The organism is Ralstonia nicotianae (genome assembly GCF_018243235.1).
In the GTDB taxonomy this organism is placed as follows: Bacteria; Pseudomonadota; Gammaproteobacteria; order Burkholderiales; family Burkholderiaceae; genus Ralstonia; species Ralstonia nicotianae.
On record NZ_CP046675.1, the window covers coordinates 1,209,210 to 1,266,880 of the forward strand.

Annotated in this window: 48 protein-coding genes (1 of these 48 only partly in view); 19 read left to right on the forward strand and 29 right to left on the reverse strand. The window is 68.0% G+C overall.

Annotated elements, in window-relative coordinates; genetic code table 11:
• Positions 1-176 precede the first annotated feature (176 nt).
• Genes GO999_RS21355 through GO999_RS21370 form a run of 4 tightly spaced genes read right to left on the reverse strand, consistent with a single transcriptional unit; the run spans position 177 to position 5,472 of the window.
• On the reverse strand, positions 177-1,274 hold the full coding sequence (locus GO999_RS21355; protein ID WP_011004736.1) for an SGNH/GDSL hydrolase family protein: 1,098 nt from the start codon (positions 1,272-1,274) through the stop codon (positions 177-179).
• Between the two features lie 20 nt (positions 1,275-1,294).
• Entirely contained in the window at positions 1,295-1,501 is a 207-nt protein-coding gene (locus GO999_RS21360) for a hypothetical protein (RefSeq protein WP_016723573.1), read from the reverse strand.
• A 20-nt stretch (positions 1,502-1,521) separates the two neighbouring features.
• Positions 1,522-3,363 (reverse strand): carbamoyltransferase family protein, encoded by a 1,842-nt coding sequence (locus GO999_RS21365; protein ID WP_016726390.1) that lies wholly within the window; start codon positions 3,361-3,363, stop codon positions 1,522-1,524.
• Positions 3,364-3,402: 39 nt separating this feature from the next.
• Positions 3,403-5,472, reverse strand: coding sequence for an iron-containing redox enzyme family protein (locus tag GO999_RS21370; protein ID WP_211906835.1), 2,070 nt, complete (start codon positions 5,470-5,472; stop codon positions 3,403-3,405).
• Positions 5,473-5,649: 177 nt separating this feature from the next.
• Between GO999_RS21370 and GO999_RS21375 the strand changes: the two genes are divergently transcribed.
• Both GO999_RS21375 and GO999_RS21380 read left to right on the forward strand, forming a co-directional pair.
• Positions 5,650-5,991 carry a hypothetical protein gene (locus GO999_RS21375; RefSeq protein ID WP_211906836.1) on the forward strand — a complete coding sequence of 114 codons (342 nt, stop codon included), beginning with the start codon at positions 5,650-5,652 and terminating at the stop codon, positions 5,989-5,991.
• A 290-nt stretch (positions 5,992-6,281) separates the two neighbouring features.
• Positions 6,282-6,623 (forward strand): hypothetical protein, encoded by a 342-nt coding sequence (locus GO999_RS21380; RefSeq protein ID WP_211906837.1) that lies wholly within the window; start codon positions 6,282-6,284, stop codon positions 6,621-6,623.
• 697 nt (positions 6,624-7,320) lie between these two features.
• Here GO999_RS21380 and GO999_RS21385 read toward each other — a convergent pair.
• The 9 genes from GO999_RS21385 to nirK all read right to left on the reverse strand — a co-directional run bounded on the left by GO999_RS21385 (position 7,321) and on the right by nirK (position 17,455).
• Positions 7,321-7,875: an NADPH-dependent FMN reductase gene (locus tag GO999_RS21385; RefSeq protein WP_011004742.1), complete on the reverse strand. Its 555-nt coding sequence runs from the start codon at positions 7,873-7,875 to the stop codon at positions 7,321-7,323.
• A gap of 62 nt (positions 7,876-7,937) precedes the next feature.
• Positions 7,938-9,155, reverse strand: a complete 1,218-nt coding sequence (locus tag GO999_RS21390; RefSeq protein ID WP_011004743.1) for a cation:proton antiporter domain-containing protein — start codon at positions 9,153-9,155, stop codon at positions 7,938-7,940.
• Positions 9,156-9,405: 250 nt separating this feature from the next.
• A complete protein-coding gene (locus tag GO999_RS21395) occupies positions 9,406-10,383 on the reverse strand; it encodes a Csu type fimbrial protein (RefSeq protein ID WP_111374851.1) in 978 nt (325 codons plus the stop codon).
• Positions 10,380-12,773 carry a fimbria/pilus outer membrane usher protein gene (locus tag GO999_RS21400; protein ID WP_211906838.1) on the reverse strand — a complete coding sequence of 798 codons (2,394 nt, stop codon included), beginning with the start codon at positions 12,771-12,773 and terminating at the stop codon, positions 10,380-10,382. The genes GO999_RS21395 and GO999_RS21400 overlap by 4 nt, the downstream gene beginning before the upstream one ends.
• A complete protein-coding gene (locus GO999_RS21405; protein ID WP_223259695.1) occupies positions 12,773-13,522 on the reverse strand; it encodes a fimbrial biogenesis chaperone in 750 nt (249 codons plus the stop codon). Before GO999_RS21405 ends, GO999_RS21400 begins: the two co-directional genes overlap by 1 nt.
• 23 nt (positions 13,523-13,545) lie before the next feature.
• The gene (locus GO999_RS21410; protein ID WP_011004747.1) at positions 13,546-14,067 is read right to left on the reverse strand and encodes a Csu type fimbrial protein; all 522 of its coding nucleotides are present in this window, start codon (positions 14,065-14,067) and stop codon (positions 13,546-13,548) included.
• 502 nt (positions 14,068-14,569) lie between these two features.
• Complete coding sequence (locus GO999_RS21415; protein WP_016723579.1) at positions 14,570-15,154, reverse strand: SCO family protein; 585 nt, start codon at positions 15,152-15,154, stop codon at positions 14,570-14,572.
• Positions 15,151-15,942: a formylglycine-generating enzyme family protein gene (locus tag GO999_RS21420; RefSeq protein WP_019719873.1), complete on the reverse strand. Its 792-nt coding sequence runs from the start codon at positions 15,940-15,942 to the stop codon at positions 15,151-15,153. Before GO999_RS21420 ends, GO999_RS21415 begins: the two co-directional genes overlap by 4 nt.
• 19 nt (positions 15,943-15,961) lie before the next feature.
• Positions 15,962-17,455 carry a copper-containing nitrite reductase gene (gene nirK, locus GO999_RS21425; protein WP_211906839.1) on the reverse strand — a complete coding sequence of 498 codons (1,494 nt, stop codon included), beginning with the start codon at positions 17,453-17,455 and terminating at the stop codon, positions 15,962-15,964.
• A 276-nt stretch (positions 17,456-17,731) separates the two neighbouring features.
• Here nirK and GO999_RS21430 point away from each other — a divergent pair, with 276 nt between their 5' ends.
• From GO999_RS21430 to GO999_RS21470, 9 genes are all read left to right on the forward strand, one after another.
• Complete coding sequence (locus GO999_RS21430) at positions 17,732-18,034, forward strand: DUF2249 domain-containing protein (RefSeq protein WP_011004751.1); 303 nt, start codon at positions 17,732-17,734, stop codon at positions 18,032-18,034.
• A 43-nt stretch (positions 18,035-18,077) separates the two neighbouring features.
• Positions 18,078-20,348 (forward strand): nitric-oxide reductase large subunit, encoded by a 2,271-nt coding sequence (locus GO999_RS21435; RefSeq protein ID WP_011004752.1) that lies wholly within the window; start codon positions 18,078-18,080, stop codon positions 20,346-20,348.
• A gap of 258 nt (positions 20,349-20,606) precedes the next feature.
• Positions 20,607-21,329 carry a GntR family transcriptional regulator gene (locus GO999_RS21440; protein WP_011004753.1) on the forward strand — a complete coding sequence of 241 codons (723 nt, stop codon included), beginning with the start codon at positions 20,607-20,609 and terminating at the stop codon, positions 21,327-21,329.
• 58 nt (positions 21,330-21,387) lie between these two features.
• A complete protein-coding gene (locus GO999_RS21445) occupies positions 21,388-22,173 on the forward strand; it encodes an ABC transporter ATP-binding protein (protein WP_011004754.1) in 786 nt (261 codons plus the stop codon).
• Positions 22,163-23,059, forward strand: a complete 897-nt coding sequence (locus GO999_RS21450) for an ABC transporter permease (RefSeq protein ID WP_011004755.1) — start codon at positions 22,163-22,165, stop codon at positions 23,057-23,059. Before GO999_RS21445 ends, GO999_RS21450 begins: the two co-directional genes overlap by 11 nt.
• Positions 23,060-23,106: 47 nt before the next feature.
• Entirely contained in the window at positions 23,107-24,147 is a 1,041-nt protein-coding gene (locus tag GO999_RS21455; RefSeq protein WP_019719871.1) for an ABC transporter substrate-binding protein, read from the forward strand.
• 33 nt (positions 24,148-24,180) lie between these two features.
• Positions 24,181-24,579, forward strand: a complete 399-nt coding sequence (locus tag GO999_RS21460; RefSeq protein ID WP_011004757.1) for a DUF488 domain-containing protein — start codon at positions 24,181-24,183, stop codon at positions 24,577-24,579.
• A 451-nt stretch (positions 24,580-25,030) separates the two neighbouring features.
• On the forward strand, positions 25,031-26,434 hold the full coding sequence (locus tag GO999_RS21465; RefSeq protein ID WP_019719870.1) for a GGDEF domain-containing protein: 1,404 nt from the start codon (positions 25,031-25,033) through the stop codon (positions 26,432-26,434).
• A gap of 185 nt (positions 26,435-26,619) precedes the next feature.
• Positions 26,620-26,838: a DUF1059 domain-containing protein gene (locus GO999_RS21470; protein WP_011004758.1), complete on the forward strand. Its 219-nt coding sequence runs from the start codon at positions 26,620-26,622 to the stop codon at positions 26,836-26,838.
• Positions 26,839-26,945: 107 nt separating this feature from the next.
• Here GO999_RS21470 and GO999_RS21475 read toward each other — a convergent pair whose 3' ends face one another.
• Together GO999_RS21475 and GO999_RS21480 are read right to left on the reverse strand one after the other, a co-directional pair.
• Entirely contained in the window at positions 26,946-27,644 is a 699-nt protein-coding gene (locus GO999_RS21475) for a helix-turn-helix transcriptional regulator (protein ID WP_020830508.1), read from the reverse strand.
• Between the two features lie 81 nt (positions 27,645-27,725).
• Positions 27,726-28,163, reverse strand: a complete 438-nt coding sequence (locus GO999_RS21480) for a multidrug/biocide efflux PACE transporter (protein ID WP_011004760.1) — start codon at positions 28,161-28,163, stop codon at positions 27,726-27,728.
• A gap of 113 nt (positions 28,164-28,276) precedes the next feature.
• Between GO999_RS21480 and GO999_RS21485 the strand changes: the two genes are divergently transcribed.
• On the forward strand, positions 28,277-29,161 hold the full coding sequence (locus GO999_RS21485; RefSeq protein WP_021155502.1) for a LysR family transcriptional regulator: 885 nt from the start codon (positions 28,277-28,279) through the stop codon (positions 29,159-29,161).
• A 76-nt stretch (positions 29,162-29,237) separates the two neighbouring features.
• Here GO999_RS21485 and GO999_RS21490 read toward each other — a convergent pair whose 3' ends face one another.
• From GO999_RS21490 to GO999_RS21500, 3 genes are read right to left on the reverse strand one after another with little or no spacing between them, the layout of a single operon-like run.
• Positions 29,238-29,630: a RidA family protein gene (locus tag GO999_RS21490; protein WP_011004762.1), complete on the reverse strand. Its 393-nt coding sequence runs from the start codon at positions 29,628-29,630 to the stop codon at positions 29,238-29,240.
• Positions 29,627-30,598: a threo-3-hydroxy-L-aspartate ammonia-lyase gene (locus GO999_RS21495; protein ID WP_016723589.1), complete on the reverse strand. Its 972-nt coding sequence runs from the start codon at positions 30,596-30,598 to the stop codon at positions 29,627-29,629. Before GO999_RS21495 ends, GO999_RS21490 begins: the two co-directional genes overlap by 4 nt.
• A complete protein-coding gene (locus tag GO999_RS21500) occupies positions 30,595-31,239 on the reverse strand; it encodes a helix-turn-helix transcriptional regulator (protein ID WP_016723590.1) in 645 nt (214 codons plus the stop codon). The genes GO999_RS21495 and GO999_RS21500 overlap by 4 nt, the downstream gene beginning before the upstream one ends.
• Positions 31,240-31,441: 202 nt before the next feature.
• Here GO999_RS21500 and GO999_RS21505 point away from each other — a divergent pair, with 202 nt between their 5' ends.
• A complete protein-coding gene (locus GO999_RS21505; protein WP_211906840.1) occupies positions 31,442-31,978 on the forward strand; it encodes a DUF3761 domain-containing protein in 537 nt (178 codons plus the stop codon).
• 107 nt (positions 31,979-32,085) lie between these two features.
• Complete coding sequence (locus tag GO999_RS21510; protein WP_020830514.1) at positions 32,086-33,789, forward strand: SulP family inorganic anion transporter; 1,704 nt, start codon at positions 32,086-32,088, stop codon at positions 33,787-33,789.
• Positions 33,790-33,797: 8 nt separating this feature from the next.
• Here the strand turns inward: GO999_RS21510 and GO999_RS21515 are convergent, their stop codons facing one another.
• The 4 genes from GO999_RS21515 to GO999_RS21530 all read right to left on the reverse strand — a co-directional run bounded on the left by GO999_RS21515 (position 33,798) and on the right by GO999_RS21530 (position 39,603).
• Positions 33,798-34,496, reverse strand: coding sequence for a glycine-rich domain-containing protein (locus GO999_RS21515; protein WP_211906841.1), 699 nt, complete (start codon positions 34,494-34,496; stop codon positions 33,798-33,800).
• A gap of 114 nt (positions 34,497-34,610) precedes the next feature.
• A complete protein-coding gene (locus tag GO999_RS21520) occupies positions 34,611-36,434 on the reverse strand; it encodes a virulence factor (RefSeq protein ID WP_021155598.1) in 1,824 nt (607 codons plus the stop codon).
• Entirely contained in the window at positions 36,431-39,082 is a 2,652-nt protein-coding gene (mprF, locus tag GO999_RS21525; RefSeq protein ID WP_165591785.1) for a bifunctional lysylphosphatidylglycerol flippase/synthetase MprF, read from the reverse strand. The genes GO999_RS21520 and mprF overlap by 4 nt, the downstream gene beginning before the upstream one ends.
• 332 nt (positions 39,083-39,414) lie before the next feature.
• Positions 39,415-39,603 carry a hypothetical protein gene (locus tag GO999_RS21530; RefSeq protein WP_014632055.1) on the reverse strand — a complete coding sequence of 63 codons (189 nt, stop codon included), beginning with the start codon at positions 39,601-39,603 and terminating at the stop codon, positions 39,415-39,417.
• 345 nt (positions 39,604-39,948) lie between these two features.
• Between GO999_RS21530 and GO999_RS21535 the strand changes: the two genes are divergently transcribed.
• The 4 genes from GO999_RS21535 (at position 39,949) to GO999_RS21550 (ending at position 46,551) form a co-directional block, all read left to right on the forward strand.
• Positions 39,949-41,466, forward strand: a complete 1,518-nt coding sequence (locus tag GO999_RS21535) for a sensor domain-containing diguanylate cyclase (protein ID WP_028861952.1) — start codon at positions 39,949-39,951, stop codon at positions 41,464-41,466.
• Between the two features lie 298 nt (positions 41,467-41,764).
• Complete coding sequence (locus GO999_RS21540; protein ID WP_249215083.1) at positions 41,765-43,375, forward strand: rhomboid family intramembrane serine protease; 1,611 nt, start codon at positions 41,765-41,767, stop codon at positions 43,373-43,375.
• A 574-nt stretch (positions 43,376-43,949) separates the two neighbouring features.
• Positions 43,950-45,275, forward strand: coding sequence for a DUF3500 domain-containing protein (locus tag GO999_RS21545; protein ID WP_211906843.1), 1,326 nt, complete (start codon positions 43,950-43,952; stop codon positions 45,273-45,275).
• 25 nt (positions 45,276-45,300) lie between these two features.
• Complete coding sequence (locus GO999_RS21550) at positions 45,301-46,551, forward strand: HupE/UreJ family protein (RefSeq protein ID WP_211907200.1); 1,251 nt, start codon at positions 45,301-45,303, stop codon at positions 46,549-46,551.
• Positions 46,552-46,713: 162 nt separating this feature from the next.
• Here GO999_RS21550 and GO999_RS21555 read toward each other — a convergent pair whose 3' ends face one another.
• Entirely contained in the window at positions 46,714-47,211 is a 498-nt protein-coding gene (locus GO999_RS21555) for a phospholipase D-like domain-containing protein (RefSeq protein WP_111395271.1), read from the reverse strand.
• A gap of 373 nt (positions 47,212-47,584) precedes the next feature.
• On the opposite strand from GO999_RS21555, the gene GO999_RS21560 reads away from it, so the two are divergent.
• Complete coding sequence (locus tag GO999_RS21560) at positions 47,585-48,622, forward strand: 2OG-Fe(II) oxygenase family protein (protein ID WP_028854668.1); 1,038 nt, start codon at positions 47,585-47,587, stop codon at positions 48,620-48,622.
• 116 nt (positions 48,623-48,738) lie between these two features.
• Here the strand turns inward: GO999_RS21560 and GO999_RS21565 are convergent, their stop codons facing one another.
• From GO999_RS21565 to GO999_RS21590, 6 genes are all read right to left on the reverse strand, one after another.
• A complete protein-coding gene (locus GO999_RS21565; protein WP_211906844.1) occupies positions 48,739-50,886 on the reverse strand; it encodes a multicopper oxidase family protein in 2,148 nt (715 codons plus the stop codon).
• 614 nt (positions 50,887-51,500) lie between these two features.
• A complete protein-coding gene (locus tag GO999_RS21570; protein WP_071092600.1) occupies positions 51,501-51,968 on the reverse strand; it encodes a DUF2846 domain-containing protein in 468 nt (155 codons plus the stop codon).
• Entirely contained in the window at positions 51,968-52,354 is a 387-nt protein-coding gene (locus GO999_RS21575; protein ID WP_028854671.1) for a hypothetical protein, read from the reverse strand. Before GO999_RS21575 ends, GO999_RS21570 begins: the two co-directional genes overlap by 1 nt.
• A gap of 242 nt (positions 52,355-52,596) precedes the next feature.
• A complete protein-coding gene (locus GO999_RS21580; protein ID WP_211906845.1) occupies positions 52,597-53,445 on the reverse strand; it encodes a peptidylprolyl isomerase in 849 nt (282 codons plus the stop codon).
• 12 nt (positions 53,446-53,457) lie between these two features.
• Positions 53,458-55,209: a ShlB/FhaC/HecB family hemolysin secretion/activation protein gene (locus GO999_RS21585; protein ID WP_211906846.1), complete on the reverse strand. Its 1,752-nt coding sequence runs from the start codon at positions 55,207-55,209 to the stop codon at positions 53,458-53,460.
• 11 nt (positions 55,210-55,220) lie between these two features.
• Positions 55,221-57,671, reverse strand: the 3' portion of a protein-coding gene (locus GO999_RS21590) for a two-partner secretion domain-containing protein (RefSeq protein ID WP_211906847.1). Its footprint extends 96 nt past the window's final position; only the last 2,451 of its 2,547 coding nucleotides appear in the window; its start codon lies off the right edge, out of view; its stop codon occupies positions 55,221-55,223.

A 57,671-nucleotide genomic window follows, 5' to 3' on the forward strand; every position in this document is an offset into this window, starting at 1 on the left:
GAGCGCCGTATGCGGATCAGCGCAGCGGATAGATTGAGCTCTGGCGCTTCTTCTTTTTCTTGCGCGAGAACAGGCGACCGAAAGCGGCGCGCAGCAGGCTCCAGAAACCTTTCCTTTCGGGGAATGCAGATGGCATGAGGGCTCCTTGTCAAACGGTCAAAATCAAACGGGATCGGTCATCGGCGCTGCAGCATGGCGGCGATCAGGCGTGCCGCCTCGTCGTAGCCTTTGTCGTTGAAATGCACGCGGTCAACGAACAGGTAATCGTTGAGCAGCGGCGAATCCCGCAGCAGGCGATTCATGTCGGCAAAGCCCAGTGCGTTGTCGGCGCAAAACGCCCGGATCGGTTCAGCGAACGGCGCATGCGTGTGCGGCCCCAGGATCTGGCTGAACAGGCGCCAGAAGTTGTTGGGACAGCTGTCGATCGCGTGGAAGATGTCTTCCTCTTCCGGCGTCAGCTCCGCGCGCGTCCAGTACGCCATCGGCTGCAGCACGAAGCTGAGCCTGGCGCCGCTGCCGGCCAGCAGCAGTTGCCACTGGCGCAGCGCGTTGGTCACCACCCAGGCCGCGCGAGCGACGCGGGCCGCGGTATCGGTCTGCTCGTCGGTGATGATGACGTCGGCCGGATTGTCTTCGCCGCGCAGCTTGTCCAGGTAGCGCGCAACGAAGCCCTTACCGCGGCGATCCAGCTCGGAGGCATAAGTACGGCTGCGACGCTTCAGGTCGTCGTTGTACTTGTCCATATAGTGCTGGTACTCGTAAGAGTAGTAGTAGCGGCCGTGGTCGGTGGCCAGATCGTCGGGCAGGCCTTCCAGCGTCAGCGTGTTCAGGCCGCTGAAGACCACCACATTGTTGATCGGCCCGAAGCGGTGCTGGTGCATCATGAACAGCAGCACTTCCTGCACCGCGTTGTAGCCGCGCCCGCCCAGATTCAGCCACGGCTCCCCCGTGTGCTCGGCCAAGCGCGAGGCCACGGTCCAGGCATCCCCCGTGGCACCGGTGCCGAGTGTTGTCGATCCGCCCACCAGCAGATTGACCGGGGTGCCTTCCGGCAGGTTTTCGACACCCAGCTGGCGCCCCTTCCAGTCGCTGTAGCGAAAGCCGAAGCCGTCGGTGTTGATCACCTGCGAGCGATAGTTCCGATGGTGGAAAAACATCGTGTACGGCAGCCAGCGCACGCCGAGATACATGAACTCATCGTATTCACGGATCTGGGGCGTCAAGCGATACACCTCTTGTACGGCCTCGTCGTGGGTCAGTGCTTTTCTTGCCATGGTGATTGCGGTCTCGGGAGTCAGGCCTTGCTGGCCAGGTCAGGGTTTTCCACGCCGGCGCCCGCCGCGGGTGGCGTCGTATCCGACCTCGGCAGACGCAGATAACTGCCGCTGGCGCGTCTGCGCAGCTGCATCGGATCAGCCAGCCTGGTCAGCCAGCCCAGCGGGATGAAAACCAGCAGGAACACCAGGCCGAAAAGCAGGCTGCTCAAAGGGTTGCGCATCATCTCGGTCTCTCTTTCGGGGATCAGTCCAGCGCGAATTCCTCGCGCCAGTCGTGGTGCTCGACCAGGGCCGGCTGGTCGGACTTCTTCATCAGGTAGTTGCCGACGACGAGGTAGTCCATCTGCGTGCGCATGAAGCACAGATAGGCATTGGCCGGGCTCTCCACGATCGGCTCGCCGCGCACGTTGAACGAGGTGTTGACCAGCACCGGGCATCCGGTCAGCCCATGGAAGGCCTGCAGCAGTTCGCGCAGGCGCGGATTGGCGTCCTTGCCCACGGTCTGCACCCGCGCGGAATAATCGACGTGCGTGACCGCAGGCACCTCGGAGCGGATGCATTTGAGCAGCTCGATGCCCTCCAGGGCCTGATCCCGCGTGTTCAATTCCAGCCGCTTGTCGGGGCTGACACCCACCACGAACAGCATGTACGGACTGTTGCGGTCCAGTTCGAACCACTCGCCGACGTGCTCCTCGAGCACCACGGGCGCGAACGGGCGGAACGATTCGCGGTTCTTGATCTTCAGGTTCATCACGCTCTGCATCTCGCGATTGCGTGCATCGCCGAGAATCGAACGCGAGCCGAGCGCGCGCGGGCCGAACTCCATGCGCCCTTGGAACCAGCCGACAACATGGCCATCGGCCAGCAGCCGGGCGACATCCCCGCACAGCGTCTGGTCGTCGAGCCGCGTGTATACCGCGCCGAGGGTGCGCAGCGCCGAAGCGATCTCCGCATCGGCATAGCTGGAGCCCAGCAGCGTGGCGTGCATGCGGTCGCCGCTTTGCGGCAGGCGCGGCGCGCCCTCGCGCAGATGATGTCCGGCCAAGGCCGCACCGAGCGCCCCGCCGGCATCGCCTGACGCCGGCTGCACCCAGACCTGGTCGAAAATGCCGCTGGCCAGCAGCTTGCCGTTGGCCACGCAGTTCAGTGCCACTCCTCCCGCCATGCACAGGTTGCGCATGCCGCTCTGACGGCGCAGCGTGCGCGCCAGGCGCAGCAGGGTCTCCTCCAGCACCACCTGGATCGAGGCGGCCAGATCGAATTCGCGCCGCGTGATCAGGCTCTCTGGCTCACGCCGCGGACCGCCGAACAGACGGCAGAATTTCTCGTTGACCATGCAGTCGCCGACCGCATAGTCGAAGTACTCCATGTTCAGCCAGAAGCTGCCGTCATCCTTGACGTCGATAAGGTGATCGCGGATCTGCTGCGCATACACCGGGCGGCCGTACGGAGCCAGGCCCATCAGCTTGTATTCGCCGGAGTCGACCTTGAAGCCGCAGTAGTACGTGATGGCGGAATACAGAAGGCCAAGCGAATGGGGAAACCGGATCTCCCACAACGGCGTCATCCGGTGACCATCACCCAGCCACGCCGAGGTGGTCGCCCATTCGCCGACGCCGTCCACGCACAGCACGGCAGCCTGCTGGAACGGACTTGGGAAGAAGGCCGCCGCCGCATGCGACTCATGGTGGTCGATGTATGCCAGCCGCGGCATGGAGGCGCCTGCCGGCAGCAACGGCTGCAGTTCGCTGCGCAGCGTGCGCTTCACAAAACGCTTGCTGAACAGCCAGTCCGGCATTTCCTGCACGAAAGACTTCAGGCCGTGCAAGCCGAAGTTCAGGTAGGTCTGCGCGATCCGGTCGAATTTCTTGTCGGGGTTCTCGTAGTAGTAGACGGCGTCCACGGCGCCCAGGCCAATGCCGGCCTCGCGCAGGCAATATTGGATGGCGTTTCGCGGAAAGCGCGCATCCTGTTTGACACGGGTGAACCGCTCCTCCTGCGCCGCGGCAATGATGCTGCCGTTGTGCAGCAAGCTGGCGGCGCTGTCATGGTAGCCACAGGAGAGGCCGAGAATGTAGGAATTCAAAGAAGCACCTTTGCCAAAGAATCGGTTGCAGACGAGGGGTCAGTGCGCATAGCGGGCGGGCTGCAGCCATTCGCGCCATCCGCGCGGGGGAGCGGCGAGCGCGCGGAAGCCCGTCCAGATGCGATGCCATTCGCTTCGCACCTGTTGCGGATTGCCGCTGCACAGCACCTGGTCCATGCGCATCTCGATCGCGTCCAGCGCCATCGCCGAATGGCCGGTCGACACGTTGTCGATCGTGTTGTGGAGATCGACGAACAGGGTGCTGAAACCGTGCTCGCGCAGCTCGTCGCGCGCGGTGCGGTAGGCACCGCCCACCCCCGACAACTCCATCGCCAGATTCAGTCCCAGCGTTTCGGGCAGGTAGCGATGCGGAAACAGCGAAACGCTGAGCCAGAACACCGGGACCTCGAACGCCGCATCGGTGAATCGAGCGAAGGAAGCGAATTCCCGGCTGCGGAAATCCGGCAGACCAACGCCCATCTGCGCCATCAGCGCGCGGTAGATGTTGGGGTGGTTCAGCGCTGGGTCGCCATTGCCGATTTCATCCGAAAGAATCTTGTACAGCAGCGCACCGATCGGACTGTCGACCAGTCCGGCATTGGTCCACCGCTGCAGCCACGCGCCATCGATCAGGATCATCGGGCACAGTTGCAGCGCCTCGTCGATCACGTCGTCACGGCTCTTGTCCGTGGGGTCCGCATCCGCCGAATACGACCGCACCTGGGCAGCGGCACGCGCTTCGAACCAAGCGCGCAAGGCCCGGTGTGAATACGTGTCGAACGGCAGCGCGTTGCTCCCCTTGAACATGCCCCGGGCGCTGCGCGCCAGCCAGTTGCTGCAGAACGCGGCCGCCGCCTGTCGAATCTGCGGGTGCCGCTCCGGATTCAGCAAGCGGTAATACATCTCTCGTACCGGTAAGCCCGGGTCAGGCGGTACCGGCGGCGAGGCCAGCGACAGGGGCGGCGCGACGCGCATGCCGTCGCTGTCGATCGCCCCCGCGATCGCGGGCTGATCGAGGCCGCGGATCCAATCGCGGATCACCGCCTCCTCCGGCTCAGAGAACACACGGAACATCGGGCCACCGAAGGCCAGCAGCCGCGTCACCAGCAGGCTGTCGTCGGGCCGGCCCGGGCTCACCCAGCGCGACTGGCCGAGCGCCTCCACGAAGCGCTCTGCGTCCTGCACGATCAGTTCGTCGAACGGCTGCTTGGCCAGCTTGAGCTTGCCGTGATAGCCGGCGGCAAACCGCCCCTTATCGCGAACCAGTTGCACCATGGCGCGAGCCGGATGCCGGCGCCCCGCTTCGAGATCCTGCCTGCAGTGATGCAGCCAGTCGCAAAACAGGTTGTGTGATACGGAAAATCCGGCATGGACGCGGACCAGCACCGCCTGCGCATCCTCGCCCTCGCAGGCGACCTTCAGCGCGGCTTCCAGGCACGCCTGGGCAGACGCGTATCGCTGGTCCAGCCTCGTCACCAAGTCCGAAGTCGGTGCAAGAGCCGCTTGCGCGGCACCGACCAGGTCCGGCACACCAAGCAGGCATTCGAACCACGCCGCCCCGAGAATTTCAGCTTGGTACTGTTCCGGAAACGAAGCCAGGCTCAAGCGATAAGCGGACAGGCACCAGGCGTGCTCCGGCACTTGCCGGTGATCCTGATAGAGCGCGGAACCGACCGGTGGCAGGAACAGACCAGTCTGCTCCAGGCACTGGCGAAACAGCACGGCCAGATTGCCGCTGTATTGGCCGCTCCCGACCAAGAGCGCGTGAGCGGCATGCGCATGCGCGGCCAGCGGCAAATGGCAATTCGCGGGTTGTGCGAAATTTTGCAGCACGCAGCCGGCAAGCAGCCCGAGCGGGGCATAGCGCACCAGGATGCGCAGGCTTTCCGCCTCCGAGGGCTCCAGCGGCGAATGCGTTCCGGTCGATCGGCAAATCAGCCGGGTGTCTTCCAGCCATGCGGACAACCCACCTTGCCTGAGCGGCGGCACGACATCCTGCCGATGCAAAACATCGAGCCAAGCCTGCGCGCTGGCAAGCGTTCCGCCGGCCCCCTCCTCCAGGTCAATCAGGCGCGTACAAAACGCCGGGTAACTCATGGCTTGTCCCATGTCTCGCCTTCCTTTCTGCGAACAGAGCCGCAATGCGGCTGCATGTCGGGGCCAATGGCTCGTGGCCGATTGCATTTGCCGTCGGCAGTCTGATTGGATATTGGATGAGCACGGTGGCATCCGGGATGCCCATTTGGAAATGGCGCGATACAGGCAAGAGACAACGGCTTCAGCATCATGTACCTGACCATTTCGGCAAACTGGGTACCCGAATCTGGCCTAGCGACGCTGCTGATCCTGTTTTCGCCGGCGCCCACGCATTTCCAAACGGACCCTGCCGGCATCAGCGACCCCACCCACTCCACCCGAAGGAAACCGCCCAGCAAATCGCCGCAATATGTTCTTTTAAACCAATGGGTTAGGCCTTTTTTGGAGCCTGTTTTCGAGTACTTGCCGCGCAGCCGACAGCAATGCGTCAGGCTTGGGGAGGAAACATGGCGTCATGTGTGTGGGGGGTACGTGGATGCGGTGCGGCATGCTATCTGCAATTTCTTTCACCACTTCCATCCCATCAAATGAAATTTATTGAAAGCTGTTTTTCGCAATCAATGAATCCGTATTTACAATATGCAATATGCCCATCTCAATCGATGAAAATCCGCATGCCATTGCCACCCCCCGTTCGCCATTGGATCATGCGCTAACGCCGTCAAATTCATCGCGACATGCCCACACACGAATCGCACGTGAAAATTTTGCAAAACTCATATTATTAACATTGCTTAATCATTCCAGTCAGCGTACGACCGTCACCAGGACGGCCTAGCATCGAGCCCGTGCCCCGGGCACAGCCTTCCTTGAAAGTCGTCATGATCGACACCGTCAAGCTGAACCCGTGGGATTTGCGCGCCTTACCATTGACCAGCCCCCAGCTCCGGCGCATGCGCCATGTGGCGCTGGCTGTTTGTCTTGAGCTTTTGCGACGCAATCCGCTTGGCGCGACCAGTCCATTCCCCCAGCACCGTGCGGCTCGGCGGCAAACGCTCCCCCGGCACATCAGGCAGCGACGCGATGCCGGGTGGGGCCTGTGGCCGGGCGAATGCCAGGCTTCGCAGGACATGCAACCACGACAGCGCGCCATTCAAACCATCAAGGCTGTGCCGGATGTGGCGCTAGGACTTGTCCTACCGGCAGATCACGGCTCCATTTGATCTACGCGGAAGGAAAGACGCCGTAACCGGTTGGAAACGACCGTATCGTGAGAGCGACCCGGATGCGTTGCCGCCCCAGAAAACGGTCACCGCAAGCCGAGAGGTTCAAAGCCTGCCAACGAGAGTGCTCTCACGCTGCGGGACCCAGACCGTCAAACACGTCCATCGTGCCCTTCCTTTAAGGTGATTCTTGGTCCACACTTTAGAATCTCGACGATGGACAATCCCTGAAACGTCAAGCTTCCAGTGTTTTCCCGGCACAGCCTGGGGCCCTGCCTTGGCACGCCCCTCCTGCCGCAACAGTGCAGCCGCCAACCGGCATGGTGGCGCCAGGCTCGAACATTTCGGGCGCCCGCATGGGTCACGCAGCATCCATCGGCAATATTTGAAATTTGTTGTTACCTTTGGAACAGTCTGTTCACCCCCAACCATATTGTTCTTCCGCACTGCAACATCTAAACTTCAGGCCAGTTGTCCGGACATCGATTGCCTGGACAGGTAGTGCAAGTGTTGTAAGGAGAACAATCATGAAATGGTTGGATATCGGCGCCGTGATGGCCGCCTGGATTGCAAGCTGCGTTGCAGCAGGCTGGCTGATCAGCGCAGCCGCTTTCCTGGCCTGAGCCCCGCCAAGCAAGACGGCCGAGCAGGAACACCCCGCCCGGCCTTGAAATCCCCCCCCTTGTCGGTCGATTCGTCAGGCGCGCGCCTGGCCCGCCCACTGGACGAATCGGTCGACAAACCCCTGCAAGAACTGGCGCGTCCGCGCCTCCGTCACCCCGCCCTGGGCATCGAAGGGCTCTCCCGCGTAGTGAAAGAAGACCTCCGGCAACGGCAGGATCTGCACGCCGACCGCCGACAGGACGTTGCGCAGCTGCGCCTGCGCGAGTGCGGTGCCGATCGCACCCGGTGAGGCCCCGGCAATCGCCGCGCGCTTGCCGCCCCATACGCTCTGGCCGTACGGCCGCGAACCCCAATCGATCGCGTTCTTCAGCACGCCCGGCATGCCGCGGTTGTATTCCGGCGTGACGAACAGCAGGGCATCCACGCCGGCCACCTCGGCCTTGAATCGCTGCACGCTGTCGGGCAGGTTGCCGTCCAGGTCCTGGTTGTAGAGGGGCAGATCGCCGATGTCGATCAGCGTCGCCGTGTCGTCCGCCGGCAGCAGCCCGACCAGCGCATGCGCCAGCTGACGGTTGAACGAAGCCTTGCGCAGGCTGCCGATGATCACACCGATATTCAGATTGCTCATGAAGACTCCTCGCTCCGGAAAGGTTCAGGGGACACCCGGGGGAAAGCAGCCGCCGTCAGCCGCTAGTCGGCCGGCGCCGGTTCGGCCGGCACCTCGCGCTTGAGGCGGTCGATCAACGCGAACATCAGCGGGTTCAGCAGGATCGACAGGATGGCCGCCGCCAGCAGCAGGCCCCGCGCCCGCGCCGGCAGAATCTCGAGGCCGATCCCCAGGCCGATCAGGATGAACGAGAATTCGCCGATCTGCGCAAGGCTGGCGGAAATCGTCAGCGCCGTGCGGGCCGGGTGGCCGAAGGCGCGCACCACGGCAAATGCCGCGAGCGACTTGCCCAGCACCACGATCAGCACCGTGCCGAGCACCGCCCAGGTGTCGTCGATCAGCACGCGCGGATCGAACAGCATCCCGACCGACACGAAGAACAGCACGGCAAACGCATCGCGCAGCGGCAGCGACTCTTCGGCCGCGCGCTGGCTGAATTCGGATTCGGCCAGCACCATACCGGCGAAGAAGGCGCCCAGCGCGAACGACACGCCGAACAGCACCGTCGCCCCATAGGCCACGCCCAGCGCGGTCGCCAGCACGCCCAGGCGGAACAGTTCGCGGCTGCCGGTCCGCACGATGCGCTCAAGCATCCACGGAATCACGCGGCGGCCCACCACCAGCATCAGCGCGGCAAAGGCCACCACCTTGCCCAGCGTGACCGCCAGCACCTCGGTCAAGTCCCACCAGCCCACCGCGGTGCTGCCGGCGCCGCCCAGCACACCGGCCAGCGCGGGCAGCAGCACCAGCGCCACCACCATCACCAGGTCTTCGACGATCAGCCAGCCGACGGCGATATGGCCCTCGTGCGAGCCCTCGATGCCGCGGTCTTCCAGTGCCTTGAGCAGCACCACCGTGCTCGCCACCGACAGCGCCAGCCCGAACACCAGGCCCGGGCCCCACGCCCAACCCAGCAACCAGGCCAGCCCCATGCCCATCAGCGTCGCCAGCGCGATCTGCCCGATGGCCCCGGGGATGGCGATGGACTTGACGGCCAGCAGTTCCTTCATCGAGAAATGCAGCCCCACCCCGAACATCAGCAGGATCACGCCCAGCTCGGCCAGCTGCGGCGCCAGGCTCTGGTCGGCCACGAAGCCGGGCGTGAACGGCCCGGCCATCACCCCCGCGCACAGGTAGCCCACCAGCGGCGGCAGCCGTAGGCGCTGCGCGATCGTGCCGAGAACGAAGGCCAGCACGATGCCGCCGATGATGGTGGAGAGAAGCGGGGTGTCTGCGTGCATGGGGTCCTTGGAGGCGGGGCGTGTTGGGGAAGCGCGCAGCCGGCGCAGTCATCCGACCGACGATACGACGATTTGTTCAGCCTACGTCACGCGAATGTCGCGCACCCACTATAAGGGATGCGTGAGCCCCTACCTGGGGCAAGTCCCCGACGGTCGGACAGCGGTGCATCGCCAGCCTCCAAGCCGCCGCTCGATCCAGGCGCGCGCATCCAATCAAACCGCCTGGTCTCGTACCTCGCGCACGATGCCCCTAGTAGGTCACCGTCACGATGATGGTGTCGGTGTACGTGCCGGCCCGGGGCGTGGTCTGCGCGGGCACGCGCCCGAACACCGTGGTGCTCTGCGCCAGCCCCGTGCCCGTGCCCGCGACGGTGGCCGAGCCGCCGGTGCCATCGCCCCAGGCCGTCGTATAGGCGCTGCTGGTGTAAAGGTTGTAGCCGACCGTCTGCGTGTCGCCGCCGCGCGTGAGCAGCCGGCCGGAAACCGTCGCACCCGATCCGGACCCCGCCGATAGGGCCAGCGTCCAGGGCGTCTGGTTCGTGCAGTTGAGCGTGATGGCGCTGCTTGCGGTGAGCGCCGAGGTGAGCAGTCCGGCCGTACCGAAGTCCAGGTTGGTCGCGCCGATCAGGCAGTCGCTGACGAGGGTTGCGCTGGTGCTCAGCGAGAACGTGGTCGGGTTGGAGGTAATGGACGAGCAGGTGGTCGAGCCGGGATTGGGCAGCGCATACACCGTTGCGGCCGTGCCCGAAAAACTCTGGGTGTAGGCGCCCGCCGGCACCGTGGTCTGCCCGCCCGGCACGCGTCCGTAGACCGTGACGGTGGCCGAGCCGAAGCCCAGCAGGCCGAGCGAGACGTCGACCTGGATGGCCGGCGTGGCCGGTGTGGTGCGCCCGCCCCAGACGACGCTGCGCGCGCTATCGGCATACAGGTTGTACTGAAGCTGGTTGGCGCCAGCGCTGAGCACACGCGGCGAGATGCCGGTGTCGCCGCTGCCGACGCCCAGGTTCAGGCAGGCCCGTGCCACCGTGCCCTGCAGCAGAAAGCCGCTGCAACTGACGGTGAGCGTGGTGCTGGTGTCGGTGTTGCCGGCCTGCACCGGGCTGATGGAGCCGAAGTTGAGGCTGGCCGAGGCCACGGAGCACGATTGTGCCGACGCCCCCAGGGGCATCTGCGCGAGCAGCACCAGCACGCATGCCACCGGCCGGCGCCATGGCGAGAAGCGGGTCAAGGCGCCGCCTCCCATGGCATGCAGCGCAGCGGACCGAGCGTCGGCAGCGCGCCGGCATCGGCGGGATAGACGACGTGCGCCGCACAGGGCGGGTCCACGTCGTCCACGCGCACGATGTCCTCGGTCTCCAGCGCATCAATGAAGGCCAGGCCGTCGTAGCCGATCGGGTAGCGTGCGCCGGTTCGCTCGAGGGTGGCGTGGCTGCCGGCCGGCAGCGGCTGCTCCAGTGCGTCCACCAGCCGCAGTTGCGCGCCCCGGAACGTCTCGACATGAAAGTGCACCAGCACGCCCGAACGGTCGGTGGGCGCCAGCGTGGCGGCGCTTGCCGCCAGCCGCGCGTTGATCGGCAAGGCCAGCGGGTCGATCGCCACGCGGTTGTTCTCGTAGGCGACGAGATCGGGCACGAGCAGGTGCCCCTGTGCGTTGGTGCGGCCCATCAGCCGGTTCTCGAAGGTGACCGGCACATCGGCCATGCCTTCGGTGGTGACCAGCGCGAAGGCATCGTTGATGCGGCGGCCCGGCAGCACCGCGCCGTCCATCAGCACCAGCGAGCCGGCCGCATCCAGCGCGGTGCTGGCCTGGCCGTTGATCTCCTGCACGGCGGCGAACGCATCGCCGTAGCGGCCACGGTAGTTGACCTGCGCCAGCGAGCGGCGCTGCGCGCCGGACCGGCCCGACTGGAGCTGCCAGCCGAAGCCGCCGGCATAGTCGGGCGTGCGCACCGCGCTGACGGTGGCCTCGGCACGCCCGTGATCGCTGCCGACGCTCGCGGCGGCGTTGGCGTCGCGGCCCAGCGCCATGCTGAACGTGAGCAGCACACCGCGGGCACGGCTGTCGGCCAGGTCCTGATACGCGCTGGCGCTCAGCGAAAGATCCCGCCCGAGCAGCGCGGCATACGACAGCGAGACGATACGCGAGCGGTCCGAGCCCGGAACCGACAAGCCGATATAGCTGAGCGCGACGCTGCCGGTGCGGCCGACCGGGCGCGACACCGTGCCCCGCAGCAGCGAGCGGTAGAACGGCGCGCCGGCCGTGCTGGCCAAATCCTGGTACGTGCCGAAGGTGCGCGTGCCCTGCAGGTCGATCGCGATCCCCGGCGCGCGGTACTGGTAGCCGAGCGAGCCTTGCGCGCCAGACGCGTCGCCGCCCCGCGCGACCGATGCCGCCCCCGAGACCACGCCCGCCTGCCCCAAGCGGGTGCGCATGCCGGCGCCGAGATTGGCGAGCCCGCGCGCGGCCTCGGCGTGGCTCTCCAGCGTCAGGCTGCCGCTCAGGCCGTAGCGCAGCGACGCGCTGAGCGCCGGACTCCGCGCGTAGTCGAATGTGTGCACACCGTACTGGTTGCGCAGGAAGCCGGCTTCGACGGCGTAGTCGGACAATCCCGCAGCCAGCAGCCCTGTATCGATGTAGAGCGGCACCGACGTCACCACGTCGCGCCCGAGCGCATCCTTGACGACGATCACGGCCTGCCCCGCGCCCGTGACGGCCGGCGCCGCATTGAGCACGAACGGCCCGCCCCTCGCCTGCCCGCTGAACTGGCGCACGTTGTTGACATACAGATCCACGGCGGTCGGCACGGCCGCGCTGGCGCTCAGCAACGGCAGCGGATACGTGACGACGTCCGGGCGCAGATCGAAGTTGCGCTGCCACTGCACGCCGCCCAGCCTCACCGCGCGGCTCCAGCCCAGCGCCGCGGTCACGGTGTCGCCCAGGCGCAGTGTGGTCAGCCGCTCGGGGTCCGCGTGCGACCAGCTGGTCTCGAGGCGGGTGTAGCGGTCCGCGCCGCGCGCGGCCAGCGCGACCCCGCTGTTGGAGAACACCCCACCCGGATGGAAGAAGCGTTGCTCGCTGAACACCCCCAGGCTTGCGCCGTCCCCGCCCGGCGTGGTCGGCTGCAGGTAGGCATCGTAGTTGAGCACCAGGCCGGTGCCGCTGGTGGGCGGCACGCGCGGACGCGCGTGCACCGTCAGCACGTCGGGCACGCGGCGTGCGTCGTCCAGGACGAAGCGAACCTGCTGCGCGCGGACCTCGTAGGTGTAGCGCAGCCCGGCAACGCCGTCGAGCGCGACCAGACCGTTCGCGTCCGGCTGCAGGTCGTCGATGCGGATGCCCAGCGCGCGCAATTCGCCGGCGGCGGCCGACAACCGTCCATCACGCAAGCGCAGTCGCGCGATGGTATGGGTCGGTGTGCCGTTGATGATGGCCTCCAGGTAGAGATCGTCCGTGCCAGCGGCGGGCAGCGGCGCATCGGGACGGGCGGCGGCCAGCAGCGCAACCGGATCCGCCTGTGCCGGCGCCAGCGCACCGGCCTGCGCGGTCTGCAGGGTGGCCAGCACGATGCCGCATCCTGCCGCCACGAGGTGGCGGCCACGCTTGCCGGCGCTGCCCATCACTCGGTGCGCGCAAGCGGAATCTCAACCGCGACACCGTTGACCTGGGCCCGCAACCGCCGTGGCACGGCGCGGGCCGCGCGCGCGTCGGCCACCGGCCAGGCGCGCGTCGCGCCGCCCAGGGCATAGCCGAGCAGGCCCGCGGTCAGCGGGCTGCGCGTCCCATCGCTCCATTCGATCGACACGTCGGCGAGCTGCGCGTGACGCGCTTCCGGATTGCGAACCACCAGCAGGGTCCGCCCGCCATCGCGCCGCAGCGCGGCACTGAGCCGGGGCGGTGCCCCGGTGCTGGCGTTGACGAACACCGGCACCGAGTAGCGCAGCTGCATCGTCACGCCTGTCTGCGCCTGCGGGCGGCGCTCGGGCAGTTCGTCGATGAGGAGCCGATAGGTCTGCTCATCGTTGCCTGCGGCCGGCTGCGTGAGGACCACGCGCACGAGCTGCTCGCCCTCGCCCGAAATCTGCACGATGGGCGGGCTGGCGACCAGCGCTGGAGCCGGCTCCAGACGGTCGCCTTCGGCATCCTGCGTCCAGCGGAACACGCGCACCTGCGCGTTGAGCGGCTGCGTGCCGCGATTGCGCAGCGTGAGGCTGCCGGCGCTTTGCCCCGGGAGAAGGTCGAGCCGGATCGGTGAAATCTGCAGCGCCGCTGCGCCCGCCGCGAGCGGCGCGAACGTGCCCATCAGCAGCACCAGCCAGGCGCACGCGCGCCGCCACCGCATCGCGGCGCCGGCGCTGTGCGCAAGCAAGACAGGCGCGAGGCTGCGCAACGTCAGAACGTGATGGTGGCCGTGATCGTGGTGCTGTAGGTGCCGGCCGCCGGGGAGTTCTGCGACGGCACGCGACCGTAGACGGTCAAGACCTGCGCGGTGCCGGAGCCGGTGCCGCTGACCGTGTCGGTGCCGACGGTGTTGCCCCAGATCTGGGTCCGCGCGCTGTCACTGTAGAGCTGGAACCCGACGGTGGCCGCGCCGGAGCCCGCCAGCAACCGCGCGGCGATGGTCGAACCCGTGGTGGTGCCGGCATCGAAGCCGACGTTGTACGGCGCGGTATTGCTGCAGGTCACGCTCAGGGTTGCGGTCTGATCCACGTTGGCCGCGAGCACGCCCTGGGTGCCGAAGTTCAGCGCGTTGGCGCTGATGGAGCAATCCGCCTGCAGCGTGAGCGAGACGGTGAAGGTGGTCGTCTTGGTGGCGGCCGACAGCCATTCCGGGAAAACAAGCAATGCCGCCATCAACACGAGCACGCGCGGAGAAGACGATAACCTGCGTGAGACCACGCGAAATGGACGCATCCCTACCCCTCTGCAGAGAAATATTGACTTGCGCGGGCACTTGCAAAATCAAGCCCAAGCCGCGCACTCCTTATTTAAATCACGAAGCTCTCTTACCTTAGTCAATTCATGTGCGGTTTCAAGTACACGGGTGCGATCGTGCCGTCGCGCGAGACAGCGCGGTCTCTGATCCGTTCGTTGGTGGGCAACGGTGGCTTGGCCGGTCTTCGAAGCAAGCCGCAGCAAGGCTGGCCCAACCTCTTGAAGCCGTGTTCAGCGCAAGCAACCGGTCGCCTGCGGTTGACCTTGGCGCGACATCATTGAATTTCAATTCAGGCCAGTACAAAACAAATCTGAATTCCCGATCTCAATCGATGAAGATGAGCCTCGGGAATCGACGGCATCATGGATTCGATATGCCCTCATTCTGATATTCGAAACGCAAAGCTTGTGCCTTTGCAATCGGCGACAGATGCGCCGCCGCGCCTTCGGCAAGACGGCGCGGATCGGGCAATACGTTGGTTCAGCGCTCGGCACCCAGCAGTTTGCGCATCGCCTGGACCAGCTTCGGGTCGGTCGCGCCGAGGGTATTGGTGCGGGCGTTGATGCGGCCTTGCGCATCGAGCAGGACGATCGTGCTGGAGTGATTGAAGTCGCCGTCCGCTAGGCGCCGGTACTGGATGCCCAGCAGCGCGGCAATCGAGCGCGTACCGCTGCTGTCTGCGCGGGCCAGCTGCCAGCGGTCGTCCGCGCCGTGGTCGGCAGCGGTCTTCTTGAGCACGGCGACGGAATCGCGTTCAGGATCGACCGTGATCATCAGCACCCGCACGCCGTCGCGCGCGGACTTGCCGCCCTTGTCCAGCGTCGCGCGGATGGTCTCGAAGATCATCGGGCAGACCATGCTGCACGATGAATAGAACATGCTGACGAGCACCGGCTCGCCGCGCAGGTCGGCCAGGTGGAAGACGCGGCCGCTCTGGTCGGTCAGCGCCGCGCCGGATGCATACAGCGAGCCGGCAGCAAGCGGCCCCGCGGCCTGCGCGCCAGCAGCCGTGCCCGCCAGCAGCAGTGCCAGCAGGGCACGGCGGATGCGATTGAGAAGTGTCATGGAGGGTCTCCATTGAGGGTTCTGGCGCAGCGGAAGCCCAGGCTACCCGTGGCATCCGCGCCACCGAGGGAAGACAGCAGCGCTACACGCATCAGCACGGCGTAGCTGTCGCGCCGCACGATGCTGATGGCGCCGGCGCCGCAGAACTTCTGCTTGTCCGGATCGCCCTGCGTGCGGCTGTCGCCGCTGATGAACAGCGCGTTGAAATCGTCGACCCACTCCCAGATCAGGCCATGCAGGTCACGCACGCCATGCACGTCCGGCGGCCCGCCGACCGGCGGCAGCACGCGCGCCGCCGGCCGCTCGTACCAGGTCAGGATGCGCTGGCGCCATTGCGGGTCGTCGCGCGCATCGGCGCGGGTGGCGTCGGCCGCGGCGGCCGACTCCCATTCCAGCCAGGTCGGCAGGCGCGCGCCCTCGCTCTCGCAGTAGGCGCGCGCGGCAAACCAGCTCACGCCCGTCACCGGCGCTTGCGGCGATGCCTGCGGGGCCGGGTGCAGCGCGTCGGCCCAATCGGCCAGGTAGGCGGGGCCGGCAAAAACCTCGGGCACGCGGTCGCGGCGCCAGGCTTCATGGGCCTGCAGGAAGGCCTGGAAATCCGCGACGGTGACGGGCGTGGCGCGCAGCTCGAAGGGTTCGATGCGCACCCGCTGCGGCTGGCCCGGCGCGTTCTGCGGCAGCACGCTGTCGAAATCGCCGCCGGGCAGCCGCACGTAGGCGGCGCCCTGTGCGGCGGCGCTGGCCAACGCCGCCAGCACGGCTGCGATGCGCGAGGTCAGGCGAGCCATGGCGGTCACGCTGCCGCAATCAGTGCTCGGCCACGGCCTTGGCCGGTGCGGGCTGGGCACGGATCCTCTTGACGTCTTCCGCGCTGACGCGGCCGCCCGGGTTGTCCCAGCTGTTGAGCACATAGGTCAGGATGTTGGCGACCTCGTCATCGTTGAGCTGCGTCATCGGCGGCATCACGGAATCGTATTCCTGGCCATTCACCTTGATCTTGCCGTTCAGGCCGTGCAGCACGATGCTCACCGCCCGCTTCGGGTCCGCCGCCAGGAAGTCCGACTTGGCCAGCGGCGGAAACACGCCGGGCAGCCCCGTTCCGTTGCTCTGGTGGCACACCGAGCAGGTCCCCGCGAACAGCGCGCGGCCGGCCTGCACCTGATCCTGCATCGACAGCGTGCCGGATGCCGACGCCTGCGCCGCCCGGGTGACGGCCGACAGGTTGGGGCCGGCACGGTCGCCCAGGTACACCGCATCGAGCTCCTTGCCGGAATACAACGGCTTGTCTTCCGGACCGTCGATCTTGAGGATGGCCATCGCTCCCTTGTTGAAGGCGCGGAAGATCGAGTGGTCGACCAGCACGTAGCTGCCGGGCACCCTGGCGGTGAACTTCACGACAGCCGCGCCGCCCGCGGGGATCAGCGTGGTCTGCACATTCTTCTGCACGTTGGTGCCGCCCTCGTAGCGCACCTGATCGAAGATGGCGCCGATCACGTGGAAGCTCGACACCAGGTTGGGACCGCCGTTGCCGACGAAGATGCGCACCGTCTCGCCGGTCTTGGCATGCATCGCCTTGTCGCCCGTGAGCGCGCCTTCCGCGCCGTTGAAGAGCACGTAGGTCGGGCGCTCGTCGATGGCCTTTTCCATGTCGAACGGCTGCGGGCCCTTCTCGCGGTATTTGCCGGTGGTATAGAAATCGCCCTGCATCACGTAGTACTCGTGGTCCACCTTGGGCAAGCCTTCCGGCGGTTCGACCAGGATCAGGCCATACATGCCGTTGGCGATATGCATGCCGACCGGCGCCGTGGCGCAGTGGTAGACATAGACCCCCTCATTGAGGGCCTTGAAGGTGAACTGCGATTCGTGGCCCGGCGCGGTGAAGCTCGACGCCGCGCCGCCGCCCGGCCCGGTCACGCCGTGCAGGTCGATGTTGTGCGGCATATTGCTGTCCGGGTGGTTCTTGAGGTGGAACTCCACCGTATCGCCCTGCCGCACGCGGATGAAGCTGCCGGGCACCGTGCCGCCGAAGGTCCAGAAGGTGTAGCTGACCCCTTCGGAGATCGGCATTTCCTTCTCGACCACCTCCAGCTCCACGATGACCTTGGCCGGATAGTTGCGGTGGATCGGCGGCGGCACGTTGGGCGGACTCGTGAGCACCGCGCGGATGGGCTCGCCGCGCGGCGGACCGAAATCGCCGGGAAGCTTGGCTGCCTGGGCCGCCGCGCTCGTCAGCAGTACACCAAGCGTCACCGAAATCAGGCCCGCGCGCATCAGACGGCGGACCGCTTGAAGACAGCTCATTTTTTTCTCCCGCTGGTCGGTGTGTGTCGTCTGCTCCACGTTAGGAGCCGGCGACCAGTCGAGCTTTGACACAGCGCAAACGGGAATCGGCGCTCCACGATATTCCAGCGATGCCGCATGGCGGAGCCGGGCCAGGCCCCGCCTGCAAGGCAGGCATCAAGATACCCACAAAACAAGTATCTGATATACATCAATAGTGTTTCAGATTCCGATCACTACTATAGATGCATTCTCAATGCATCTTTTTGATGCCGACACAGCCTCAACGGAGTCCCCATGAAACAGACCGTCCCCTCCATCCAACTCGACCTCCGCATGCTGGCGCCGCGCGAGCGTCATCCGCTGATCTTCTCGGCCTTCGGTGAGCTCGACATCGGCCAGCGCCTGGAACTGATCAGCGACCACGATCCGCATCCGCTGCGCTCGCATTTCCAGATCGAGCGGCCCGGCCAGTTCACCTGGGACGACGTCGAGCGCGGCCCGCATACGTGGCGCGTCGCCATCACGAAGGTGGCGTCCGCCGCCAGCACCGGCGCCAGCGCCGGCTATTGCTGCGGCGGCGGCTGCAGCGGCGCCTGATCGTCCCACCGCATCCCACTGCATCCTTGCGAGGAACCTTGTCATGAATACCAATCACAGGTTGTGGCGATGGCTCGGCCTGATCTTCGTCCTGTCGTTCGGGGCGCTCGGCTACCTGGGGCGCCAGATTTATCTGGCGGCGCCGCCGATTCCGCAGGCCGTCGTCACCACCGCCGGCGACGTGCTGTTCACCGGCGAGCAGATCCAGCGCGGCCAGCAAGCCTGGCTGGCGGCGGGCGGCCAGCAGCTCGGCACCGTCTGGGGCCACGGCAGCTACGTCGCCCCGGACTGGTCCGCCGATTGGCTGCACCGCGAAGCGACGGCCCTGCAGGCCATCCACACGCAGCAGCAGTTCGGTTCGGCCGCATCGCTGACGGCTGCGCAGCAAGCCGCCGTCGATGTCACCGTGAAGGAGGAAATGCGCCGCAATACGTATGACGCGGCGCGGGACAGCATCACCGTGTCGAAGGAGCGCGCCCGCGCGATCCACGGCGTGGCGCAGCACTTCGAGGCGCTGTTCGGCACCGATCCGTCGCTGGCAACGCTGCGCGACCAGTATGCGATGGCCACCGGCGCGCTGCCGGACCAGGCCGACCGCGAGGCGCTGGCCGCGTTCTTCTTCTGGACATCGTGGGCAGCCGCCACGGACCGTCCGGGCGAAACCGACGTGTCGTACACCAGCAACTGGCCGCACGAGCCGCTGGTGGGCAACACCATGACCAGCGATGCGGCCATGTGGTCGATGGTGAGCATCATCCTGCTGCTTGCCGGCATCGCCGCGATGCTGTGGCTGCACGGCAGCGGCAAGCACGAAGAGGACGCCAAGCCGCTGCCGGCCGATCCGTTCCTCAACGTGGTCGCCACACCGTCGATGAAGGCCACGCGCAAGTACTTCTTCGCGGTCATCGGCCTGATCCTGGTGCAGATCGGCATGGGCGCCATCACCGCGCACTATGCGGTGGAAGGCGAGGCGTTCTTCGGGATTCCGCTGGCGCAGGTGCTGCCATACGTCATCAGCCGCACGGTGCACACGCAGCTCGGCGTGCTGTGGATCGCCACCGCGTGGCTGGCCACGGGCCTGTACATCGCGCCGCTGCTGTCGGGGCGCGAGCCCAAGTTCCAGAAGCTGGGGGTCGACCTGCTGTTCTGGGCGCTGATCTTCATCGTGGTGGGCTCCATCGCCACCGGCTGGCTCGGCACGCTGCAGCATCGCGGCGCAGACTTCGGCTTCTGGATCGGCAACCAGGGCCTGGAATACACCAGCATGGGCCGCGTGTGGCAGCTGCTGCTGTTCGTCGGCCTGCTGTTCTGGGTGGCGCTGCTCGGCCGTGCCCTGTGGCCGGCCCTGAAGACGCCGTCGGAATCGCGCGGGCTGATCGCCATGGTGTTCCTGTCGGCCACCTGCATCGGCGGCTTCTATTCGACCTCGCTGGTGTGGGGCCAGCACACCCACTACTCGATGATCGAGTACTGGCGCTGGTGGCTCGTGCACCTGTGGGTCGAGGGCTTCTTCGAGGTGTTCGCCACCGCCGTGGTCGCCCTGCTCTTCACGCGCCTGGGCCTGGTGCGCGCGGCCAGCGCCAACCGGGCGATCGTGGCGGAGACCATCGTGTTCCTGTTCGGCGGCATCCTGGGCACGCTGCACCACCTGTACTTCACGGGCACGCCCACCTCCATCATCTCGGTGGGCGCGGTGTTCTCGGCGCTGGAAGTGGTGCCGCTCACGCTGATCGGGCTGGAAGCGCTGCAGACCTATCGCCGCATGCGCGGCACGCCCTGGCTCGGCGCCTACAAGTGGCCGGTGCTGTGCTTCGTGGCCGTGGGCTTCTGGAACACGGTCGGCGCGGGCCTGCTGGGCTTTGCCATCAACCCGCCGGCCTCGCTGTACTACGTGCAGGGCCTGAACATGACGGCCGCCCACGGGCACGCCGCGCTGTTCGGGGTGTACGGCATGCTGGGCATCGGCCTGATGCTGTTCTGCCTGCGCGGCCTCTATGCGCGCAGCCTGCATGCCGACCGCCTGCTCAAGCCCGCGTACTGGGGCCTGAACATCGGCCTGGCGATGATGGTGTTCATGTCGCTGCTGCCGGCCGGCATCTACCAGGCCTGGGCCAGCATCACCAAGGGCATGTGGTACGCCCGCTCGCCGGAAGTGGTGCACTCCAAGCTGATGGAAACGCTGGTCTGGCTGCGCGTGCCGGGTGACATCGTGTTCGCCGGCGGCGCCTTCATCCTCGCCCTGTATGCGCTGCGGCTGCTGCGGCGCCCGCCATCGCGGCAAGCGGCCACCGCGCCGGCCACCGCGACGCGTTGACCAGGGTGCGCGGAGGCCGGACGATCGGCCTCCGCGCCACGGGCGTGCCGGCACAGCGGCGCGCCTTGGCTTGAGCCCGGCACGGGAGCGATTCACCGTGCCGGGCGTTTCCCATCGTTGCCCATTGGCCGGCACAAGCCACGGTCCACGACCGCCCAGGTCTGGCCGCAGAGCCCTGCACCCTCGGGGTTTTCCTGTACTGCCCGGCAACCGTTGCCTCCCTACAATGCGAGTCATCTAGATGAGTAGTTGACCCGCATGCCCGCCGACCTCCGCCTGCCCCGCTATCAGCAATTGCGCGACGACCTGGCCGCGCAGGTCGCCCGGCAGCAGTGGCGCCCGGGCGACGCCATCCCCACCGAGGCCGAGCTGGCCAAGCTCTACAACGTGGCGGTCGGCACCGTGCGCAAGGCGATCGACGTGCTCGTCGCCGAGGGGCTGCTGGAGCGCTTCCAGGGGCGCGGCACCTTCGTGCGCCGGGCCAGCTTCGCCAGTTCGCTGTTCCGCTTCTTCCGCTTCCAGAACGAGCGCGGCGAGCGGCGCATCCCCGAGAGCCGCATCCTCAAGCGCGACGTGCTCGACGCACCGTCCGCGCCGGCCGCCGGACTGCAGATCGAGACCGGCGCCCCGGTCATCCGCCTGACGCGCCTGCGGCTGCTCGATGCCGCGCCGCTGCTGGCCGAAGAGATCTGGCTGCCATACGACCGCTTCGAACCGCTGGCCACGCTGGAGCCCGGTGCCTTCGGCGACCTGCTGTACCCGCTCTACGAAAAGCAGTGCGGCCAGATCGTCGCCAGCGCCGAAGAGACGCTCACCGCCGAGGCCGTCAACGCGACCTACGCGCGCCTGCTGCGCATCAAGCCGGGCGACCCGGTGATGGTGATCGAGCGCATCGCGCGCGGCTACGACCGCGTGCCGCTGGAGTGGCGGCGCTCGCGCGGCGCGGCGGCGCATTTCCGGTACCACGTCGACATCCGGTAGCGCCCGCGCGCGACCGCACCGACCCACAACACAGACAACAAGCACAGGAGACAACACCATGCAGGCGCCCCCGCCGCCGCTGCTGGACGTACGCGGCGTCACGCTGCAGTACAAGACGCGCCAGCACTTGGTCACGGCCACCTATCGCGTCGACTTCCAGGTCCATCCCGGCGAGCGCACCATCCTGCTGGGGCCGTCGGGCTGCGGCAAGTCGACGCTGCTCAAGGCGATCGGCGGCTATCTCGCGCCCACCGAGGGCGAGATCCGGCTCAAGGGCCAGCCCGTCACCAGGCCGGGGCCGGACCGCATGATGGTGTTCCAGGAATTCGACCAGCTGCTGCCGTGGAAGACAGTGAAGGAGAACGTGCTGTTCCCATTGCTCGCCACGGGCAAGCTCGGCGCGCGCGAAGCCGAAGCGCGCGCGCTGCACTACATCCACAAGGTCAACCTCGCCAAGTTCGCGGACCACCACCCGCATATGCTGTCGGGCGGCATGAAGCAGCGCGTGGCCATCGCGCGCGGCATGGCGATGGAGCCCGACGTGCTGCTGATGGACGAGCCCTTCGCCGCACTCGATGCGCTCACCCGCCGCAAGATGCAGGACGAGCTGCTGCAGCTGTGGGACGAAACGCGCTTCACCGTGCTGTTCGTCACGCACTCGATTCCGGAGGCGATCCGCTGCGGCAGCCGCATCCTGATCCTGTCGCCGCACCCCGGGCAGGTGCGCGCCGAGCTGCCCAGCCTCGCGCGCGGCGATGACGACCCCGAGCGCTTCAAGGCGCTCGAAGCCGAGATCCACGACATGCTGTTCGCCCGCACGGCGGAGGAAACCCATGCAGACTGAGACCATCGCTCCACTGCCGGCCGCCGACATCAGCGCGCGCGCGCCGGTCTACCGCACGCCGGTGGCCTTCGAGCGCATCGGCGTGATCGAGAAACCGCTGTCGATGGCCGAGCGGCTGTATGCGCAGGCGTGGCTGCGCAAGCTGGCCATCCTGGTGGCGCTGGCGCTGGCGTGGGAAGGCGGTGCGCGCTGGCTCGACAATCCGCTGCTGCTGCCGACCTTCTCCGATACCGCGCGGGCGCTGTGGGCGGGCCTGGCCGACGGCACGCTGTTTGCGCGCATCGGCACGTCCATGCAGACGCTGCTGGCCGGCTACGCGCTGGGCCTGGCGCTATCGTGCGCGCTGGTGGTGCTGGGCATCGGCAGCCGGCTCGGCCAGGATTTCCTGGAAACGCTCACCGCCATGTTCAACCCGCTGCCGGCCATCGCACTGCTGCCGATCGCGCTGGTGTGGTTCGGCCTGGGCAACGGCAGCCTAATCTTCGTGATCGTGCATTCGGTGGTGTGGGCGGTGTCGCTCAACACGCATGCGGGCTTCCTGTCGGTGTCGAACACGCTACGCATGGTGGGACGCAACTACGGGCTCTCGGGCATGGCGTACCTGACGCAGATCCTGATCCCGGCGGCGTTCCCGTCCATCCTGACCGGCCTCAAGATCGGCTGGGCGTTTGCGTGGCGCACGCTGATCGCCTCGGAGCTGGTGTTCGGCGTCAGTTCGGGCCAGGGCGGGCTCGGCTGGTACATCTACGAGAACAAGAACCTGCTGCAGATCCCGGAAGTCTTCGCGGGCCTGCTGACCGTCATCCTCATCGGCCTGCTGGTGGAGAACCTCGTGTTCCGCACGCTGGAAGCGCGCACCGTCAAGCGCTGGGGCATGCAGGCCTGAGGCACGCCACCGCACGACAACCTCGACAACGACCAGGAGACCCACCCATGCAATCCACCCGATCGACCGCCCGCCGCCGCGCCCTGCGCCTGACCCTGGCCGCCGCGCTGACCGCCTCGCTCTTCGGCGGCGCCGTCGGCGCGGCGCGCGCGGAGGTGAGCGAAGTCCGCATCTCGCACGGCTACGGCGTGCTCTATCTGCCGATCATGGTGATGGCCAGCGAGCACCTGCTGGAGAAGCAGGCCAAGGCCGCCGGCCTGGGCGACGTGAAGGTCAGCTACCGCGTGCTGGACGGCGGCAACGTCATCAACGACGCGATGCTGTCGGGCGCGCTCGACATCGCCTCGCTGGGCGTGCCGGGCTTCCTCACGCTGTGGGACAAGACGCGCGGCAGCGCGATGGAGGTGCGCGGCCTGTCCGCGCTCAGTTCGTCGTCGATGTATCTGATGACGCGCAACCCGAACGTGAAGACGCTGGCGGACTTCTCCGACAAGGACCGCATCGCCGTGCCCGGCATCAAGACCTCGCTGCCCGCCGTGGTGCTGCAGATGGCGGCCGCCAAGGCCTTCGGCGACAAGCAGTTCAACAAGCTCGACCCGATCACCGTGCCGCTACCGCATCCGGACGCCACCGCCGTGATGCTCGCCGGCGGCAGCCAGATCAACAGCCACATGGCGTCGCCGCCGTTCTCGTACGCCGAGGCCGCCGCGCCGGGGCTGCACCGCGTCTTCAACACCGTGGACGTGCTCGGCAACATCACGCTGGACATGACCTACACCAGCAAGAAGTTCTACGAGGCCAACCCCAAGCTGTCGGCCGCCTTCGTCGCGGCGCTGGACGAAGCGAACGCGCTGATCGCCCGGGACAAGGCCAAGGCCGCGCAGATCTACATCGCGCAGTCCAAGGTGAAGAGCTCGCCGGACGAAGTGAAGAAGATCCTGGACGATCCGGATTCGCGCTTCACCACCACGCCGGTGGGCGTGGCCCACTATGCCGAGTTCATGCAGCGCGTAGGCACCGTCAAGGGCAAGCCGGCCTCGTGGAAAGACCTGTTCTTCCCCACGGTGCAGAATCGCCAGGGCTCATGAACGCCGGCCGCGGCCGGCATCCGAGGAGGTCTCATGACACTACGCATCGTCCGTCTCGGCGAACCCCGCCATCCCGACGAAGGCCTGCGCATCGGCACCGTGCGGCGCCCGCCGCGCGGCGTGCCGAAAGCGGAGTTCGCCAGCCGCGATTTCTACGACGTGTGGATGCCGCTGCTGTCGCCGTCGCCGGAGCTCGTCAAGGAGGCCCAGGCCGCGCAGGCGGCGCACGACGAGAAGGGATGGCACGCATTCGTGCGCCGCTTCCGCGCCGAGATGAACGAAGGCGATGCCGCGCGACTGCTCGACATGCTGGCCGCGCTGTCGCACCAGACCCATCTGTCGGTCGGGTGCTATTGCGAGGATGAGGCGCATTGCCATCGGTCGGTGTTGCGGGCGCTGCTGGTGGAGCGCGGGGCGGAAGTCGCCAAATGACCTTGCCCCGCACGCGGGCACGTCGTGCAAGCACGAGCGGCTCGCGATCGCACCTCCGACGCTTCCACGACTGGATGGACTGAGCGATCCCCGCGCCAGCCATGCCGATCCTTGCAGCATGCCCCCTCCCGGCCATGGCCGTGCTGTTTGGCGGCCCACCATTGGCCCGGCTGACCGTCGGCTCACTGATAGGCGGCAAAAAGGGCGCAGCCTGGGGATTTGCGATGTGATGTGCGGGCGGCGTCGTTGCATTTGCCCGGCTCCAGTGGCGCATCGGCGTTGCGCAGTCCCGATCGCCAATGGCTCGCAGGTAGACAACGTCCGCGATGACGGGCCGGCTGCCTTGAGAGCGCAACTCACGGAACGCACGGCGCCAGGACCGCGCACGTGCCTCCGGCGATACACCGGCCTATACTGAAACGCCACCTCAACAGCCTGGAGGGAGAACACGATGAGCCTCGACGCCGCTGCCCGGAAACCGACCGCCGGCATTCAATGGGTCACCACGATGTACGCCAGGCTGCTGGTGGTCGGCTTTGCGTTCATCCCGGCGTACCTGATCGCCTATCTGTACAGCTTTCAAGACCCGAAACTGCTCTTCGAGGATCACGCGTTCCACGAAGCGGCCATCGCGGCGGCAACGCTAGAAGGGGTGTTCGTCACCTACGTGTGCTGGCGCTGCTACCGCTCGTCAGGCGAGCCTTTGTTACGCTGGCTCACATTGGGGTTCCTGGGTTTCTCCCTGATCTACGCCTGGCATGGTGTCTTCACCGGCATGGCGCATCACAACATCTGGCTGTTCCTGCTGTACGGACCGGCCTCGCGGCTGGTGATGGCGGTGCTGCTGTTCGTGGGGCAGCTTTCCTACAACCGGCACGCGAACAGCGAGACCGATCGCACGAACCTCGGCACGTGGCTTGGCTGGCTGGCGCTCTTCCTGCTCGTCGACGCGGGCGTGGCCTGGATCGCCTATTCGCCGATGGCGAGCAGCCCGTGGGTCCGCGTGTCGATGGAAGGCGGCGCGCTGGCCTTTTCGGCCGTCAACGTGGCGGCGCTGCTGACCCGGCGCATCCGCTCGCCCTTGATGACGGTCTACGGCATCTCGGTCACGACGTTCGCGCTGTCGTCGCTTGCGTTCATCCTGGCCCGGCCCTGGAACCACATGTGGTGGCTCGCCCATATCATCTTCGCGGCGGGCTTTTTCCTGCTCAGCTACGGCGTGGTCAAGGCCTTCCAGACGACCCGCTCCTTCTCGACGATCTACAGCCAGGAAGAACTCATGACCCGGCTGGGCGAGGCCAAGGCCCGGACCGAGGACGCGCTGCGCGAGTTGCAGGCGGCCCACCATAAGCTGGAGCATCTGGCGGCCACGGATCCGCTCACCGGCCTGGCGAACCGGCGCGAGTTCATCGGGCGGGTGGAGGCCGAGATCGCGCGCTCGCGCGGCGGACCCACGCCATTTTCCGTGCTGGCGCTCGACCTGGACCGCTTCAAGGTCATCAACGACACCTACGGCCACCAGGCCGGCGACCACGTGCTCCAGCGCTTTGCCAAGAAGTGCCTCGAGGCGATACGCCCCCACGACGGCGTCGCCCGCGTCGGCGGCGAGGAATTCATGGTGCTGCTGCCGAAAGTCCCGCTTCACGCAGCCCATGCCATTGCCGAGCAGATCCGGACGGCGATTGCCGCCTCGCCGTTTGAACTCGCGCCGGGCCACGCTGTTGGCGTGACCGTGAGTATCGGCGTGTCCGAATTCGGACGGGACGGCAGCAACATCGATGCCATCCTGCGCTCGGCGGACGAACGCCTGTACCGCGCCAAGCATGAAGGACGCAACCGCGTGATCGCCGCGTAAGGGCAGGCCGCCCGCCTGTTGCGGTCCGGCGCAAGCGCGGCGGCCTTGGCGCTCGGCGACGTGCCGGGCGCGGCGATGACCGCCCCGCGACAGCGCCGGCACCGTACCCCACCCAGGTGACGACGCGCCACCATGGCGGACCTATAACGGGGATACATGTTCAGCGCCACTACAGGAGCACCGCCATGGGCCGCCGCTATATCGATTGCCGGGCCTTCCCCAGCGACACCAACTGCTCGGTCGCCCTGTGCGCCGACACGGATGCCGAACTGCTGGAAGCCGCCGTGCAGCATGCCGTCGCCATCCATAAGCACACCGACACGCCCGAGCTGCGCGCACAGCTCAAGACGCTCTTCAAGGACGGCACGCCGCCCGTCGAACGGCCGCAAATGACCACCGCGTGACCGCCACGCGGCGGCCGCGATGACGTTGCCGCAGCCTTCCATCGTCCGCGCCTCGGGGTGGGGTTGCGTACGGTGAGTTGGGCCGCGCGGGTCAGTATTGCGGGGCGCTAGCGATGCGCGGTGGCGGCCAGCATGAGCCGCACCACATCGCACTGGCCGTGCGTGTTGGTCTTGCGGTAGACGTGCTTGAGGTGGGTGCGCACGGTATCGCGCGAGATGCCGAGCGTGCGCGCGATCAGCGCCGGGCCGGCGCCGCGCGCCAGCAGGTCGGCGACGTCGGCTTCGCGGCGGGTCAGGTGAAACATCTCGGCCAACCGCAGGCGTGCCGCCGACGCGCTCGCAGCCGTATCGGCGGCTTCGGCATGCCGATCCCGCTCCCAGCACAGCACCAGGGCCTGCGCGAGATGCGGCAGTACGTCGTCCTCGGCAACCGTGGCGGCCCGCGGCAGCGCGCCGGGCTCGGCCTGGCCGGATGTCCAGACCATGCCCTGTACTTCGGCATCGATCAACGGCCAGGACGTGACCGAGGCTTCACCGTGCGCGGCCTGCCAGAGCAGCATCGGCGCATGCGTGCCGCGCGAGGCGACCCACCGCCACCGGCCATCGTGCCGCCAGCGCACCAGTGCCATGGCATGCCCCGCGTGCCAGGCGATGCGCACGACCTCCATCACATCCGAGGCCTGCCCCGTGCAGGCGGCCGCATACAGCTGCCTGAGCAGGGTGGACAACGCGCGGGAGGCTGGGACAACGAACGGCACGATCGCATGCCGGGCGTGGCCGGCGCTGTCGGCGGCGCCCGTCTCCATATCGAGGGGATTCCCATTATAGAAAGCCCATGCGGCGGCCCGCGCTTGTCCGTTTGCCTTAGGTTTGCAGGTTTCGGGGCCTCAGGCGGCGGCGCGGCCGGCCCACCGCGCGCGCAACAGGTCGTAGGCCAGGTTGAAGCAGAAGGTGTAGGGCAGGAAGAAGAGCATGAGGCCGATATCGAGCATCAGCGCCTCCAGCAGGCTCACCCCGAGCCACGCTGCGCCGAGCGGCACCAGCAGCACGACCAGCCCGCCCTCGAACGCCACCGCGTGCGCCGCTCGCACGGCCAGCGTGCGGCGCCATCCGCAGCGGCGCTCGATGCGCTCGAACACGGCGTTGAACGCCATGTTCCAGGCCATCGCCACCAGCGCGAACAGGATCGTCAGCGCGCCCATCTGCGCCAGCGGCAGCCCCATCAGCCAGCTGAACAGCGGCGCGCAGATCAGCGTGGCGATGAGCTCGAAGGCCAGGGCGTGCAACACGCGCTCCAGCGGTTTTTTTTGCGGGACAGACTGCATGGGATCGCTCCGTCGGGTGCCGGCATTGTCATCGGCGTGGCGCCGCGGATCCAGTTCGCTATGATCGGTTTTTCCGATACATTGAAACCGATACGACTTCGGAGCCCACCGCCATGCGCCATTCACCGGAAGCCCTGCTCGCCTTTGCCGAAGCCGCCGCGCTGGGCTCGTTCTCCGCCGCCGCGCGCAAGCTGGGCAAGCGGCAGTCGACCATCAGCGAGGCCATCGGCAACCTGGAGATCGACCTGGGGCTGACGCTGTTCGACCGCGGCACCCGCCAGCCCACCCTCACCGAGGCCGGCCGCGCCATGCTCGCGCAGGTGCGGCGCGTGCTGGAGGCCGGCGAGCAGATGGACCGCCAAGCGGCCCAGCTGGCCGGCGGCCTGGAAGCACGGCTGACGCTGGTGGTCTCCGACACCTACCAGTCCGACCGCTACGAACAGACGCTGGCCGCGCTGGAGGCGCGCTTTCCCGATCTCGAGCTCGAATGCCTGATCGCCGAGCACGAAGACGTGGTCGACCTGATCCGGCAGGATCGCGCGCAGTTCGGGCTGGTGGCCTCGCAGCCCGCGTATCCGCCGGACATCGGCGCGGCGACCATCAGCGAGCCGTCGGAGATCGGCCTGTTCGTCGGCAGGCAGCATCCGCTGGCGCGCCACGGCGACGCCGAAACGCCGCACGCCGACCTGCGCGCGGCGCGCGAGCTGCGGCTCAACACCATGGTCGCCCCGGGCGGCGCGCGCACCGAGGGGCCGGATGTCGGCAGCGTGCGCCGCTGGTCGGCGCCGAGCTACATCATGCTGCTGGAGATGGCGGCGCTGGGCTACGGCTGGACCGAGCTGCCGCGCTGGATGGTGGAGCGCTTCGCGGCCGACCGGCTGCACGAAGTGCGCGCCCGCGGCTGGCCGCGCCGCGTGCCGGTGGATGCCGTGTGGTCGCGCAAGCGGCCGCTGGGCAAGGCCGGCGCGTGGCTGCTGGAGACGATGCTGGCGAACTGACAATCGGCCGGTGCGCGGGTCCAGATCGCCCGCTGCCCGATGATGCGGCGGCACGGCACGGCCGACGCGAGGCGCATCAATCGCCCGCCAGCGCCGTGGCCTCGATCTCCACGGCCAGGCCGTAGTGCAGGGTCGGCACCGGCACCACCGCGCGCGCCGGCCGCACCTCGCCGATCCATTCGCGGTACAGCGCATCGAACGCCGGCCAGTGGGTTTCCATGTCGGTCACGTACACGCGCACCTGCACGAGGCGCGTGCGGTCGGTGCCGCAAGCGGCGAGCACGGCATCGAGGTTGTCCAGCACCTGCCGCACCTGCGCCTCGAACGGCGCGTCGACCAGCTTGCGGCCATCGGGCGTGACCGGAATCTGCCCGGCCACGAACACGAACCCGTTCGCGCAGGCGGCGTGCGAGTAGTGCCCGGCCGGCGCGCGCAGGGTGGGGGCGTTGACGTAGCGGGCGCCGCTCATGCGTCCGCCTGCACGAGCCGGGCAAAGTGCTGCAGGTCCACATTGCCGCCCGAAATGATCACGCCGACGCGCTTGCCGCGCACCTCCACCCGCTGCCGCAGGGCGGCCGCCGCGGCCAGGCAGCCGGTCGGCTCCACCACGATCTTCATGCGGCCGGCGAAGAAGCGCATGGTGTCGACCAGATCGGCATCGCTCACCGTCGCGATGTCGTCGACCAGCGCACGGATCACCGCAAAAGTGTAGTGGCCCAGGTGCTGCGTCTGCGCCCCGTCGGCGATGGTGGCGGGCGTGTCGATGTGGACGATCTCGCCCTTGCGCAGGCTCTGCTGGCCGTCGTTGCCGGCCTCGGGCTCCACGCCGATGATCCGGCAGGCCGGGCTCAGCGCGCGCGCCGCCGTGGCGCAGCCCGACAGCAGACCGCCGCCGCCCAGGCAGACGAGCAGCAGATCGAGCGGACCGGTCTCTTCGATCAGTTCCTTGGCGGCCGTGCCCTGCCCGGCCATCACGTCCGGATGATCGTAGGGCGGGATCAGTGTCAGGCCGTGCTGCTCGGCCAGCCGGCGGCCGATGGCTTCGCGGTCTTCGGTATAGCGGTCGTAGAAGACCACCTCGCCGCCGTAGCCGCGCGTGGCCTCGACCTTGATCGTCGGCGCGTCCTTGGGCATCACGATCACCGCGCGCATGCCCAGCAGCCGCGCCGACAGCGCGATCGCCTGCGCATGATTGCCCGACGAGAAGGTGATGACACCGGCCTTGCGCTGCTCGGGTGTGAACTGCGACAGCGCGTTGTACGCGCCGCGGAACTTGAAGGCGCCCATGCGCTGGAAGTTCTCGCACTTGAAGAACAGCTCGGCGCCGGTCAGCGCATTCGCCGTGGTCGACGTGAGGACGGGCGTCCGGTGGACCTGGCCCTGCAGGCGGGCGTGGGCGGCGACGACATCGTCGTAGGTGATGGGCAGCGTGGTCATGGCGTGGTGGCCTCGGGGAGGTAGGTGTAGACGGTGGAGCGCGCCACGCCCAGCGTCTGCGCGACTTCGGACAGCGCGCGGCGCAGGTTCAGCAGCCCGCTGGCGGACAGTTCGCGCATGGCTTCGCGGCGCTGTTCGAGGGTCATGCCCATGGGCGTGGTGTTGCGGGCGGCGGCAAAGCGCTCCAGCGCCGTGCGCACCGCCTCCACCCCGTGCGACGCCAGGGATTCGGGCACCGGCGGCGCGGCCACGTCGGTCTGCATCAATTGCCCCAGGCCGGCCGTCACGGCGCTCAGCAGGGACACATCCATGTTCAGGCAGATCGCGGCCACGTATTCGCCACGGCTGTTCTTCAGGCCGATCGACGTGCTCTTGGCCGGCCGCCCATCCGGGAAGCGGTTGGCGTAGTTCTGGATGACTTCCGGAAAGCCCGGGTCGGCCATGCGCGCCAAGCCCAGCTCGGTAGCGGCATCGCCCACCTGCCGGCCCGACAGGTTGTTGGCGATGGCAACGACGGCGTGCTCGGGCCGCTTGAGGTCATGCAGCACGACCTCCACCAGCGGCGCCAGCGTCTTGCCGAGCGCCTCGACGATCTTCTTGCCCTCGCGCAGCAGCAGGCGGTTTTCTTCAGTGAGGTCCATGACATGACTATACGTCAATTACTGACATTTCGTCAACAACACGATCGGCGACCGGGGCCGCACCGCCGAAACGGCCGCCACCGACTGCAAATTGTTACAGAACGGTCAACAAGATGGTCACACCTCCCTGTCTGGTCAACGCCTGGAGTGTCCCGGCGTTAACCCTGCACGCACGTATCCCGTGCCTCGTTGAGGGTTCGTCATGAAACTGTCTGCGTTGATGTTCTCGATGGCTGCGCTGCTGGCGGGTTCGGCCTATGCCCAAACCCCGGCAGTGGCAACCGCGCCGGCCACCGCTTCCGGTGGCGTCCATGCGGTCTGCAAGGACGGCACACCATACAGCGGCGCGACGCTCAGGGGTGCCTGCCGCGGCCACGGCGGCGTCGACAAGAAGGCCAGCGCCGCCGATGCGGCACCCGCGGCCAATGCCCCGGCTACCTCCGCAGCCATGCCCGCCGCCGCCCCCCCGGCACCGGCCAAACCCGCCGCGCCCGCGGCCCCCATGACGCCGGCCAAGCCCGCCGCCACCGCACCCGCTGCTGCCGCGCCCATGGCCCCTGCCGCCGCTGCGACGCCCGGCGCCGCCGCCGACAAGGTCTGGGCCAACGCGTCCACCAAGGTCTACCACTGTCCCGGCGACCGCTACTACGGCAAGACCAAGCAGGGCGCCTACATGAGCGAAGCCGATGCCAAGGCCCAGGGCATGCGCCCCAGCCACGGCAAGGCCTGCGCCAAGTAAGCGCGTACCAACCGAGGAGCCGGCCGGGCCGGCTCCGTGCGCCGCCCCTCGCCATGCCGCGAGCCGCGGCGCGTCCTCCTCCCCGACGCCCCCTCCCCGCCCTTCTCATGGATTCCGCCACCGGACATCCCGCTACCGCGCTGCAACACCCCGAACATTTCGCGCCGCTCGGCACGCCGCCGCTACCGCCGCGCCAGCGCGTGCTGCGCGACGTGCTGGCCGGCCTGTCGATCGCCGGGCTGCTGCTGCCCGAAGCGGTGGCCTACGCCGGCATCGCCAACCTGCCGCCGCAGGCCGGGCTCATCGCCCTGCTGTCGGGGCTGGTCGTCTATGCGCTGATCGGCACCAGCCGCTTTGCGATCGTCTCGGCCACGTCATCGTCGGCGGCGGTGCTGGTGGCGACGGTGCTCGCCGAACCGGCCGCCGATGCCGCCGTGCTGATGGCCCTGACCGCGGCCCTGATCATCGCCACCGGCGTGCTGTTCATGCTGGCCGGCGCGGCGCGCCTCGGCGGCATGTCGGATTTCATCGCGCGGCCGGTGCTGCGCGGCTTCACCTTCGGGCTGGCGCTGACCATCGTCATCAAGCAGTTGCCGAAGATCCTCGACGTGGCCGTCCATCACAGCGATACGCCGCGCCTGGCGCTGGACCTGCTGCGCGAGGCAGGCCAGGCCAACGTCTACAGCACCGCGCTGGGCGCGATCGCCCTGGCGATGCTGTTCACACTGGGGCGCTGGGGCCGCGTGCCCTCGACGCTGGTGGTGATCGTGGCCAGCCTGGTCGCCGGGGCCTGGATCGACTGGCACCCGTACGGCATCGCCGTGGTGGGCGCGATCGACCTGCAGCACATCACGTTCGGCCTGCCCGTGCTGGAGCGCACGCAGTGGATGCAGAGCGCTGAACTGGGCTTCGCGCTGATGCTGATCCTCTACGCCGAGTCGTACGGCTCGATCCGCAACTTTGCGCTCAAGCACGGCGACCCCGTGTCCGCCAACCGCGACCTGTTCGCGCTCGGCTGCGCCAACCTGGTCTCGGGCCTGCTGCACGGCATGCCGGTCGGCGCGGGCTATTCCGCGACCTCGGCCAACGAGGCGGCCGGCGCGCAGACACGGCTGGCCGGCCTGTGCGCGGCCGCGGTGGTCGCCCTCATCGTCTGGCTGTTCCTGCCGCAGCTCTCGCGCATTCCCGAGCCGGTGCTGGCGGCCATCGTGATCTTCGCGGTCAGCCACTCGCTGCATCCGTCCGTGTTCAAGCCCTACTGGGCCTGGCGCCGGGACCGGCTGGTGGTGGTCGCGGCGCTGCTGGCCGTGCTGTTGCTGGGCGTGCTGCACGGCCTGCTGGCCGCCATCGGCGTGAGCCTGCTGCTGACGCTGCGCAAGCTGTCGGAGCCGAACGTCAGCGTGCTGGGCCGGCTGCGGGACAGCCATGATTTCGTCGATATCGCACTGCACACGGATGCCCGGCAGATCGACGGCGTGCTGATCGCGCGGCCGGAAGTGCCGCTGTTCTTCGCCAACACGGAACGGGTGCTGGGCAAGGTCCGGGCGCTGTTGGCGCAGAGCGGCCGGTCCGGCACCGACACCATCATGCTGAGCCTGGAGGAAACCCCCGATGTGGACGGCTCGGCCATCGAAGCCCTACGCATCTTTGCCGCGGAATGCGCCGCGCGCGGGCAGCGCCTGGTGCTCGTGCGCCTCAAGCCCGCCGCGCTGGCGGCGATGTCGCGCGCGACCGACGACACCTTGCGGATCGACATGCTGCGCGAGCTGAGCGTGGATGAGTGCGTGCGCTCACTGACAACCAGCCGCTGAGGGGCCGCTCAGTCGCCACCGCAGCCTCCGCCGCAGCCATCACCACAACAGCCGCCGCCGCAACCGTCCCCCTTTTTGCGGACGGGACCGAAACCCGCGATGCTGCCGTCGACGTGGCGGCTGGAAAAATCGGCGCCACAATGCACGGTCTCGCTGCCGTGCTGCCGCGTGGCGCAGTCCGGCAGATAGAAGAACCCCTTCGGGATGGCGAGCTTCGCGTCGATGGCGAACAGCCGCGGCAGGCGATCGGGCCGACGGGGGTTGATGCCTTCGTCATGACAGGCCCACGACCACGTGCGGCGCAACCCGATATTGGACGGCTTGCGGACCGGCGACAGCGCTGCCGACGGCAGGTGGTGCAGGCATTTCCCGAACGCGCGGCTGCAAAAATCACGGTACTCGCGCGTGTATAGGATGAATTCGTGCCAGAGATCGTCCACCACCCGCGACGGCATCGACACGTATCCGCAGTCGCTGCGCAGATGCACGAGAAAGAACTGCCGCAGCGCCTGCTCGACCTGCGCGCGGTCGGCCGCCGAGCGTCCGGGATGCTTGTCGGCGAAACACTCCATCAGGCCGGGAGGCCAAGCGTAAGCGCGGATGAAGGTCTCGCGCTGCGTACGCTGCCATGTGCCCCAGCGCCCCAGCACAAATAGCAACCCCACACCGGTCAGCAAGGCACTGAACCCCGTTGCGGCCGCCGGCATCCACTCTCCCTTGATCGCGTTGCTGCCGATGCCATTATGCGGGTCGGGGCACAGGCCGATATGACGATTCCGTAACACAACGCGACTTCAACGTCCGGGCGAGGACTCGGCAACCTAGCGCGCCACCACCCCCGGCCCGCGCGCGCCTTCCAGGATGATGCGCGCCAGCTTGGCGTAATCGCCGTCGAAGTGATGCCCGCCGGGCAGCTTGACCAGCTGCACCTGCTTCGGATCCAGCGACGGGCAGTTGGAATCCTTCTCGTCGCGGCCGTAGATGCACATGCCCAGGCCCGTGGGCAGCTTCTGCACCTCCGGCAGGATCAGCAGGCCCGACGCGCTGCTCGACACCCAGTTGGTCATGTGGAACTCGAAATCGGCGCGCTTGCCCAGCCCCATCATCACCGCCAGCGCGACGTGCTCGCGCGAGGCGGCCGGCAGGCGGTTGACGATGAAGGGCAGGACATCCGCGCCCTGCGAATAGCCGATCAGCAGGGCCTTCGTCTTCTTCCAGCGCGCGGCATAGAAGCGCACCAGGCGGTCCATGTCGGCCGCCGCGGAAGCGGGCGTGCGCGGCGTCCAGAAATAGCGCAGCGAATCCACGCCGACCACCGGCACGCCGGATTTCGACAGCGCGGCCGCCACCTCCTTGTCGAGCCCGGCCCAGCCGCCGTCGCCCGACAGCAGCACGGCAAACAGTTCCGACGAGGTACCGGGCTGCGCGGCCACTTCGATGACCGGCAGGTCCGATACGGCGGCGGGCGGCGGCGGGGGCGGCGGCTTGCGCTGCGCGTTGAGCTTGGCGAACGCCGCCTTGAACGGCTCGGACGCCGTCACCGGCGGCACGCCCGCGCTGCCCGGCGCGCCCGGCTGCGCGGCGGGCAGCGCCACCGACTGCGCACCGGAGATCGTCTCGATGAAGGTCTGCGTTGCGCGCGCCTCGCACAGCGGGCCGGAGCGGCGCGCAAACGGCGTGAGCGTGCCCGACTGCAGCGCCACCCACGGCGCGGAAAGCCGGGTGGCCGGCAACAGCACCACCCCGGCGTTGTCTTTCGGCTTGACGCGCTTGGCCGTGGTGCGGCTCTCGCTCATGCGGCGGCTGAAATGCACGCCCTCGCCCTTGCACAGCGGCTTGCGCAGCTCCAGCACCGGGCAGAACTCGAGCGACATGGCCGCGGCAAAGATATTGGGCCGCGCCTGCGCGATCATGGCGTAGGCCAGCGCGCCGCCTTCGTTGTCGCCGACCAGGATGGGCGGGTAGTAGCCCGGCACCTTCTCGTAGGCCTGCAGGAAGCGGCTGAAGTTTTCCAGGTCGCCGTCGGGGAAGGCGCAGTCGCCCAGGTCGGCCTCGAGGCTGGCGAACAGCGCCGGTGTCGACAGGCCGGCCACCAGCGCGCCCTGTGCCGCCAGGCTCTGCGCCATGCGCGAGGTCGCGCTCGTCCAGCCCTGGTCGCCCGACAGCATCAGGACGACCGACCGGACCTCGCCCGTGGGCTTGTAGACCGGCACGTCGCGGAAGCGGCCGTGCGTGACGAACTCCACCGCGCCGGGCGCGGCGGCCGGCGTGGCCGGCGCCACGACGGGCAGCGACAGCACGCCGCCGTTGGCGGCCTTGTTGGCGGTCACGGCCGGTGCGCTCATCTGCAGCCGGGGCGGCGCGTCGCCGGTGGTGGACACGGCCGTCACGCCGCTCGCCCCGGCCAAGCCGACCGGCGGCACCAGCACCGGGCCCTGCACCGGCGCCGGCTTGGGCGGCGCGGCGGTCGCCACCAGGGCCAATGCGCCGGGCGTCGCCGCGGCACCGGCCTGCGCCGCATGCGCCCACGGCGTTACCGCCAGGCAGGCGGCCACCATCCAGCCGAGCGCGGCACGGCGCGACCGCTGCATGGCACATTGCTCCCCTTCCCGCGCGAACACTGCGCGCGGCTTGTGCTCCGTCATTTGGAGATCACTCCCTTCAGGCCGCCACCGATCAGGGCCGCGACATCAGTCAATGTAAATAGCGGGGCCAGGCCACCGCGCGCGAGCAGGTAGCGGGGTTCCCACACCGGCTCGAACTTGTCCTTGAAATTGCGCAGCCCACGGAAATTGTAGAAGCGCGCGCCGTGGCGGAACATCATCCGTCCGAAGCGGTGCCAGCGCGGGGCCAGCTGGTGCTCGACCATGCCCGACATCGGCGCCATGCCCAGGCCGAAGCGCTGGTAGCCGGCCGTCTGGAAATGCAGGATCAGCTTGCCGAACAGGAAATCCATGGTGCCGGGCGGCACGCTGGTGCGATAGCGCATCAGGTCGACGCTGGCCTCGATGCGCAGCACATCCGGGCACATCAGCGTGGCGAAGGCCAGGATGCGGCCCTCGCGGCGCACCACCGCCACCGGCTGGCTCAGCACGTAGCGCTCTTCGAACGCGCCGAGGGAGAAGCCCTTCTCGCGCGCGTTCTGGTTGCGCAGCCATTCGTCGGAGATCTCGCGCAACTCCCGCAGCTCGGCCGGCACGCCCTCCGCCGGCACGATCTCGAACGACAGCCCCTCGCGCTCACCGCGCGTCACGCCATGGCGCAGATTGGCCCGGCGCGACCCCTTCAGGCTGAACTCGGGCAGCGCAACGTACGCTTCCTCTCCCAGCTTGTAGGCGCGCAGGCCGGCATCGAGGTATAGCGGCAGGGTCTGCGGACGGGTCTTGTAGAAGGCCGCGCGGCCGCCGTGGGCATCGGCCAGCTCGATGAAGCGCCAGATCAGTTCGGGCCAATCCTGCTGCGCGCCGACCGGATCGGACAGCGCGACCCACGAGCGCCCCTGCTTGGCGTACATGATGAAGGCGTTGCCCGACGGCGAGAACAGCAGGCTCTTGTCGCCCATCAGCGCCAGCGCGGCGTCGGCGGCGGGCTGCTTGCGGATGATCTCGGCGGCGCGCTCGAGCTCGGCCACGCTCGGGTAGGCGGTCACGCCGGGCTCGCGGCGGAACAGTTGCCACAGGCCGAAGCCCAGGCCGGTGATCGCCACCGCCATCAGCGCGCGGATGGAGCGCGGTGCATCGCCGTCAAAGGTGAACTGCCACCACAACTGGTTGGCGTAGGCGACCTCGCGGTAGGCGAAGAACAGGATCCACACGCAGGCCGCGAACACGCACGCCATGGCAATCAGCCAGCCCGGCTCCAGCCGCTGCGAGAACAGCGACGACGGCCGGTCGAACTGCCGGCGCGACAGCACCAGCAGCACCGCCAGCGTCACCAGCACCGTCATCTCCGACACGGCGATGCCCTTGGGCAGCGCCAGCACGCCGGTCAGCAGCGACAGCACCAGCGCCGCCCACCAGGCCGCATCGAGCCGGTGCAGCAGCCCGCGCGCGACGAACAGCATGATCAGCCCGGCCACGCTGCCGATCATGTGCGAGGCCTCCACCACGAACAGCGGCACATGCATGCGCAGCAGGTCTTCGGCCTCGTCGGTGGCGGGGGTCACGCCCGACACCAGCAGCATGACGCCGGCCACCATCGTCAGCGCCGCCAGCAGCCCCGGCGACAGCTTGACCGCCGACCGGGCAAAGGGCGCGCCCGCGCCCGAGCGCAGCTCGAACAGCGCCAGCATGGCGGCCGCGACCACCAGCGGCAGCAGGAAGTAGATGGCGCGGTAATACAGCAGCGCGGCCAGCACCTGCGCGGGCGAGGCTTGGCCGCTGCAGCCCAGCAGGATCACCGCCTCGAACACGCCCAGGCCGCCCGGGCTCTGGCTCAGCACGCCCAGCGTCATGGCCAGGGCGTAGAACGCCACGAAGGTCGGCAGCTCGACCACGCCCGGCGGCAGCAGCACCCACAGCGCGGCGGCGGCCGCGCTCAGGTCCGCCGCCGAGATGACGAACTGCTGCGCCGCCAGCCCCGGCGGCGGCAGGCGGATCTCCCAGCGGCCGAACAGCGTGACGTGGCGCCGCCGCAGGCACAACGCCAGCAGCACCACCACGCCGGCCAGCACCAGCAGGGCGAGCGCCTCCAGCAGCGAGGCCGGCAGATGGGTCTGCGCGGCGATGTGCGGCGCGCCCCACAGCAGGCCCACCGCACCGAAGGCCGTGGTCGACACGCCCAGCGCGCTGGCGTCGAAGGCGACCGCCGCCGTCACGCTCGCGGCATCCAGCCCGGCCGCCGTGTACAGCCGCGCGCGCACCGAGCCCGCGGTCAGCGAGCCCAGGCCGATGGTGTTGCCCAGGGCATAGGCGATGAAGGAGGTGGTGGCAACGGTGCCGGGCGGGACCCGGGCACCGACATAGCGCAGCCCGGAGGCGTCGTAGCCGGTCAGGGCGACGTAGCTCAGGGCCGTGGCCAGGATGGCGAGCCACAGCTGCCTGGCCGGCGTGGCCTGCAGCGCGGCCACCATGTCGGCGTAGTGAACGTGGTCGAGCAGCGCGTACAGGCTGTCGAACACGAGCGCCCCCAGGACCAGGACGATCCCGATCATGACCCAGGCGCCCAGGCCCAGCCCGGAATCGGACCGGGCGGCCTCGGCCGGAGCGGCAGACGGCTCGGCATCCGGCGCAGCGGTCGGGCCGCGCTGGCGTTCAGGTTTGGGACTGGCGTCGTTCGACGCGGCGTCAGGCATGGTGGAAAACGAGATCCCGCTGGCTTCGGTTACGCGCCCGATCCAGGAGCGGGCGCCGGCTGCGTGTCAGCGGAACGAGGGCGCGCGCACCTCGGCCGGGGGGCGCGCCGGATGGCCGCCCAATGCAGCCGCCCGACGCCGCTTGCGGCATCGACATCACATGATTGACCCCGACCTGCCGGCGTTGTGCCTGTTGTCGTATCGGCGGGATCGCTCCCGCCCCGGCCACGCCGTTCCCCCGCCCAGCGCGTGCGCGCATCCGCACCGCTTGTCCGGATGGCGCTCCCCTGGGGGGCCGGCGCCTCCGTTCCGTTGACATACAAACCGCTATTTTACGGTTTGGGCGCGGCCCCCGGCGCATTTGGCACCACATCGTGCTTACCCGTATCGATCGATACCGGATCGCTGGCGGGAAAGGTCTCCTCCAGGCCCTCGTCCAGCAGGGCCTCGTCATGGCTGTCGGGCACGGGCGGATGGGGGTTGGCGGGCACCGGGGTCGGCGAAACGCGGTTGTGGGGCATGGCGTTCTCCAGGCGGGTCTCTTCGCTTTCCAGAATAGGCAACGCAAGCGTGCCGCGAACCGGTTGCTGTCGAGACGTTTCGATCACACTCCTGCCACATTGGCAATGGAAGCCAATACTGCCTACTAAGCAAGTTCTCAGCAAATCACGCGCCCGCGCAACAGTGAGGTGATCCGCGAAACGCAAACGAAAGTGAAGAAGCCCGGAAAATGTCCGATTACGATACCGGTAGATCAGTACACGACACAAAAAGTGTCGCAAGATTCACAAAAAACGGATTTCGTTGCGGGGAAATGCGGCGTCCGATACAAATAGGCACGCCACTCCATTCGTAAAAGACAACCCATGCCGCTGTCGCGACTCGCTGGCGCGATCCTGAGACGCCCGCCCCTGATGATCGTCGGCGCCCTCGCACTGTCGGCGGCCGTGGCGACGCTCACCGTCCTCTCGCTCTACGAAATGCGGATGGACGCGCTGGCACGGGCGCGCGATTCCGCCGACAACGTCTCGCTGATCCTTCAGCGGGACATTGCGCGCAACCTCGAAGTCTACGAACTGTCGATGCAGGCGGTCATCGATGGCGTGCGGGACCCGGCCATCCTGGCGCTGCCGCCGACGATCCGGCAGCTGGTGCTGTTCGACCGCTCGACCAACGCGCAGGATCTGGGCTCGCTGCTGGTCACCAACGCCGCCGGCGACGTCATCATCGACTCGCGCTCGGTGCCGCCCCGGCGCATCCACATCGGCGACCGCGATTACTTCAAGATCCAGCAGCAATCGGCGGATGTCGGCCTGTACCTGAGCAAGCCGTTCATGCCCCGCATCAACGGCGTCGAGACGTCGATCGGCATCAGCCAGCGCCTGAACGGACCGGACGGCACCTTCAACGGCGTCGTGGTCGGCACGCTGCGGCTCAACTACTTCCGGCGGCTGTTCGACGGCGTGAGCCTGGGCGAGCACGCCGCCATCACGCTGGTCCGCACCGACGGCACGCTGCTGATGCGCCGCCCGTACGACGCGCACCTGATCGGCAGCGACCTGTCCGCCAGCCCGGCCTTCCAGATGCGCAAGGACGCACCGGCGGGCAGCCTGATCGTCACCGGGGCCATCGATGGCGTGGAGCGGCTGTTCAGCTACCGGCGCATCGGCGACTATCCGCTGATCCTCTCGGTGGGGCTGGCCCTCGACGACATCTACGCGGAGTGGCGCCAGCGGGCCTGGTGGATCGGCGGGATCGTGCTGCTGCTGGATGCCGTGCTGATCGGCATGTCGATCCTGTTCGCCAGGCAGCTGCGCCGGCGCATGGAGGCCGAGCAGAAGCTGGCATGGCTGGCCAACACCGACGGCCTGACCGGCCTGGGCACGCGCCGCGCGCTGGACGCGGCGCTGGAGGCGGAGTGGCAGCGCGCCAACCGGCAGGGCCGGCCGCTCGCGGTGCTGATGATCGACGTCGACGAATTCAAGCACTACAACGACCGCTATGGCCACGCCGCGGGCGATACCGTGCTGCGCACGGTCGCGCGCTGCGTCAACGACAGCATCCGGCGCCCCGGCGACTTTGCCGGCCGCTACGGCGGCGAAGAATTCTGCGTGCTGCTGCCCGACACCGACCTTGCCGGCGCCCAGCGGGTGGCCGAGATCATCCGCGCCACCGTGCTCGCCGCCGGCGAGCCGAACGCCGGCAGCGCGCACGGCAGACTCACGGTGAGCATCGGCGTCGCGGCCCACGACGGCCGCGGCGACACCGGCACCACCCCGGCGCGGCTGCTCCACCACGCCGATCTCCAGCTCTACGAAGCCAAGTCCGGCGGACGCAACGCCGTGATGCCGCGACAGGAGCGGCCACGGCTGGCGGTGGTGTAGGCCCGTCACGCCGCGCGGCGGCATCGCAAGACACCGAACGCCCAGCCCGCGCCCGATGCCCTCGGGCAAACGCCGCACGAAGCACAGGCGAGTGTCAGCATCGGGGCGTACAGTCTCGCCCCGGACCGGACCGCGTGGCCCGGAACGCGCCACACGATCGGCATCGCACATCCCCCCAATACATCGACACAGAAGCACGATGGAACCCGCAACCGCAGTCGGCACCCGTGCAACCGACCCTCGGGAAGAACGTTTCCCCCCCTCCAAGCGCAACCCCTTGCGGACCCTGCGCGTCACCGTGTGGGCTTCATGTGCCGTCGGTTTCGCGATCGGCGCGCCGGGCACGCACGGCCAGCCGACCCATCTGCTCGTCCTGGCCGTCGGCCTGCTGCTCATCCTGCTGCCGGTGGACTGGCTGCTGCGCAGGCAGCTCCGCGCGGGACGCAGCCTGATCACCATCACGGGCGATGCCATCGCGTCCGCGGCGTTCAGCGGCAAGGAGAAGCGCTTGCGCTGGAGCGAGATCGAAAACATGACGGTGGAGACGGTCCAGAACGCCCCCTATCTCGCCTTCCGGCTCAGGGCGGCCTCCGGCACGGCGAGCAAGCGGCGGTTCCGGTTCGGGCGTGACCGGTCCAAGCGCATCCTCGCGCTGTCGTCGTTCGACACGGCCGACCGCGAGCGCCTGGTGGACTCCATCCAGATCCACCTGCGCCTGCGCGGCGGCATGACCGGCACGCCATCCATGCCGGTGAACCCGTTCAAGGCCGAGCGCCAGTTCGAAGAACAGCTGGCGGCCCTGGCGCCCCGGCCCCACCTCACCCACGCGCTGATCGCGCTCAATGTGCTGGCCTGGCTGGCAACGCTGGTGCTCGGCGGCAATCCGCTCCAGACGCCGACCGACGTGCTGTTCAACCTGGGCGGCAATGCGGCCTTCGAGGTGCAGCAAGGCGAATGGTGGCGCCTGCTGAGCGCCACCTTCCTCCACGCGGGCGTGCTCCACCTGGCGGTCAACATGATCGGCCTGTACGCGGCGGGGGTCACGGTCGAGCGCATCTACGGGCCGGTGGCCTACCTCCTGATCTACCTGGGCGCCGGTCTGCTCGGCAGCGCATTGAGCCTGTCGTTTGCCGCGCAGCACGCCATCGGTGTCGGCGCGTCCGGCGCGGTGTTCGGCGTGGCCGGGGCGTGGCTGGTGGCTATCCGCCAATACCGTGGCCGGATGCCGGAAACGCTGAGCAAGCGGCTGCTCACGCAGATCGGCTTGTTCGTCCTGTACTCCCTGGTGCAAGGACTGACCAAGCCGGGCGTGGACAACGCCGCCCACGTCGGCGGCCTCATCGGCGGCTGCCTGCTGGCGTGCATCCTGCCGGCACGGCTCGACATGGACCGCTACCGCCGACGGCTTCCCGGCCGCGCCGCCATGGCGCTGGCGGCCACCGGCGCGGGCATCGCGGTGCTCGCCATGCTGGCACCGCGGGCCGCGCTCGACCATCGCCAATTCTTCGCCAGCGCCGAGGCGGTCGCGCGCGGCTTCAGCGCCGTCGGTGCCGCGGCGCAGGCCACGGAATCGGACCAGCAGGCCTTTGCCGCCGGACGCCTGTCGGCGCGCCAATGGGTCGAGCGCAATCACGCCGTCCACGTGCCGGCGCTGCGGCAGGCCACGGCCACGCTGCGCTCAGCCAGGCTCGCGCAAGGCGACCCGCGCGCGGACCTGCTCCGCGACACCCTGCTCTACGCCGACCTGACGGCCGAAGCAATGGAACTGACGGTGATGGAGACCCCCGAGAGCCGTGACCCCGTGTCGACCGACCCGGCTCGCCTGGCGCACGTCCAGCGCCAACTGGAAGCGGTCGGCGAGCGGCTCACGCGCGATGCCGACGCGTTGCGGCGCCGCCACTTCAACTAGCGCACACCGACTGCTGCCTCGCCATCGCGCAAGCCGACGCCGCCGGCGCATCGGACGTCCGCCGCCAGCGGTCGTCCGACCACAACGCGCGGCGAGCTCGACGCGCGCCGGTTCCGAGCGTCGCCGACATGCCGCCGGTCGATGCCACGGATCATCGTGCCAGACCCGCGCACATCGCTGGCCTGCATCGGCCAAACCCGAGCGTCACGCCACCGGCACCGGTGTCGGCGACCTGCGCTGCGCGCCGTCACGGCTTTGGCCCGACCGATCCCTCTCTTCGAGGGGATAGAGAAATCCCCGACCCGCGACCGCGCTGCGCTTGCGCGGCGCATGGCGCCTTGCGGGCGGCATCGGGGCGCACCGCACGGGCCCGATTGCCAGGCGCGGCACGCGCACGCCATGCCGGCGAGCCGATGGATTGAAAGAACGCGCATTGGACAATCGATTGCCCCCGGCCTATCAACATCTGGACCGCGCCAGCCCCAAAAACGGGCCTCACCGTCCACCACGCCCAGCAAGACGTGCCGGTCTCCATCGCAGCAAAACCATCAGAACCAGAAGAAGGGAGGCCATCTTGATCTCACGTGTCCTGCGCATTGCCGCGCTCCTGGCGATGAGCCTGATCGCAAGCTGCGGCGGCGACAGCGGCGATGCATCGTCGCCGACCATCACCAGCAACCCCGCATCGGCCTCCGTCACGGAAGGCAGCAGCACGAGCCTTTCGGTCGCGGCCAGCGGCGGCTCGCTGTTTTACCAATGGCGCAAGGACGGCGTGTGGATCCTCGGCGCAACATCGAGCACGTACACCATCGCGCCCGTCGCCGCCAGCGACGCGGGCAGCTACGACGTCATTGTCTCCAATGCGGCCGGGGCCGTGACCAGCCGCGCCTCCACGCTCACGGTGACCGCGGCGACCAGCACCACCACCGCGCCCGCGCTGAGCCCGGTCGTCTACGCGGCGGCGCTCAATTTCTACAACACGCTCAGCGCGTCGCAGCAGGCCGCCGCGCAGCTGTCGTGGAGCCTGGACACCGCGCGCCGCTGGTCGAACCTGCCGAGCGCCATGGCCGCGCGCAGCGGCATCGCCTGGGCCGACCTGAGCACCACGCAGCAAGTGGCCGCCGGCCTGCTGCTCAAGGCGGCGCTGAGCACCACCGGCGCCAAGCTGCACCTGGGCCTGCAGGCCGCCGACGACTATCTCTACGCCAGCGGAGGCGGCAGCAGCTACGGCCACGGCAACTACTACATCGCCTTCATCGGCACGCCCTCGGCCAGCGGCTTCTGGATGCTGCAGCTCACGGGGCACCACCTGACGTACAACCTCGCCTTCAACGGCAGCTACAAATCGGCGGCGCCCATGTTCCTCGGCGTCGAGCCCAAGGGGGCCTTCACGCTGAACGGCACGACCTACGATCCGATGGCGGCGCAGCGCACGGCGGTCTCCAATCTGGGCGCGAAGCTCACCGCGTATGCCGGCGCGAAGCTCAGCGGCACTTACAGCGACCTGCTGTTCGGCGCCAACGGCACCGGCAACATCGACGGCACCTGCCCGCGCGACTACGCCAGCGTCACCGAGCACGGCCTGCTCTACGGCAGCCTGTCGGCAGGCGACCAGGCCCTGGTACGCACAGTCATCACGTCGTACGTCAACACGCAGGCCGCCGAGTATGCGAACGACCTGCTCAACGCCTACCTCGGCACCGCCGCGCTGGCCCAGACCTACGTCGCCTACGCGGGCGACGGCACCGTGGCCACAAAGGGGAACTACTTCCGCATCGAAGGCCCCCGCGTGTGGATCGAGTTTTCAGTGCAGAACGGCGTGATCTTCAACAGTGACATCCACTATCACAGCATCTGGCGCGACAAGTCCGCCGACTACGGTGGCAAGTGCATCAGCTGAGGCCGCCCCGCGGCGCCTGCGCGCCGTGTGGATCGGCCTGATCGGCATGCTGTGGGCCGTGCTCGCCGTGGCCCATCCGATGCCGGAGAGCCGGGTCTGGATCGACACCACGCCCTCGGGCCTGCGGCTGACGCTGCAGTTGCCGCTCAATCGCCTGGAGTACGGTTTCGGCCAGCCGCTGGCCGACCTCCCGGGCACCGTGCTGGCCCGGCACAGCGAAGCGCTGTCGCGCTACCTGCTGCGGCATGTGGCCGTCCGCAGCTATGGCAGGAGCTGGCAGGCCTCGCCCCCGCAGCTCACGGTGGTGGGCACGGACGCTTCCGCCGAGCTGGAGGCCGTGATGGATCTGCGCGCGCCCGACGACGCCGGCCGCCGCGCCCCCGCGCTGGTGTACGACGCCATCACCCACGAAGTCCGCACCCATCGTGTCCAGGTATTCCTGCGCAGCGACTGGGCCGGCGGCTTCGCCAACAAGCCGCCGCTGCTGCTGGGGGAGCTGAGCCATGGACATGGCCGCCTTCCGGTGCCGCTAGAGCCCGCGCGGACCGGCGCCAGCGTGCTGCGGCTGCTGCAGGAAGGCAGCCTCCACATTGCCGAGGGCACCGACCACCTGCTGTTCCTGCTGATGCTGCTGGTCGTGGCGCCGCTGGCGGCCAGCGGGCACCGCTGGAGCCGGGTGCGCCCCGTCAGGCAGGCACTGCGCCACACGGCGCTGGTCGTCACCGCCTTCACGGTCGGCCACACGATCACCCTGGTGCTGGGCAGCCTGGGCCTGGTGAGCGTGCCGACACGCCCGGTGGAAGTCGCCGTGGCGGCCACGATTGCCGTTGCGGCATGGCACGCCTGGCGTCCGCTGTTCGCCCGCGCCGAGGCCTGGATGGCGCTGGGCTTCGGCTGCATCCACGGCATGGCCTTCTCGGCGAGCCTCTCGGGCGCGGGCCTGACGCCGTGGCAGCACGCGCAGGCCCTGCTGGCCTTCAACCTGGGCATCGAGGCCATGCAGCTGGCCGCCGTCGTCGTGGTCATGCCTGCGCTGCTGGTGCTGGTCCGCACGCAGCCCGCGCGATCCGCCACCCTGCGGCGCGGCGTCTCGGCCATCGTGGGCGCGCTGGCCCTGGCTTGGCTCATCGAACGGCTGGGCCTGGCCTCCCTCGGCGCCCTGTCTTCCATCGCCGACGGCTGGCCCGTCCTGGCGCTGATCCCCAGCCTGCTGTGGCTCGCGGCGCTGGTCGGCGGAAGCGGGCGCCGGCTGCGCGTGACCGCCTCCGAAGACTGAACGGCCCGTGCCATGCGTGTCACGCCTGCCCCGGTGGTGTCCGGGGCGCGGGCGAATCTCGTACGCCGCGCCGATCGCGTAAAAGCGATACCGCTGCCCGCGCCAGGACTGTGATCGACGCCGGGCATCCTCACCGATGCGCTGACGCTGGGTCGCCCCGACTCACGCCGCTGCGGCCGCCTGCGCCATCGATTGGGCAAACAGCACACGCTCGGTGAACCTGATGGTGTGCGGATCGTAGTACGGGTCGGCCCACGCATCGGTCGCCTTCAGCACCAGCGGATGGGCGCGAGTCGCAGTGAACTGGCTCGCGCGGAAGCGATCGTGATCGAACAGCCGGATCGCCTCGATGGCATACGCCGTGACGATGGCCGGGTCGCGGATGGCGATCAGGCTGTCGCCGTTCTGCTCCTCGCCGCCGCGCGACAGGTTGGAGGCGCCGCAGAACACCACCGGCTGCGGCCCATTGAAATCGCACACCACGAACTTGCGGTGGATATGCCGGCCGGCGCCGGCATCGACCGCCTCCTTGAACGGCGCGGGCGCCTCGTCCTTCAGGTAGGCGAACGAGACGGTCTGCGACGGCACGTCGAACGCGAACAGCACCGCGCTGTCGCCTTGATACACCTTCACCTGGAACGAATCGATCGATGCGGGCATGGCAGCCTCCTGGCTAGCGTGGATGGGGCCGGGCAACCAGGTCTTATCGCGCCGCGATCGTGACAAATACGTGGTCGGAGTCTGCATGGCCGACCCGATTCAATTAAATCGCTTCCATCTGAAATTCATTACGCACATAACGCCGCGTTATTGACTGCCGCATTTCGAAAGCGCCGGCTAAAACAACTCTCAACTTTGTTCTGCATCCTGCGGAATCGACTGGCTGCCGGAAATTCGGACTTCTATAGTTGCAGCGCACAAAAAATATGTGCCTTTGCCTTATGGGTAAACGTTGTGCAGTGCAAGGTGATTCGTCGCCGCCTTGCGCTGATTCTGAATCCAGCATTGCTTTTTATTTTCCCCAGGAGAACACATGACCGATCTGACGACATTCCATTTGCCCGAACGCATTACCAACACGGAAGCCCACCGCGAGCTCGGGCAGGCCATGGTCAAGGCGTGGCGAACGGACGGCATTTTCCAGATCGCTTTATCGAAACCCCAGGAACAGACCACGGACGAGGCTTTCGCGGAAAGCCGGCAATTTTTCTCGCAGGATTTCGAAACCAAGAGCCGCCATGTCAGCGCGCTCACCTACAGCGGCTATATCGCTTCGCGCGAGGAAGTCACGGCCGGCGAGGCGGACTATTCCGAGATCTTCACGATCTGCCCGGACATCGGCCTGGAGGATGCCCGCGTGCGGGAAAACCTGCCGTGCCACGGCCCGGTGCCCTGGCCCGGCGCGGCCTATCGGGATCGCATGAAGGCCTTCATGGGCATGCTCGGCACGTTCGGCGAGCGCCTGCTCCAGCTCATCGCGCTGGGCCTCGACCTGGACGACATGGACACGTTCACCCGCCTGACCCAGGACGGCTGGCACCATATGCGCGTGCTGCGCTTCCCCACGGTGCAGTCGTCGGAGAACGCGCGGGGCATCGGGGCGCATACCGACTACGGCATGCTCGTCATCGCGGCGCAGGACGATGTGGGCGGCCTGTATGTCCGCCCGCCGATCGAGGGCGAACGGCGCAACCGCAACTGGCTGCCATCGGAAAGCACCGCGGGGGTGTACGAGCACGACGACGGCTGGAACTTCATCAAGCCGGTGCCCGCCGTGCTGACGGTCTTCCCCGGCGACTTCCTGCAATTCCTGACGGGCGGCCATCTGCTGTCGACGCCGCACAAGGTCCGCCTGAACACGCGCGAGCGCTTTGCCATGGCCTACTTCCATGAGCCGAACTTCGACGCGTGGGTCGAGCCCCTGGAGGCGGACGCCGCCGTGGCCCCCATCCACTACGGCACGCACTTCACCAACATGTTCATGCGCTGCTACCCGAAGCGCATCACCACCCGGCGGATCATGGAGAACGGGCTGCTGGACAAGCTGCCCACGCTGAGCGAACTGGCCTAGCCAAGGTGCGCGCGGGTTTCAGGTGGCCGGCAGGCGCACTTGAAGCCCGCGCTGCGGGTGGGCACGGGATCGTTTGGGGGGTCGGCTCGCCGGCGCCCCCTGTCCGGCCGCGCCGATCAGTGATGCGCGTGGGCCAGGCCGCCCGCGCCATCGCTCAGGCCGATCGCCACGTTCTGCATCATGCCCTGGTCTTCGTGGTCCAGGATGTGGCAATGCAGGACGAACTCGCCGATGTAGCGCTCGTAGCGGGTGCGGACGATCAGGCGGTAGTACTTCTTCTGCGGCGGGTTGGTGAGGTTGTCGTTGGGGGTGAGGTCGGTCTTGACCCACAGCGTGTCCTTCCACGCGCCCTTGAGCCCGGCGAACTGGTTATCGCCGTCCGCTTCCACGTAGCCCGGCACGCTCACATCCCTGCCCTCCGGGTCCAGGACGGCAACGATCTGGAACGGATTGACGTGGATGTGGAAGGGGTGGCTGACGCTGTAGGACCGAAGCTCCCATTGCTGGGCCTGGCCCAGGATCAGGGGCCGGTCGACGCGGGCGGGGTTGTAGGGCGACGCGCCTTTCGGTACCCACTTGCCGGTGGACCCTTGCACGACCTCGAAACTGTTGCCCACGGTGAATTTGAACGCGTCGGGCTTCGGGTCGATGCCCGTGCCCAGGTAGAACACCATTTCCTGCTGCGGGGTGTTGCGGACTTCCTGGTCCGTGATGGTCGGATGCGGCACGAAGCGGGTCAGGCGGATGGCGGGCTTGCCGTCGGCGTCCCTGGCCGTCAGGTCGCGGATGATCGTGTCCCGCACGTCGGCCGGCATGTGGCGCCGCGCCGAATCGACCAGGGTGTGGACCAGCGTGCGCGTCGGATCGCCCCGGGCGGCGTCGCCGCGCACGGTCACCACGCCCAGCATGCCGCGCGGCGTCGCCGACCGGCTGACCGTGGCGGAGCCGGGTTTCGCCACCTCGGTGACGCAGTAGTTCCCCGGCTCGGGGAAGACCACCAGCAGGTCGTAGCGATAGCCCGGCTGCAGCGTCACGGTCTCGGTGGTCATTGTGTTGCCCATGGTCAGGCCATCGGCGGCCACGACCTGGTACGGCACGGTCGGCCCGGTGCAGACGCTGTCCAGGAACTGCGCCATGCCCGCCTTGGTCGGGCGCGCGTTGGCCGTCGCGGTGTTCGCCATCTTGCGGAACTGCACGGTGATGGTTTCGCGCACGCCGGCATGGATCAGGCGCCAGCGTTCCGCCCGCCCCGTCCGCGCATCGGCGAAGGTCGGCATGACCTTGCCGTTGATGCTCGTCCAGCGGCCCGATTCTTCCCAGCTGTCGGGCCCCATGTAGTCATAGGAATCGATGATGCCGATCTGGCTGGGCTTGCAGTCCCACGTCTGCTTGCCGTCGGCATCGAGGCAGTAGTACTGGATCTGCTGGAACAGCAGCGTGCGATCCATGAACGGCCGGCCATCGTGATCCACAAGCAGGGTGTCGAGGTCGCCGTTCACCCTGGGCGTGGGCTTGCGGTTGCCGTGGATGACCAGCGCGCCCGCCATGCCGCTGGCCACCTGCAGCGCGGTCGAGCCGTGGCGGTGCGGGTGATACCAGAAGGTGCCCGCCGGATGGTCGGCCGGAATGTTGTACTCGTACTGGAAGCTGGTCTGCGGGTTCAGCGACAGCAGCACGTTGTCGCTATTGCCGGTCGGGCTGACCCACAGGCCGTGCGAATGCAGGTTGGTGCCGTTGTAGCAATGCGGCTGGTCCGGCGCGGTATCGCCGTTGCAGCCCTCGCTTCCCTTCAGCTTGTTGTGCAGCGTGATGCGGACGGTGTCGCCCGGCGTCACGTCGATCTGCGGGGCGACGAACGCGTCCGATGTCACGCCGGTGCCGATATAGCCGCGCAGGCTCACCTTCTGGTAGCGCTGCTGGCTGGGGTCGTACAGCATCCCGCTCTTGTAGTCGATGTTCAGATCGAAGGCACGCTCCCTGCCGGCGTGCGGCTCGGGCGTGGTCGCCAGGCTGAGCGCCGACCGGCCGCGCGGCACCCCGGGCGTGGTGGCGGCCTCCTGGGACGGCGCCACTTGCGGCAAGGAGGGCGGGTTGGTGAAGAGATTGTCCATCTCCTGCGCTGCCGCGGGCGACAACACCAGCCCGCTCAGGAACAGGACACCCAGTGCGGCGGCACACCGTATCCTGCCGCCGGCGCATCCTCCCGCCGGGTTCGCCGGGCGGCGTGCCCGGTGCTGGTCAACACCTGGTTCTCTGTTTTGCATCGTCCATCCCCCTCCATCAGCAGCGATCCGCTGCGAATCGCTCCGCGCCGCCCTCGTGAAAGCGAGGTGCGGCAGCGGAACACCTGGTTGTTCCGGCAATGCCGGAGGCCCCTGACGCGCGCGCTGCACGCCGTCCGAAGTGATCCGCTCTGGACAGTAGTAAAGAATGGAACGTCTGTCTTACCGCAAGACGTTATGAACTCAAGATTCAGATGACGTTACGCTCGAAAAACGGCAGGTGATCGAGCGCGCGCGCAAAAGCCGGCCTCGCTCAGGTTGAGCGAACGGTGTCCGCCGACATCTCGAGTATTTGGCGCCGGGCGATTGCGGCATCCCGTGCCCCGAGAATCCCGTGGCGGAGAACGCGATGGCGTCCCCGATCACGCCGCCGCCAACGATGACGATGACCCGGGCGGCGGGTTCATCAGTGTTTTCCTACGCAGGCCCTGATTTTCACCAGCACTACCTGCAAACCTTAAGGAGCAAGGGGTTCAGGTCTGGGTCGCGATGATGGAAGCCCCGGCTGACTCGGTTCTGCCCATGAAGGGATCGCTGATACCGGGTGCTCGCCCCGTGAACACCAAGGCCGCGCGCGACCACAGACCTGACAAGCGTTACTGGCGCTTGCTCCCCGCGTCACCACTTTGCAGCGGTGCATAGCTCAGCCCTTCGATCGCCGTTTGTGCTGTCGCCGGATCCGCCAGGGTCGGCACCACCCGACCAACCGCCAGCCCCACCGACACCGCTGTGCGAACGTATTTCGTCTCGCCCGCATCCAGCGCCAGGCTCAGCGTCTTTTCCGTTTCTGTCGCCGTCGATACCGTGTAGTGCCCTGCCGGCCTGTCTACGTAGAAGAAGCCACCGGGCTTCGATTCCCCCACGGTCTCGCCGTTGAGCTTGATGTCCGGCTGCACCGCTGCTCCGATCATCGAACTCGATCGGAAGAAGTACAGGCGACCGTTCTGCGGCGCAAGCGTCGGGATTGAAGTGGCCATCTCCCGATAGGACGGGCCGCTCGCGCAGCCCGCCATCGTGACAAGGGCTGCGGTACACAGCAGAAGGGTCCGACTCAGCTTGTACATCAATGTTCTCCAAAGGTTAGGGAAAAAGGCGAATCGAGCGGTGAGAAATGCGCCTCACCTGGCAAATAGAACCCCATCAAGTCGGCGCCGGACACAACCAAGTAGGCTTCGTGTACTTGGCGCCCCTCAATGGTGAAGATGCCGTCCACCGGGCGCAGCACCTCGCCCTGCGGCAATGAACCGACCGGTCGCCAGCGCGACCCTTCGGCCAGCTTGCGCTTGTAGCCGGTGGACAGCCGCACGATGACCGTGCGTTGCAGCACCCGGATCGGTTGCATCGGCGACGCCAGTGCGTTCAGGTGCGCGTCCTGCACCGGCACAGCCGGCGCGCAACCGGCCAGGAGCGCGACGATGAGCGGCATCGACATGCTCAGGCACCTGGCCATCGAGACTTGGAATGGTGAGGGCATGGGGAATGTTTCGAAAGGTCATGTTTGGGCCCGCCAACAGCACGCAAGACGCACGGACGCGCCGGCCATGAACGCGCCGAGCCGTCCGTGAACTTGGGGCCTGCAATCTGCGGGTCGTCGACCGGCACCGTTGCCGTGATCACGCCCGCCGTGGCGTCGAATCGACGGGTCGGACGTTTTCATCGGTTGTCCCGCGCGGCAATCGGTGCCAGCCCTCCTTACTGCTGCACGACTTTCGCCTGCTTGAGCAGCCCACCCACCACCTGCACCGTCACGCGCTCCAGCTCGGCCGTCTCCAGCGCCTGCCGGATCGCCGGCCGGACCGTGTCGTACCCCGGCACCTGCGTCGGCCGCGCGGCCTCCACCTTGACGATGTAGCGCTGGCTGCCCGCTTCGACCGGCGCGGTGCTCGTCGCGCCGATGCCCAGTGCCGCGATCTCGCGCGCCAGCGGCAGCGGCAGGTTCTGCGTCTTGCCCTCTTCCACCGGCACCTTGAAGCTCACCCAGTCCATGTCGCCGCCGCGCACCTTGTTGGGCGCCGTGCTGTACTGCTGGGCCAGCTTGGCGAAGTCGCCGCCCTGCTTGAGCTGCGCGAGCACCTGCGCGGCGGTCACATCGTCGCCGAGCTGGATCACGCGCGCCTTGTACTCCTTGTCGCCCAGGCTGGCGACGATGGCGTCGTAGCGCGCCTTGACCTGCTCTTCGGTGATGGGCGCGGGCTTGATGTTGTCCTTCAGCCAGGCCTGGGTGATGACCGCGTCGTGCGCTTCCTGCATGGCCTGCTTGACTGCCGGCAGCTTGTCGTAGGCCGGGTTCTTGGCGGCCTGCTGGCGGAACAGCTCGCGCGCGATCAGTTGCTGCTTGAGCGCCTGCGCGATCTGAGGATTGGCCTGCGCGCCGCTCTGGGCGATCACGCGATCCAGTTGCTCCTGCGTGATCGGCATGCCGTTCACGGTTGCAATGACGCCCGGCGACAGACCGTCGGCATAAGCGAACGGTGTCGTTATGGCGAAGGCTACCGTGAGGGCAGCGATGGTGATCTTCAAGAATTGGGTAGGACGATTCATTTTGGTTGCTCGCTAAAACGAGTAGTTCATTGTGGCCAGCAAGACCGTTGCCTTGCTGCCAAGTTCCGCGGGTTGCACCAGCGCGCGCCCAAGCAGCAGCTCGCTGGTGAAGGCATGCTTGCCGGCATTCGCAGCCAGCCGCACACCCATGCCGGTGCCGGCCAGGTACTGCCAGTGCTGGTTCGCCACCAGCTGCGTCTGTCCGCCGTCCAGGAAGACATAGGGTTCGATGCGCACGCCGGCCAGCACGGGCACATTGCCCCACACCACTTCGTTGCGCAGCGTCAGGCCACGATCGCCGCTGATCAGCCCCTCGCGGAAGCCGCGCACCGAGCCCATGCCGCCGGCAAAGATCTGCTCCGAGCCGAACAGCGCGACGTTCGACCACTGCGCCAACACCTGCCCGCGATAGGCCAGCGCGGCGCGGCCGATGGCGGGCAGCGGTAGCTGGGTGCTGGCGTTGCCGTCCAGCTTCCAGAACTGGCTGTGCGCCTCGTCGCGCGTGATGTCCGGTGCGTCGTGACTCGCATTGAGCGCGTCCATGCCGCGTGATAGCCCCGCCTCCCAGGTCGCATAGCCGCCCTGGTTGCCGACGGCGAACTTGCGCAGCCCGTTGATGGCCACGCGCAGCACTGACAGGCTCTGCGGATCGAACAGCAGGTTGTTGACCTCGCGCTCGCTGCGCCGGTGCGTGAGCGTGACGTCGAACGCGGTGCGGCCGCCCGGGTCGCGCTCGATCACGCGGTTCCAGCCGAAGGTATGCGCGAACGTGCGGCCATAGAGCAGCGCGGTATCGCCGATCAGGCTGTTGTACTCCGACAGCGAGCCGGTATAGCTGAAGGTGTTGTAGCCGAACGGCACGGCCGCCGAGACGATGGCCGCGTTGGTGTCGCGCGTGCCGATGTACGACAGCGACACGGCTTCCTGTAAACCGAGCGCGTTGTCCGCGTCGATGCCGGCGCGCAAGCGCGTGGTGCCGGTGGCGCGGCTGCCGTAGTTGTCGGTGCCGGCGCTGAAACGGAAGCGATCGCCCGGTTGGTTGGCCAGTGCGATCACGGAACCGCCCGGCGCCTGGCCCGGCAGGATCTGCACCTCGGCCTGGTTGCGGCGCAGGCGGTTGATCTGGTCGACGCCCTGCTCCAGATCGGACAGCCTGAGCGTGTCGCCCACCGCCGGCATCGACCACACGGTGCCGGCATCGGTCAGCCAGCCGCCGGCCTGCGGTCCTTCGGCCAGTTTGGCATCGGGCACCGTGGTACGGACCGTCTTGCCGTTGATCTGCAGCGCCTCGACCTTGCCCGGCACCACGGCGATGGTCAGCACGCCCACCTTGAGGTTCTGCGGCGCCAGGTAAGCGCGCGTGGTGACAAAGCCGCGCGCGACGAACGCTTCGGTCAGCCGGCGCAGCAGCAGGTTGATGCGGTTGGTGCCGAGCGCGCGGTTCACGAACGGCTGCGTGACACGTTCGACGGTGTCCGCATCCAGCACCGTGTTGCCGGTCAGCTCGATGCGGTGGATGTCGAAGGTCGTGCCCGGCTCGGCCACCGCATCGACAGCGGCGTCATCGGGCACCGACGGCGCGACGGCGATCTGCGGCGCGGGCTGCGTGGCCTCGCGGCGGCGCTCGGTTTCCTGGCGCTCGCGCAGGGCGCGCTGGGCCGGGTCCTCAAGGAGCGGCCCCGGCGGCGCGGGTGGAGGAACTTGTGCCTGGGCGGCCATTGCCCACAGCAGTGCCGCTGCCAGCGAGAAAGGCTTCAATCTCATCGAACAGCCCCTCACTGCCACAGCCACGACGTCAAGCCGACATGCGACTCGACCGACACCGGCTGCCGCGACCTGGCCCGCACCGTCACGATGCCGTTGCTGGCGGTGACGCTCTGCCCGTCGAAACTGCCGCCCTCGATCTGGCCCTGACCGTTGATCGTCAGCGCACCGCCGATGGCAAACCAGTTACCGCCCACGTCGGCCGAATACAGGCGCGCCCACGTATCGCCGAAGAATGCCTTGAAGCCACGCTCGCGCGCCAGCGCCGTGTAGCCGGTGATGCCGACCGCGCGCACCTTGGGCGCGGTCACGGTCATGCTGCCGACGGCGAGCACCTGCCCGCCGATGTTCTCGGCCAGCGTGCCGGCCCGGATGGCCAGCTTGCCCGCCGCCGAGATCGTACCGCCCGTGGTCGACACCGTGCTCGACGCCTCACTGCGGCAGAAGATCATGCAGCTGCGGCTGAAGTGCGCCGAGCCCGTCGCCAACGCCTCGTTATGGAACACGTTGGCGGCCGTGATGGCGATATCGCCGCCGTTGGAGAGCACCTGCCCGCCGACGTTGCTGACATTGCGGCCGCTGACCACCGTGCCCGTCTGCGACACGAGATACGGCACCTGGCCCGTCTGCGGAATGGAACCGTAATCCACATCGAGCCCCGCGCTGTGGTTGCGCAGGAACAGCCAGCGCGTACCGCTGCTGGTCCAGGCCACGGGCTGCTCGCCGTTGGCGCCGGCGGTCTTGTCCAGCGTATTGAACACGTCGCCCTGCGCGGCCAGCGTCAGCTTCGCGTTCGACAGGATGCGGCTCTGGTGGTTGACGATGTCGCCGCCGGCGCGCACCACCACGTCATCGTCCTGGCCGAAAACGATGCCCTGCGTGCTCGCGGTGGCATCGTTGCGCACTGCGCCGGCCGAAATCAGCGTGACCGCGCCTTCGGAGGCCGATTGGCCGGCGTTGCGCGTCTTGCCCTGGATCAGCCCGCCGAGGTTGACGAGATCCGCATCGCTCCGGATCACCACCCCGCCGTTCATGGCCGCCACCGACGCCGGCAGCGCCGACGCCGCGAGGTTGACGCTGCCGCCGTGGATCGTCGCATTGCCTGCTGCGATGACGTTCGAGTCGGTCTGCGCGTAGGCACCCGTGGCATTCAGCGTCACATCGCCGCCCGAGGACTGCACCGTGGCCGGCGTGCCATTCACCGCGCTGAGCGCGATGGAAACGGCCTGCACCGTCGTCCCGCCCGTGCCATCGATCTTGCTACCCGCCACCTGCACCGCACCGGGCGCGGTGATCGCGACCGTGCCCTGCTGCGAAATCCATCGGCTCGCGCCGGACGCATCCGCGCCGAACGACAGCGCCCCGACCTGCGCGACCACGTTCTGGGCCGCCGTCAGCTGCGTCGCCGTCATCGACACACCGGGCCCGGCATCGAACAGGCCGATGCCGCCCGTCGCATTCAGCGTGCTGTGGTCGATCGCGACCGGCTCGGTGTGCACTTGCCCCGCCGCGCCGATCACGATGCTGCCGGCCTGCGACGCCGTGCCCGCCGACAGCGCGGCGCCATCGAGGTGGACCTTGTTCGCACTCACCTGGAGGTTACGACCGGCCGCCAGCACACCATTGCCCAACAGACCCGCCGAACCGATCAGCACATCATTGGCCGCACTGACGCTGCCGCCGCCCAGTTGCAAGTCACCCGTGCTGCTGATGACGAAATCGCCGGCCGTCGCAAACGCCGCGCCGGCATGCCGCACGCCCGCGCCCTGGTCCGTGACCAGCAGCTCGATCCGCCCGCCCGTGAGCGACCCGCCCGACGCGATGTCGATCGCCAGCCCCAGCGGCCGGCCCGACCCGGTCGTGCTGTAGGTGACCCACGGGTTCAGGTTGTCGGTGGGCGACACGCTGGTATCGATCTCCGCCCGGCTGTCGCCCGCGACGATGCGCACGCGGCTGTTGGCATCGGTGAAGCTGTTCTGCACCGCGCCCGCCACGCGCACCTGCTTGGCGATCAGCTCCAGGTTCAGCATCGCCCCGGCCAGGCCGCCCGGGCCGATGTTGATGGCGCCGGCGCCGGCGCCGGTATTGAGCACCACGTTGCGCTGCAGCTGGCCGGCGCCCGTGGTGAAGTCGTTGAACGACACCTGGCCCGTGGTCAGCGCCACATTGCCCGTGTTGGTGAACGAACCGCCATCCACCGTGATGCCGTTCGGGTTGGCGATGATCACGTTGGCGCGCGGGCCGAGCACGGCGATGTTGCCCTGGATCAGCGACGGGTCGGTGCTGGTGACCTGGTTGACGATGGTGCGGGCGCGGACGGTTGCGTTGTTCAGGTCAGCGCCCACCGTGCCTACGTTGAAGGAGGTGTAGGTGTTGTGGGAGACGCCTGCGGTGCTGGGGGCGATGTTGACTACGGGGCGGCCATTGGCGCCTGTGGTGACCGTGGTGGCGGTGCCGCCGTC

Bases quoted from the DNA above. Each gene is read 5' to 3' on its own strand.
- GO999_RS21355 (WP_011004736.1), bottom strand. From the start codon at position 1,274: ATGGCAAGAAAAGCACTGACCCACGACGAGGCCGTACAAGAGGTGTAT.
- GO999_RS21360 (WP_016723573.1), bottom strand. From the start codon at position 1,501: ATGATGCGCAACCCTTTGAGCAGCCTGCTTTTCGGCCTGGTGTTCCTG.
- GO999_RS21370 (WP_211906835.1), bottom strand. From the start codon at position 5,472: ATGGGACAAGCCATGAGTTACCCGGCGTTTTGTACGCGCCTGATTGAC.
- GO999_RS21375 (WP_211906836.1), top strand. From the start codon at position 5,650: ATGTACCTGACCATTTCGGCAAACTGGGTACCCGAATCTGGCCTAGCG.
- GO999_RS21380 (WP_211906837.1), top strand. From the start codon at position 6,282: ATGATCGACACCGTCAAGCTGAACCCGTGGGATTTGCGCGCCTTACCA.
- GO999_RS21385 (WP_011004742.1), bottom strand. From the start codon at position 7,875: ATGAGCAATCTGAATATCGGTGTGATCATCGGCAGCCTGCGCAAGGCT.
- GO999_RS21390 (WP_011004743.1), bottom strand. From the start codon at position 9,155: ATGCACGCAGACACCCCGCTTCTCTCCACCATCATCGGCGGCATCGTG.
- GO999_RS21400 (WP_211906838.1), bottom strand. From the start codon at position 12,773: ATGGGCAGCGCCGGCAAGCGTGGCCGCCACCTCGTGGCGGCAGGATGC.
- GO999_RS21410 (WP_011004747.1), bottom strand. From the start codon at position 14,067: ATGCGTCCATTTCGCGTGGTCTCACGCAGGTTATCGTCTTCTCCGCGC.
- GO999_RS21415 (WP_016723579.1), bottom strand. From the start codon at position 15,154: ATGACACTTCTCAATCGCATCCGCCGTGCCCTGCTGGCACTGCTGCTG.
- GO999_RS21420 (WP_019719873.1), bottom strand. From the start codon at position 15,942: ATGGCTCGCCTGACCTCGCGCATCGCAGCCGTGCTGGCGGCGTTGGCC.
- nirK (WP_211906839.1), bottom strand. From the start codon at position 17,455: ATGAGCTGTCTTCAAGCGGTCCGCCGTCTGATGCGCGCGGGCCTGATT.
- GO999_RS21430 (WP_011004751.1), top strand. From the start codon at position 17,732: ATGAAACAGACCGTCCCCTCCATCCAACTCGACCTCCGCATGCTGGCG.
- GO999_RS21435 (WP_011004752.1), top strand. From the start codon at position 18,078: ATGAATACCAATCACAGGTTGTGGCGATGGCTCGGCCTGATCTTCGTC.
- GO999_RS21440 (WP_011004753.1), top strand. From the start codon at position 20,607: ATGCCCGCCGACCTCCGCCTGCCCCGCTATCAGCAATTGCGCGACGAC.
- GO999_RS21445 (WP_011004754.1), top strand. From the start codon at position 21,388: ATGCAGGCGCCCCCGCCGCCGCTGCTGGACGTACGCGGCGTCACGCTG.
- GO999_RS21450 (WP_011004755.1), top strand. From the start codon at position 22,163: ATGCAGACTGAGACCATCGCTCCACTGCCGGCCGCCGACATCAGCGCG.
- GO999_RS21455 (WP_019719871.1), top strand. From the start codon at position 23,107: ATGCAATCCACCCGATCGACCGCCCGCCGCCGCGCCCTGCGCCTGACC.
- GO999_RS21460 (WP_011004757.1), top strand. From the start codon at position 24,181: ATGACACTACGCATCGTCCGTCTCGGCGAACCCCGCCATCCCGACGAA.
- GO999_RS21465 (WP_019719870.1), top strand. From the start codon at position 25,031: ATGAGCCTCGACGCCGCTGCCCGGAAACCGACCGCCGGCATTCAATGG.
- GO999_RS21470 (WP_011004758.1), top strand. From the start codon at position 26,620: ATGGGCCGCCGCTATATCGATTGCCGGGCCTTCCCCAGCGACACCAAC.
- GO999_RS21475 (WP_020830508.1), bottom strand. From the start codon at position 27,644: ATGGAGACGGGCGCCGCCGACAGCGCCGGCCACGCCCGGCATGCGATC.
- GO999_RS21480 (WP_011004760.1), bottom strand. From the start codon at position 28,163: ATGCAGTCTGTCCCGCAAAAAAAACCGCTGGAGCGCGTGTTGCACGCC.
- GO999_RS21485 (WP_021155502.1), top strand. From the start codon at position 28,277: ATGCGCCATTCACCGGAAGCCCTGCTCGCCTTTGCCGAAGCCGCCGCG.
- GO999_RS21490 (WP_011004762.1), bottom strand. From the start codon at position 29,630: ATGAGCGGCGCCCGCTACGTCAACGCCCCCACCCTGCGCGCGCCGGCC.
- GO999_RS21495 (WP_016723589.1), bottom strand. From the start codon at position 30,598: ATGACCACGCTGCCCATCACCTACGACGATGTCGTCGCCGCCCACGCC.
- GO999_RS21500 (WP_016723590.1), bottom strand. From the start codon at position 31,239: ATGGACCTCACTGAAGAAAACCGCCTGCTGCTGCGCGAGGGCAAGAAG.
- GO999_RS21505 (WP_211906840.1), top strand. From the start codon at position 31,442: ATGAAACTGTCTGCGTTGATGTTCTCGATGGCTGCGCTGCTGGCGGGT.
- GO999_RS21510 (WP_020830514.1), top strand. From the start codon at position 32,086: ATGGATTCCGCCACCGGACATCCCGCTACCGCGCTGCAACACCCCGAA.
- GO999_RS21515 (WP_211906841.1), bottom strand. From the start codon at position 34,496: ATGCCGGCGGCCGCAACGGGGTTCAGTGCCTTGCTGACCGGTGTGGGG.
- GO999_RS21520 (WP_021155598.1), bottom strand. From the start codon at position 36,434: ATGACGGAGCACAAGCCGCGCGCAGTGTTCGCGCGGGAAGGGGAGCAA.
- mprF (WP_165591785.1), bottom strand. From the start codon at position 39,082: ATGCCTGACGCCGCGTCGAACGACGCCAGTCCCAAACCTGAACGCCAG.
- GO999_RS21530 (WP_014632055.1), bottom strand. From the start codon at position 39,603: ATGCCCCACAACCGCGTTTCGCCGACCCCGGTGCCCGCCAACCCCCAT.
- GO999_RS21535 (WP_028861952.1), top strand. From the start codon at position 39,949: ATGCCGCTGTCGCGACTCGCTGGCGCGATCCTGAGACGCCCGCCCCTG.
- GO999_RS21555 (WP_111395271.1), bottom strand. From the start codon at position 47,211: ATGCCCGCATCGATCGATTCGTTCCAGGTGAAGGTGTATCAAGGCGAC.
- GO999_RS21560 (WP_028854668.1), top strand. From the start codon at position 47,585: ATGACCGATCTGACGACATTCCATTTGCCCGAACGCATTACCAACACG.
- GO999_RS21565 (WP_211906844.1), bottom strand. From the start codon at position 50,886: ATGCAAAACAGAGAACCAGGTGTTGACCAGCACCGGGCACGCCGCCCG.
- GO999_RS21570 (WP_071092600.1), bottom strand. From the start codon at position 51,968: ATGTACAAGCTGAGTCGGACCCTTCTGCTGTGTACCGCAGCCCTTGTC.
- GO999_RS21575 (WP_028854671.1), bottom strand. From the start codon at position 52,354: ATGGCCAGGTGCCTGAGCATGTCGATGCCGCTCATCGTCGCGCTCCTG.
- GO999_RS21580 (WP_211906845.1), bottom strand. From the start codon at position 53,445: ATGAATCGTCCTACCCAATTCTTGAAGATCACCATCGCTGCCCTCACG.
- GO999_RS21585 (WP_211906846.1), bottom strand. From the start codon at position 55,209: ATGAGATTGAAGCCTTTCTCGCTGGCAGCGGCACTGCTGTGGGCAATG.